The organism is Parendozoicomonas callyspongiae, assembly GCF_023502345.1.
Lineage (GTDB): Bacteria > Pseudomonadota > Gammaproteobacteria > Pseudomonadales > Endozoicomonadaceae > Sansalvadorimonas > Sansalvadorimonas callyspongiae.
Window position 1 is genome coordinate 57,672 of sequence record NZ_JAMFLX010000011.1, and the last position, 57,671, is coordinate 115,342.

At 48.5% G+C, this 57,671-nt stretch carries 53 protein-coding genes, 5 tRNA genes and 1 pseudogene (2 of these 59 cut by a window edge); 40 read left to right on the forward strand and 19 right to left on the reverse strand.

The genetic code is table 11. The features are described from left to right. Positions 1-111: the start of a hypothetical protein gene (locus M3P05_RS09715; protein ID WP_249699370.1), read on the reverse strand. Its footprint begins 1,524 nt before the window's first position; only the first 111 of its 1,635 coding nucleotides appear in the window; its start codon is at positions 109-111; its stop codon lies beyond the left edge, outside the window. 118 nt (positions 112-229) lie between these two features. Between M3P05_RS09715 and M3P05_RS09720 the strand changes: the two genes are divergently transcribed. Next, positions 230-2,122 carry a hypothetical protein gene (locus tag M3P05_RS09720; protein ID WP_249699371.1) on the forward strand — a complete coding sequence of 631 codons (1,893 nt, stop codon included), beginning with the start codon at positions 230-232 and terminating at the stop codon, positions 2,120-2,122. Positions 2,123-2,204: 82 nt separating this feature from the next. Then, positions 2,205-2,672 (forward strand): pyridoxamine 5'-phosphate oxidase family protein, encoded by a 468-nt coding sequence (locus M3P05_RS09725; RefSeq protein ID WP_249699373.1) that lies wholly within the window; start codon positions 2,205-2,207, stop codon positions 2,670-2,672. A gap of 45 nt (positions 2,673-2,717) precedes the next feature. On the opposite strand, the gene rhlB is transcribed toward M3P05_RS09725, so the two are convergent. From rhlB to nrdA, 8 genes are all read right to left on the reverse strand, one after another. Next, positions 2,718-4,136, reverse strand: coding sequence for an ATP-dependent RNA helicase RhlB (gene rhlB / locus M3P05_RS09730; RefSeq protein ID WP_249699374.1), 1,419 nt, complete (start codon positions 4,134-4,136; stop codon positions 2,718-2,720). Between the two features lie 29 nt (positions 4,137-4,165). Then, positions 4,166-4,327 carry a hypothetical protein gene (locus M3P05_RS09735; RefSeq protein ID WP_249699375.1) on the reverse strand — a complete coding sequence of 54 codons (162 nt, stop codon included), beginning with the start codon at positions 4,325-4,327 and terminating at the stop codon, positions 4,166-4,168. Between the two features lie 43 nt (positions 4,328-4,370). Next, the gene (locus M3P05_RS09740; protein ID WP_249699376.1) at positions 4,371-4,658 is read right to left on the reverse strand and encodes a hypothetical protein; all 288 of its coding nucleotides are present in this window, start codon (positions 4,656-4,658) and stop codon (positions 4,371-4,373) included. Positions 4,659-4,887: 229 nt separating this feature from the next. Then, positions 4,888-5,349: an aspartate carbamoyltransferase regulatory subunit gene (gene pyrI / locus M3P05_RS09745; RefSeq protein WP_249699377.1), complete on the reverse strand. Its 462-nt coding sequence runs from the start codon at positions 5,347-5,349 to the stop codon at positions 4,888-4,890. An 11-nt stretch (positions 5,350-5,360) separates the two neighbouring features. Beyond that, positions 5,361-6,284, reverse strand: coding sequence for an aspartate carbamoyltransferase (gene pyrB, locus M3P05_RS09750; protein ID WP_249699378.1), 924 nt, complete (start codon positions 6,282-6,284; stop codon positions 5,361-5,363). 305 nt (positions 6,285-6,589) lie between these two features. Next, on the reverse strand, positions 6,590-6,883 hold the full coding sequence (gene yfaE / locus M3P05_RS09755; protein WP_249699379.1) for a class I ribonucleotide reductase maintenance protein YfaE: 294 nt from the start codon (positions 6,881-6,883) through the stop codon (positions 6,590-6,592). Positions 6,884-6,901: 18 nt separating this feature from the next. Continuing rightward, entirely contained in the window at positions 6,902-8,032 is a 1,131-nt protein-coding gene (gene nrdB / locus M3P05_RS09760; RefSeq protein WP_249699380.1) for a class Ia ribonucleoside-diphosphate reductase subunit beta, read from the reverse strand. An 82-nt stretch (positions 8,033-8,114) separates the two neighbouring features. Then, a complete protein-coding gene (gene nrdA, locus M3P05_RS09765; RefSeq protein WP_249699381.1) occupies positions 8,115-10,391 on the reverse strand; it encodes a class 1a ribonucleoside-diphosphate reductase subunit alpha in 2,277 nt (758 codons plus the stop codon). Between the two features lie 1,023 nt (positions 10,392-11,414). Here nrdA and M3P05_RS09770 point away from each other — a divergent pair. Next, positions 11,415-12,146 carry a winged helix-turn-helix domain-containing protein gene (locus M3P05_RS09770; protein ID WP_249699458.1) on the forward strand — a complete coding sequence of 244 codons (732 nt, stop codon included), beginning with the start codon at positions 11,415-11,417 and terminating at the stop codon, positions 12,144-12,146. Between the two features lie 150 nt (positions 12,147-12,296). Then, positions 12,297-13,913, forward strand: coding sequence for an ATP-binding protein (locus M3P05_RS21110; RefSeq protein WP_249699382.1), 1,617 nt, complete (start codon positions 12,297-12,299; stop codon positions 13,911-13,913). A 52-nt stretch (positions 13,914-13,965) separates the two neighbouring features. Here M3P05_RS21110 and glpD read toward each other — a convergent pair whose 3' ends face one another. Then, on the reverse strand, positions 13,966-15,489 hold the full coding sequence (gene glpD, locus M3P05_RS09780; RefSeq protein ID WP_249699384.1) for a glycerol-3-phosphate dehydrogenase: 1,524 nt from the start codon (positions 15,487-15,489) through the stop codon (positions 13,966-13,968). Between the two features lie 297 nt (positions 15,490-15,786). Here glpD and M3P05_RS09785 point away from each other — a divergent pair, with 297 nt between their 5' ends. Then, positions 15,787-16,497, forward strand: coding sequence for a M48 family metallopeptidase (locus M3P05_RS09785; protein WP_249699385.1), 711 nt, complete (start codon positions 15,787-15,789; stop codon positions 16,495-16,497). A gap of 296 nt (positions 16,498-16,793) precedes the next feature. Here the strand turns inward: M3P05_RS09785 and M3P05_RS09790 are convergent, their stop codons facing one another. Together M3P05_RS09790 and M3P05_RS09795 are read right to left on the reverse strand one after the other, a co-directional pair. Further along, complete coding sequence (locus M3P05_RS09790; protein WP_249699386.1) at positions 16,794-17,984, reverse strand: aspartate aminotransferase family protein; 1,191 nt, start codon at positions 17,982-17,984, stop codon at positions 16,794-16,796. Positions 17,985-18,093: 109 nt separating this feature from the next. After that, complete coding sequence (locus M3P05_RS09795; RefSeq protein WP_249699387.1) at positions 18,094-21,258, reverse strand: hypothetical protein; 3,165 nt, start codon at positions 21,256-21,258, stop codon at positions 18,094-18,096. A gap of 362 nt (positions 21,259-21,620) precedes the next feature. Between M3P05_RS09795 and grxD the strand changes: the two genes are divergently transcribed. The 5 genes from grxD to M3P05_RS09820 all read left to right on the forward strand — a co-directional run bounded on the left by grxD (position 21,621) and on the right by M3P05_RS09820 (position 24,918). Continuing rightward, positions 21,621-21,953: a Grx4 family monothiol glutaredoxin gene (gene grxD / locus M3P05_RS09800; protein ID WP_249699388.1), complete on the forward strand. Its 333-nt coding sequence runs from the start codon at positions 21,621-21,623 to the stop codon at positions 21,951-21,953. 268 nt (positions 21,954-22,221) lie between these two features. Further along, entirely contained in the window at positions 22,222-22,824 is a 603-nt protein-coding gene (locus M3P05_RS09805) for a peroxiredoxin (RefSeq protein WP_249699459.1), read from the forward strand. Positions 22,825-22,947: 123 nt separating this feature from the next. Continuing rightward, entirely contained in the window at positions 22,948-24,171 is a 1,224-nt protein-coding gene (locus tag M3P05_RS09810; protein WP_249699389.1) for an ankyrin repeat domain-containing protein, read from the forward strand. A 62-nt stretch (positions 24,172-24,233) separates the two neighbouring features. After that, on the forward strand, positions 24,234-24,662 hold the full coding sequence (locus tag M3P05_RS09815; RefSeq protein WP_249699390.1) for an HIT domain-containing protein: 429 nt from the start codon (positions 24,234-24,236) through the stop codon (positions 24,660-24,662). A gap of 52 nt (positions 24,663-24,714) precedes the next feature. Then, positions 24,715-24,918 (forward strand): SlyX family protein, encoded by a 204-nt coding sequence (locus M3P05_RS09820; RefSeq protein ID WP_249699391.1) that lies wholly within the window; start codon positions 24,715-24,717, stop codon positions 24,916-24,918. A gap of 82 nt (positions 24,919-25,000) precedes the next feature. On the opposite strand, the pseudogene M3P05_RS21115 reads toward M3P05_RS09820, so the two are convergent. Further along, a pseudogene (locus M3P05_RS21115) lies at positions 25,001-25,216 on the reverse strand (cold-shock protein); the annotation flags it as partial. 930 nt (positions 25,217-26,146) lie between these two features. Between M3P05_RS21115 and M3P05_RS09830 the strand changes: the two are divergent. Continuing rightward, entirely contained in the window at positions 26,147-26,476 is a 330-nt protein-coding gene (locus M3P05_RS09830) for an HU family DNA-binding protein (RefSeq protein WP_249699393.1), read from the forward strand. Between the two features lie 62 nt (positions 26,477-26,538). Here M3P05_RS09830 and M3P05_RS09835 read toward each other — a convergent pair whose 3' ends face one another. The 3 genes from M3P05_RS09835 to M3P05_RS09845 form a co-directional block, all read right to left on the reverse strand. Beyond that, complete coding sequence (locus tag M3P05_RS09835) at positions 26,539-27,360, reverse strand: SDR family NAD(P)-dependent oxidoreductase (RefSeq protein WP_249699395.1); 822 nt, start codon at positions 27,358-27,360, stop codon at positions 26,539-26,541. A gap of 152 nt (positions 27,361-27,512) precedes the next feature. Further along, positions 27,513-28,838, reverse strand: a complete 1,326-nt coding sequence (locus M3P05_RS09840) for an OprD family outer membrane porin (protein WP_249699396.1) — start codon at positions 28,836-28,838, stop codon at positions 27,513-27,515. 133 nt (positions 28,839-28,971) lie between these two features. Further along, entirely contained in the window at positions 28,972-29,205 is a 234-nt protein-coding gene (locus M3P05_RS09845) for an OprD family outer membrane porin (RefSeq protein WP_249699397.1), read from the reverse strand. 358 nt (positions 29,206-29,563) lie between these two features. On the opposite strand from M3P05_RS09845, the gene M3P05_RS09850 reads away from it, so the two are divergent. From M3P05_RS09850 to M3P05_RS09880, 7 genes are all read left to right on the forward strand, one after another. Further along, the gene (locus M3P05_RS09850; RefSeq protein ID WP_249699398.1) at positions 29,564-29,836 is read left to right on the forward strand and encodes an FmdB family zinc ribbon protein; all 273 of its coding nucleotides are present in this window, start codon (positions 29,564-29,566) and stop codon (positions 29,834-29,836) included. Between the two features lie 75 nt (positions 29,837-29,911). Then, positions 29,912-31,696: an aspartate--tRNA ligase gene (gene aspS, locus M3P05_RS09855; RefSeq protein WP_249699399.1), complete on the forward strand. Its 1,785-nt coding sequence runs from the start codon at positions 29,912-29,914 to the stop codon at positions 31,694-31,696. A 202-nt stretch (positions 31,697-31,898) separates the two neighbouring features. Next, complete coding sequence (gltS, locus tag M3P05_RS09860; RefSeq protein ID WP_249699400.1) at positions 31,899-33,095, forward strand: sodium/glutamate symporter; 1,197 nt, start codon at positions 31,899-31,901, stop codon at positions 33,093-33,095. Between the two features lie 43 nt (positions 33,096-33,138). After that, the gene (locus M3P05_RS09865; protein WP_249699401.1) at positions 33,139-33,885 is read left to right on the forward strand and encodes a YebC/PmpR family DNA-binding transcriptional regulator; all 747 of its coding nucleotides are present in this window, start codon (positions 33,139-33,141) and stop codon (positions 33,883-33,885) included. Between the two features lie 183 nt (positions 33,886-34,068). Continuing rightward, a complete protein-coding gene (locus M3P05_RS09870) occupies positions 34,069-35,310 on the forward strand; it encodes a hypothetical protein (RefSeq protein WP_249699402.1) in 1,242 nt (413 codons plus the stop codon). Between the two features lie 145 nt (positions 35,311-35,455). Continuing rightward, positions 35,456-36,658: a hypothetical protein gene (locus M3P05_RS09875; protein ID WP_249699403.1), complete on the forward strand. Its 1,203-nt coding sequence runs from the start codon at positions 35,456-35,458 to the stop codon at positions 36,656-36,658. A gap of 145 nt (positions 36,659-36,803) precedes the next feature. Next, complete coding sequence (locus M3P05_RS09880; protein ID WP_249699405.1) at positions 36,804-38,060, forward strand: coiled-coil domain-containing protein; 1,257 nt, start codon at positions 36,804-36,806, stop codon at positions 38,058-38,060. 342 nt (positions 38,061-38,402) lie between these two features. Here M3P05_RS09880 and M3P05_RS09885 read toward each other — a convergent pair whose 3' ends face one another. Beyond that, positions 38,403-40,682 carry a hypothetical protein gene (locus M3P05_RS09885; RefSeq protein ID WP_249699406.1) on the reverse strand — a complete coding sequence of 760 codons (2,280 nt, stop codon included), beginning with the start codon at positions 40,680-40,682 and terminating at the stop codon, positions 38,403-38,405. A 256-nt stretch (positions 40,683-40,938) separates the two neighbouring features. Between M3P05_RS09885 and ruvC the strand changes: the two genes are divergently transcribed. From ruvC to nadA, 16 genes are all read left to right on the forward strand, one after another. Next, complete coding sequence (gene ruvC, locus M3P05_RS09890) at positions 40,939-41,463, forward strand: crossover junction endodeoxyribonuclease RuvC (protein ID WP_249699407.1); 525 nt, start codon at positions 40,939-40,941, stop codon at positions 41,461-41,463. A gap of 19 nt (positions 41,464-41,482) precedes the next feature. Beyond that, entirely contained in the window at positions 41,483-42,091 is a 609-nt protein-coding gene (ruvA, locus tag M3P05_RS09895; protein ID WP_249699408.1) for a Holliday junction branch migration protein RuvA, read from the forward strand. Between the two features lie 201 nt (positions 42,092-42,292). Next, on the forward strand, positions 42,293-43,303 hold the full coding sequence (ruvB, locus tag M3P05_RS09900) for a Holliday junction branch migration DNA helicase RuvB (RefSeq protein WP_249699409.1): 1,011 nt from the start codon (positions 42,293-42,295) through the stop codon (positions 43,301-43,303). 17 nt (positions 43,304-43,320) lie between these two features. After that, positions 43,321-43,785: an outer membrane lipoprotein gene (locus tag M3P05_RS09905; protein ID WP_249699410.1), complete on the forward strand. Its 465-nt coding sequence runs from the start codon at positions 43,321-43,323 to the stop codon at positions 43,783-43,785. Positions 43,786-43,942: 157 nt separating this feature from the next. After that, positions 43,943-44,398, forward strand: coding sequence for a tol-pal system-associated acyl-CoA thioesterase (ybgC, locus tag M3P05_RS09910; RefSeq protein WP_283777750.1), 456 nt, complete (start codon positions 43,943-43,945; stop codon positions 44,396-44,398). Continuing rightward, the gene (gene tolQ, locus M3P05_RS09915; protein WP_249699411.1) at positions 44,398-45,108 is read left to right on the forward strand and encodes a protein TolQ; all 711 of its coding nucleotides are present in this window, start codon (positions 44,398-44,400) and stop codon (positions 45,106-45,108) included. Before ybgC ends, tolQ begins: the two co-directional genes overlap by 1 nt. Positions 45,109-45,119: 11 nt before the next feature. Further along, complete coding sequence (gene tolR, locus M3P05_RS09920) at positions 45,120-45,542, forward strand: protein TolR (RefSeq protein ID WP_249699462.1); 423 nt, start codon at positions 45,120-45,122, stop codon at positions 45,540-45,542. 2 nt (positions 45,543-45,544) lie between these two features. Beyond that, positions 45,545-46,399 carry a cell envelope integrity protein TolA gene (locus tag M3P05_RS21120; RefSeq protein WP_249699412.1) on the forward strand — a complete coding sequence of 285 codons (855 nt, stop codon included), beginning with the start codon at positions 45,545-45,547 and terminating at the stop codon, positions 46,397-46,399. Then, complete coding sequence (gene tolB / locus M3P05_RS09930) at positions 46,396-47,718, forward strand: Tol-Pal system beta propeller repeat protein TolB (protein ID WP_249699413.1); 1,323 nt, start codon at positions 46,396-46,398, stop codon at positions 47,716-47,718. Before M3P05_RS21120 ends, tolB begins: the two co-directional genes overlap by 4 nt. A gap of 545 nt (positions 47,719-48,263) precedes the next feature. Beyond that, entirely contained in the window at positions 48,264-48,836 is a 573-nt protein-coding gene (locus M3P05_RS09935) for an OmpA family protein (protein ID WP_249699415.1), read from the forward strand. Positions 48,837-48,842: 6 nt separating this feature from the next. After that, complete coding sequence (ybgF, locus tag M3P05_RS09940) at positions 48,843-49,658, forward strand: tol-pal system protein YbgF (RefSeq protein ID WP_249699416.1); 816 nt, start codon at positions 48,843-48,845, stop codon at positions 49,656-49,658. Between the two features lie 194 nt (positions 49,659-49,852). Further along, a tRNA-Lys gene (locus M3P05_RS09945) sits at positions 49,853-49,928 on the forward strand. 68 nt (positions 49,929-49,996) lie between these two features. Then, positions 49,997-50,072: transfer RNA gene (locus M3P05_RS09950), tRNA-Lys, on the forward strand. Positions 50,073-50,120: 48 nt separating this feature from the next. Continuing rightward, positions 50,121-50,196: transfer RNA gene (locus M3P05_RS09955), tRNA-Lys, on the forward strand. A 41-nt stretch (positions 50,197-50,237) separates the two neighbouring features. Next, positions 50,238-50,313 (forward strand) — tRNA-Lys (locus M3P05_RS09960). A gap of 200 nt (positions 50,314-50,513) precedes the next feature. Further along, a complete protein-coding gene (gene nadA / locus M3P05_RS09965; protein WP_249699418.1) occupies positions 50,514-51,575 on the forward strand; it encodes a quinolinate synthase NadA in 1,062 nt (353 codons plus the stop codon). Between the two features lie 17 nt (positions 51,576-51,592). Here nadA and M3P05_RS09970 read toward each other — a convergent pair whose 3' ends face one another. Then, on the reverse strand, positions 51,593-53,023 hold the full coding sequence (locus tag M3P05_RS09970) for a M48 family metalloprotease (RefSeq protein ID WP_249699420.1): 1,431 nt from the start codon (positions 53,021-53,023) through the stop codon (positions 51,593-51,595). Positions 53,024-53,213: 190 nt separating this feature from the next. On the opposite strand from M3P05_RS09970, the gene M3P05_RS09975 reads away from it, so the two are divergent. Both M3P05_RS09975 and M3P05_RS09980 read left to right on the forward strand, forming a co-directional pair. Beyond that, positions 53,214-53,456: a sulfurtransferase TusA family protein gene (locus M3P05_RS09975; RefSeq protein ID WP_249699422.1), complete on the forward strand. Its 243-nt coding sequence runs from the start codon at positions 53,214-53,216 to the stop codon at positions 53,454-53,456. After that, on the forward strand, positions 53,449-54,537 hold the full coding sequence (locus M3P05_RS09980) for an AI-2E family transporter (protein ID WP_332842008.1): 1,089 nt from the start codon (positions 53,449-53,451) through the stop codon (positions 54,535-54,537). The genes M3P05_RS09975 and M3P05_RS09980 overlap by 8 nt, the downstream gene beginning before the upstream one ends. 71 nt (positions 54,538-54,608) lie before the next feature. Here M3P05_RS09980 and M3P05_RS09985 read toward each other — a convergent pair whose 3' ends face one another. Then, complete coding sequence (locus M3P05_RS09985; RefSeq protein ID WP_249699424.1) at positions 54,609-55,127, reverse strand: peroxiredoxin; 519 nt, start codon at positions 55,125-55,127, stop codon at positions 54,609-54,611. 321 nt (positions 55,128-55,448) lie between these two features. On the opposite strand from M3P05_RS09985, the gene M3P05_RS09990 reads away from it, so the two are divergent. The 4 genes from M3P05_RS09990 to M3P05_RS10005 all read left to right on the forward strand — a co-directional run. Continuing rightward, a tRNA-Ser gene (locus tag M3P05_RS09990) sits at positions 55,449-55,536 on the forward strand. A gap of 422 nt (positions 55,537-55,958) precedes the next feature. After that, a complete protein-coding gene (locus M3P05_RS09995) occupies positions 55,959-57,059 on the forward strand; it encodes a hypothetical protein (protein ID WP_249699425.1) in 1,101 nt (366 codons plus the stop codon). Then, complete coding sequence (locus tag M3P05_RS10000; protein ID WP_249699427.1) at positions 57,049-57,459, forward strand: hypothetical protein; 411 nt, start codon at positions 57,049-57,051, stop codon at positions 57,457-57,459. The genes M3P05_RS09995 and M3P05_RS10000 overlap by 11 nt, the downstream gene beginning before the upstream one ends. A 6-nt stretch (positions 57,460-57,465) precedes the next feature. Continuing rightward, positions 57,466-57,671: the start of a hypothetical protein gene (locus M3P05_RS10005; protein ID WP_249699429.1), read on the forward strand. It continues 454 nt past the right edge of the window; the window shows 206 of its 660 coding nt (coding positions 1-206); it begins with the start codon at positions 57,466-57,468; its stop codon lies off the right edge, out of view.

The window sequence follows — 57,671 nt, forward strand, 5'->3', positions numbered from 1 at the left end:
ATCAAACTGGGGGTCAGAAGAGAGTACTGAAAAGGCCGTCGGACTTATGCAGAGTTGGGTTAATAGAAAAAGAGACAGAAGTGCGCTTATACGGCTAGGAGCAGAAAACACAACAAAAGTGCCAATTCGAGAATACAAGCTATAGTTTCTGGACTGTTTCAGCCTAGTACATAGTTTCTTTATATAATGGACTGTCTGGTGGCTGTGCCATTGGTTTTAGGAGTTGTTGTTGGATAGCTGCCGGATATCTGTGTCTGGTCTTTTTCTGGCCTTAATACTGTTTTTTCTGGGCGGTATATCAAGGGCCCATGTCGAAATTCCTGCCTTGGAGCAGCGCGAGTTTGTGGGGCAGTGGTATGCCTGGAATCCCAGTGGAACCTATGTGGTTTCAGGAAACCGGGTTGTGTATTTCGAGGGTGTTCAAGTTCCCGAAGAACTTGCTTCCAGAATGATTGGACTTTTTGTTGGTGCTGGCTGGAAGGAAGGATACCTGCTGTTCCACGAAATATTTGGTGAATCGCTCCGGCGTGTTGTCCCGGAAAGCGCGCGTGTTCTGCTCGGTGGTATATCCCAGGGATGGCTACTACTGACTTTGTTGCATTCTGTAGCTGATATCTCACGCCCTCTTGCTCAATTGATAAAGGATTACCGTCAGATCTGGAGTCAGAAAGCCAGAGAGAGGTTCCAGCCGCAGCCTGACACTCAGACATCGGGTGCTGAAGATATATTTTTCTCCTCTGTCCAGAAGAAAGAACTGAAGTATCAGGGAGCTGTGCCCATACCGGTTAATGATATTGACCTGTCATTCAGGATTTTCGTTCGGGCCATTTTTCCTGAATCCCTGAATGAGCCTGTAGCCATAGAAATTGATCGCGTGCCTCCCATGGCTGATTTACCCAGCTTTCCCGGTTCATTTGGTCATTTGAATCCGTGGGATAAATTAATTTCTGAAATGGAAGCCGAGGATATTCATCGTGTGCAGCTTTCTGGAAATACTGACGGGGGACTGCGCCTGAAGTATCAGGATGTTCACAACCATTGGCGCGAGCAGACAATAAGTACATCTCTGGATGCAGAATATCAGCCTGTTCCCTGGTTTCTGGATATGGTGCGCAAGGGAATCGACCGCAAGGAAATTAAGCTTTATGCCAGCCTGCTATCTCAGGATGTACTTGAGCTTATAAGCCAGATGCTGGCGTGCAGGAGGGTGAACACATCGATTTCATCCAACCAGCCCGCCTACTGTGCACAGGGAAAGTTAACTGCCATTGACAGCAATCTGCACTATGAACCGTTTGAGTTGCTTATTCCGCCCCAGATTTGGCAAAACAGGGAGTATCCGCAGGGGAGGGTTTTACCCCTGAGTGGATGTGATTTCAATGATAATCCGCTGTGCTGGGAGAACTATCTGATCTGGAGCAGCAGTTCACTTTTTTATCCCTGGCCCGTGATGACGCTTTACTCACGCTTTTCCAGTTTCGGTGAGCGTGCCAGCTGGATGATGCTTGGTAAAGAACCTCAGATCTGGCGTACCAGCAGCAACTTCCAAATACGAGTGCCTGAACTTGTGACCCGTATGTTTCTGGGAATGTTCAGCACGATTGGGCAGATCACTGTCAACAGGCTGGTCACATCCCTTCATCACCACTGGTGGGGTAATGGGGTTGAGTACAAACATCAACCCTTGCCCCAATCAAAACAGGCTCCTGAGGGGACAAATCACCCTGGGGGTAGCAGTGACTGCACTTTATGCTCAGGTGCCTGTCAGTACTCGTTTTGTCCACCATGCATGAATATGTATGAAACTGAAACCATGTGGGAATATTGCAATGAAGGCCATTATGGTTGCACCGAATGCACTTTAGACTGGCTTGCCACGAAAAAGTGTTTTCCATGTTCAACGTGTAACCGCTTTCATCGTCAAACTCTGGCCATATCTCCATTTCGTGTCGGAACTGAAGATGAAGATGGAGAGTACCCGACCTGTCCAGAGTGCCGGTCAATTATTGATTATCAATCGGGAAATATGGGGAAGATGATTAATGATGACTGTGGCAGTTTACGTATCTGGCTGAAGTGGCTGTTCAGCGATGATATTAAAGACAAGGATGCAGGAGGTTAGGGATCGTTCTCCTTTTGTTTTGACAATAACCCGCTAGGCTTTTCGGGCGAGTTTCATCAGTTGCACAGGTTGAACAACAACGATGTCTAAGATGACCCCTGAAGAGCTTCTGGAAAACCATTACTATGCCGTTCTGGCAACGGCTTCTCCTGAAGCCGTACCTTGGGTAACGCCGATCTTTTTTGCCTATGACAAGGACTGGAACCTTCACTGGATTTCATCCCGGTCCAGTCATCACTCAAAACTTCTTTCTGAAAACCCAAAAGCCTGTGTTGTGATTTATCAAACACCAGGTGTCTCCCAGGAAACATCAGCACTTTATATATCGGGAACTGTCAGCATCTGCACTGGCGCAGTATTGGAAGAAGCTGCTCATCTGTACTTTGAGCGTGCCGGACTTGGTGTATCGGGAAAGGCAGAGGATTACTCGGGTGACAGCCCGTGCCGCCTTTACCGTCTGGTTCCCGATAAGGCGCATACCTTGCAGGAACCTGAGTGGGAGGAAAATCTGCTTTTGGATAAAAGAAATCCGGTCTCACTTCCTGAATAGTGATCGAAAGAAGCCCTGAAAAATCAGGGCTTCTTATTACTACGGTTAAAGTAACTCGGATGGTGGTGCTGTGCAGGACAACCGCTCTCCAAGAAGTTCTTCCAGAGTCGGAATCAGGAATGAGTCATCTTCACAGGCAAAGCTGACCGATATGCCGGTTGTGCCTGCACGGCCTGTACGGCCGATGCGGTGAACATAATCTTCCGCATCTTCAGGAAGGTTGTAATTCACAACGTGTGAAATGCCATCAACATGAATACCCCGGCCTGCAACATCCGTTGCAACTAGAACCCGGATGCGTCCCTGGCGGAAATCTTCCAGCGTCTTGACCCGTTTCTTCTGAGGAACATCACCGGACAGCATATCAGCGCGGATATTGTCCTTGCGCAGCTTCTCGGTCAGGCGGCGGGTCTGGTCTCGACGGTTGGTAAACACGATCACCCGCTCCAGGTCCTGGCGGGTAATCATATTGAACAGAACCTTGTATTTTTCACCGGTGCTGACAATCCAGACTTTCTGGTCAACGGTTTCTGTGGCAACACTTTCCGGTTCGATTTCAACCTTCAGAGGGTGCCATGTCCACTGCTCTCCCAGCCGGATAACGTCCTCACTGAATGTGGCAGAAAACAGCAGTGTCTGGCGGTCACCTGGGCGGGGGGTAGAACGCACAATACGGCGGACCTGGGGGATAAAGCCCATATCCAGCATACGGTCTGCTTCATCAATGACCAGTGTTTCAGTCAGGTCAAGATAAAGGTCACGACGCTCGCAGTAATCCAGCAGACGACCAGGGGTGGCTACTAGGATATCGACATAGTCAGCCTGCAATTGCTGACGCTGTTTCTCATAATCCATACCGCCAACGACCATAACTGTGTGCAGGCCGGTATGCTTGGTAAGAGCCTGAGCATCCTTGTGAATCTGCATGGCCAGTTCGCGGGTCGGAGCAATAATAACGGCCCGGGGTTCACCCAGAAAACGTTCATCCGGTGGCGGTACATCCATGAGCTGCTTAATGGTAGCAATCAGGAAGGCTGCTGTTTTGCCGGTTCCGGTCTGGGCTTTGCCAATGGCATCACGACCCTGCAGGGTTGCGCCAAGAACCTCGGCCTGAATTGGCGTGCAGTACTTAAAACCCTGCTCGGCGATACCGTGCATCAGGGCTTCAGGCAGGTCAAAGTCGTGGAAGCGTTTCTTGTCTGCCTCTTCCGGAACCTGAAACTGGCTGATATCCCACGCTACCTCGGTAGCATGTTCCTGTTTGCTTTGATGGTGTTGGCGTCGGTGAGGATGGCGATTAGGGCGTTTGGGCTGACTTCCTTTGCGGTTGTCAGCATTTCTTCCCTTTCTATTGGCCGGGTGTCTGTTGGTTGCGGTATTACCGACCTGCGCGTTCTTGTCGCGTCCTTTTGATCGATTTCGGTGCTTGCTGTTGCGACCAAAAATATTTAGAAAACCACTCAAATCTGGTTTTTCCCTTGTTTGTAGGTAACTCAGCCGGTGATAGGTTTCTGGCAGAGGTGCCAGTTTTGACAGGCTGTACTGGCATCACCCCTGCGAGCTAATTGGGGCAGGGAAGATGAGATATTCAGTGCATTATCGGATGTCAGGGGAAAGTTGTCGACACTTTGCGTGTGAGTGATTCTTTTCAGCATGCTTGAGGCCTTCAGGGGAAGGCCTCAAAACACAAGCAGGGAGTTAGTCCTGTTCACCATCGTATTGAGTGGTTCCTCCAGCAGATTTCTTCATGTTTGCTCCCTGAATCCGGTAGCGGCGAATCACTTTTCCAAGACTGGATGCTTCCCGCTCCAGTTCTTTCCGGCTCTTCTTACGCTTCAGTTTCCGGGGAGTGTTGGGGTTGATAACCACATATTTGCAAACCCACATGCTGGCAAAGAAGGTTTTTTCCTCTTCAAAGTTTGCCATGGACGTGTTCAGGTTAAAGCCTGCAGGAGGCATGGCTGGAGGAATATTAATACCGCTCATAGTGCTCTCCTCTCTATATTCACCCGTGGACTGATCAGTCTGCTATACGGACTCTCTTGTTATTTTGGAGTTTTTTTCTTATGGGAAGTTCCCTTGGTGCCAAGGTGTCACAGAACCTAATGATAAAGCTGACAAAGGTGTCAGTGAGACTGACAAGAATTAGCTTTTCAGGGAAGAGGGGCAGATGGCGGCAGAAGGATGAGTTCTGCCGCCGAGATGAGGATACGGCTTACAGCCCCGCAACAATATCCTTGCTGAAGCTCTTCTCGCAATATTTACACTTCATCTGGATATCATTTTCCCTCTGCTTCAGGGTGAAGAAGCTTTGGACGGGTTCATTGTGGGTGATGCAGTTGGAGTTGGGGCACTCAAACACACTCTCAAGCTGCTCAGGGACACTCATCTTGAATTTACCCCGAACGGAGTAGTCTTCAATCACATTAATAGTGGCTTTGGGGGCAAACAGGCCCAGCTCGCTGGCTTCAGCTTCATCAAACAGGCGGTTCTCCACCTTGATGATGTCTTTCATACCCAGTTCCTTGCTGGGAAGATTGAAGCCCACAGTAATGCGAAGATCCGTTCCCAGAAGCTGTAGCTGGCGAAGGATTTTGATGCCCTGTCCTGCCGGGATGTGGTCGATAACCGTACCGGTACTAATGGCCTCAACCTGCAGTTTTTTCTTTTCTACCATGATCTGCCTCCTTAAATGCTCTCGTTCAGTACCAGTGCCAGCAATGCTTCGCGGGCATAAACGCCATTCTCTGCCTGCTGGAAGTAATAGGCGTAAGGCGTTCTGTCCACGTCGACGGTGATTTCATCAACCCGTGGCAGCGGGTGCAGAATACGCAGATTGGGCTTGGCTTCCAGAAGGTGTTCGCTGGTCAGGATGAAGCGTGAAGCTATGTGCTTGTACTCGGTTTCATCAAAGCGCTCTTTCTGAACACGGGTCATGTAGAGAATGTCTGCTTCATGGACAATCTCTTCAAAGCTGTCGGCATGTCTGAATTTGATGCCAGCTTCTTCAAAGTCATGCAAAAGGAAGTCCGGCATGGTGAGGGCATCTGGAGCCAGGAAAGTAAACTCTGCACCAAACTGGCATAGTGCCTGGGCCAGGGAGTGGACAGTACGTCCATATTTCAGGTCACCGCAGAAGGCGACTTTCAGGCCGTCCAGAGTACCCTGGGATTCGTAGATGCTGAAAAGATCCAGCAGTGTCTGGGTTGGGTGCTGATTGGAGCCGTCTCCACCGTTAATAACAGGCACCGTAGAAAATTCAGCAGCAAGACGCGCCGCGCCTTCCTGAGGGTGACGCATAACAAAAGCATCAGTGTAGGAAGCGATAACCTGGACCGAGTCTGCCAGGGTTTCGCCTTTCTTGGCCAGGGAAGTGTTACCACCATCAGCAAAACCGATAAATGTGCCGCCGAGTCTTTGAACTGCTGTTTCAAACGAGAGACGCGTTCGTGTTGAAGCTTCAAAAAAGCAGCTGGCAATAACTTTACCCTGCAGAAGATCTGAACGTGGAGACTTTTTTAATTTCTCAGCGGTGGAGACAATCAGCTCCAGCTCTTCCCGGGTAAGGTCGGTAATGGACACTATATGCTTTTTATAAAGCGGATTAGTCATATTGAGCGTACCTGTCCTTTGTGGGCGTTATATGTAGGTAGGTTCCAAAGGCTGCAATCAATAACAGTAGGTGACAGAGTAGTTGATGGCAGTTTGGTGAGATCAAAAAAAAGCCCCTTTAAAAAAGGGGCTTTTTTTCCAAAATAGATAACATCTGGCTGGCATCGCTGGGAGGGAAACTGGCAAATTGTCCGTTTCATATCGCTATTTCCAGATGTTGAACTTGGGCGGCTATGCAAAATTTCGCGGCATTATACGCACTTCATTCCCTTGGTCAAGCATTACCGTTGTTATGTCAGCAGAGCTTAAGCCGAAACCTTTCTCTGCATCAATTCCAGAGGGTGTGGCAGCTCAACGGTTATATCTGATTTTGCCTGGCAGCAGCAGGGCAGGATGTGCCCTTCTTTTACAAAGGCCAGGGGCGGTTCATCGTAACCGATTTCACCGTTAACCAGTTTTACCTGGCAGCTGCCGCAGTAGCCCTGACGGCACTGATATTCCATGGCTATATCCTGACCTTCCAGCGACTCCAGCAGTGTTTCGCCTGAGCGGGGCAGAAAGCTGTATCCATCCTGAATCTTAACTATATGCTGCGCCATAACGGGTCTCGGGTTCTCTTACAGAGAGAAGTCGTTGAAATCGTCACTGTCGACATCGCTGTCTACCTGTCCCACAAGGTAAGAACTGACTTCAACTTCCTGTGGTGCCACCTGAACGTGGTCACTATTGAGCCAGCTGTTCATCCAGGGCAGAGGGTTCTGTTTCACTTTGAAGGGAGATTCAAAGCCGACGGCGGCCATTCTCTGGTTGGTAATGTACTCAACATATTCGCTGAGAATGTCTTTGTTCAGACCGATCATGGAGCCGTTCTGGAATAGATAATTGGCCCACTCTTTTTCCTGCTCGGCCGCTTCCAGGAAAATATCCCGTGCTTCTTCTTTCAGCTCCCTGGCAATGTCAGCCATCTCCGGGTCATCCCGGCCACTGGCCATCAGCTGCAGAATATGTTGCGTGCCGGTCAGGTGCAGAGCCTCATCCCGGGCAATCAGCTTGATGATCTTGGCATTGCCCTCCATGGTGGCACGTTCAGCAAAGGCAAAGCTGCAGGCAAAGCTGACGTAGAATCGGATGGCTTCCAGAACGTTTACTGAGACCATGGTGAGGTAGAGTTTTTTCTTCAGCTCCCGCTGGGAGACTTCGATAGTCTTGCCATTAACGGTATGTGTCCCTTCACCCAGTGTGTTCAGCAGCTGAATACCTTCGATCAGGCTGTCGTAATGGCGGGTGATTGCTGTGGCCCGACTGACAATGGCATCGTTGGTGACGATATCGTCGAAAACCTCGGCAGGTTCTGTCACCACGTTACGCATAATGTGGGTATAGGAGCGGGAGTGAATGGTCTCACTAAACGACCAGGTTTCGATCCAGGTTTCAAGCTCTGGGATGGAGACCAGGGGCAGGAAAGCAATATTGGGTGAGCGCCCCTGTACGGAATCGAGCAGTGTCTGGTATTTCAGGTTGCTGAGAAAGATATGCTTCTCATGCTCCGGTAATGCCTCAAAATCACTGCGATCGTTGGAAAGATCAACTTCTTCCGGGCGCCAGAAAAACGACAGCTGTTTTTCAATGAGCTGCTCGAATATTCCGTATTTCTGTACATCGTAGCGGGCGACGTTGACATTCTGACCAAAGAACATCGGCTCTTTGGTCGCATCAAAACTGTTCTGGTTAAAGGTTGTATAGGCCATTGCTGTCCGTCACTGAAAAGTGAGTTCGTACTGTCTGTTTATGTCAGGCAGGATCATAAGATCCTGCCTCAGTTTTATTGTTCTAGATTTTGCAGGCGCCGCCTGCACAGCCGTCATCTTCCTCCTCGATATGCTGGGCATCACTCGCACCGTCACGGGTGTTGTGATAGTAAAGTGTTTTCACACCCAGCTTGTAAGCTGTCAGCATATCCTTGAGGATGGATTTCACCGGAACCTTGCCGCCTTCAAAGCGCGCCGGGTCATAGTTGGTGTTGGCAGAAGCGGTCTGGTCAATAAACTTCTGCATGATGGCAACCAGCTGGAGATAGCCGTTGTTATCGGGGATGTCCCACAGTAGCTCATAGTGGAAACGCAGGTTTTCATATTCGGGAACAACCTGCTTCAGAATGCCGTCCTTACTGGCCTTGACGCTGATAAAGCCTCTTGGAGGCTCAATACCATTGGTGGCATTGGATATCTGCGAAGAGGTTTCAGATGGCATCAGTGCCGTGAGCGTCGAGTTGCGCAGTCCATGGGTTTTGATGTCCTCCCGTAAAGCTTCCCAGTCCAGCCGAAGTGGTGTGTTGCAGATTTCATCCACTTCTTTCTTGTAGGTATCGATGGGAAGAATGCCCTGGCTGTAAAGGGTTTCATCAAACTTCGGGCAAGCATCCTGTTCTTTGGCCAGTTTATTGGAAGCTTTCAGAAGATAGTATTGAATGGCTTCAAAGGTTTTATGGGTCAGGGCATTACCGGAGCCATCCGAATATCGGGCACCATTCTTGGCCAGATAGTAGGCATAGTTAATTACGCCCACACCCAAGGGGCGGCGGCCCATGGTGCTGTTGCGCGCAGCTGTGACCGGGTAATCCTGGTAATCCAGCAGACTGTCCAGAGCCCGAACAATCAGATCTGAGAGTTCTTCCAGTTCATCGAGGCTGTCTATGGCGCCGAGGTTAAAGGCTGCCAGGGTGCAGAGGGCAATTTCGGCACTCTCGTCATGGATGTCGCCAAGTGGTTTTGTTGGCAGTGATATTTCCAGACAAAGGTTGCTTTGACGGATGGGAGCAACTTTTGAGTCAAAGGGGCTGTGGGTATTACAGTGATCGACATTCTGCAGATAGATACGACCGGTGCTGGCACGTTCCTGGGCAAACAGGGTGAACAGTTCAACCGCTTTCAGGGTTTTCTTGCGAATGCTGTCATCCTGTTCGTATTTCTTGTACAGCTCTTCGAACCTGTCCTGGTCCTCAAAGAACGCGTCATAAAGCCCGGGAACATCACTGGGTGAGAACAGCGTGATATTGCCACCTTTAATCAGGCGCTGGTACATCAGTTTGTTGAACTGAACGCCGTAGTCGATATGGCGAACGCGGTTCTCTTCCACACCGCGGTTATTTTTCAGCACCAGCAGGTTTTCAACTTCGTAGTGCCAGATGGGGTAGAACAGAGTAGCCGCACCACCACGCACGCCACCCTGCGAGCAGGATTTCACTGCGGTCTGAAAATGCTTATAGAAAGGAATACAGCCGGTGTGGAAGGCTTCTCCACCACGAATCGGGCTGCCCAGTGCGCGAATTCGACCAGCATTGATACCGATGCCGGCACGCTGGCTGACATATTTCACAATCGCACTGGAGGTCGCGTTAATGGAATCCAGTGAATCATCACACTCGATCAGAACGCAGGAGCTGAACTGACGGGTAGGGGTGCGCACACCTGACATAATGGGTGTAGGCAAAGAGATCCTGAATGTTGACACAGCGTCGTAGAATCTCTGAATGTAATCGAGCCGGGTCTTTTTCGAGTAATTGGCGAACAGGCTGGCACCGATCAGGATGTAAAGATACTGGGGGCTCTCAAAGTAATCACCGGTCACCCGGTTCTGAACCAGATATTTGCCTTCCAGCTGTTTCACCGCCGCATAACTGAAATTCATATCCCGGTTATGGTCGACCATATCATTCATGGCCCGGAATTCTTCTTCGGTGTAGTCCTTGAGAAGAGCAGCATCGTACTTTTTCATCTCAACCAGCTGGCCGGCATGTTCGTAAAGAGCCGGAGGCTCAAACTGGCCATAGGCTTTTTTGCGCAGGTGGAAAATCGCCAGGCGGGCAGCCAGATACTGATAGTCAGGCGCTTCCCGGGAGATCAGATCTGCGGCTGATTTGATCAGCGTCTCATGAATTTCGGTGGTGGGAATGCCATTGTAGAACTGGATGTGCGCGCGCAGCTCAACCTGTGAGACGGAAACATTGTCGAGACCATCCGCAGCCCAGGTAATGACTTTATGGATTTTCTCTAGGTCGATTGCTTCCTGCTGCCCGTTCCGTTTGGTGACCCGAATGTTTTCGTTCATACTCTGCGGTTACCTGTCTGTGAGTTTGTCCTGACCCTGCAGCATACTTCTCGCCCCGATGCTACATGCCCCGGTCAGGGCTATTACTGTGACACCCAAAGTTGATGTTCGGTGACACTTGACTTGTGGGTGGTGCTCTTTATTCCATGGCACAAGATGTAGTGGTGCCGATTAGAGATTGTGGAGATAAATTCAACGCAACTCTTATGTATGCCAAAACATGCCGGCAACTGTGTCAAAGGTGTCATCACAACGTACTGACAGTATTACAGACACACAAAACCCTTCTCCTGCGTCGGAAAAATGACCCAGGAAATGCCTTCGATGTATCTTTTTGAGAATCTACCGTGTGGATACAGCGCATGTCAGACGGGTTGTCTGTCCCTGATTTCCATCCGGCCTGTTGTTACCGATCCTCTTGGGCTCGATAGTGGTTGTTTGTGCTGCCAGACACTAAATGTTGTGTTTTTGTTATCTCTGTATACAAGATAATGCGGTATGGAGGTCAATGCAAGGTGCCTTTTTTTTACCCTCAATATTGACAAAAGCCGAAGGTGTTATTCATGTAAGTGTCCACTTTCATGTTATTTACCCGTGCTGCGGCACCTGCTCCCCGGTTATGAAAACCAGCATGCAATTGTTAGAAGAGATATAGTTTTTTTTAATTAAAACCGGCTTAGTTTATTGTTTGCTTTATCGGTTCGGAGAAAGTGTCCAGATACTATATGTTGTGTTAGTTTGACTGCGCCGAAAAGAGTCATAAGCAAAGAAATGCCTGTGAAGATGTCTGGTTCTGTAAAGACTCTCCAGGGTAAACTGCTGATTGTCGGGAGATTTTTTCACTGATTTGATGCGATCTTCGCCGACTTGATCATGATTTATGGCAGAAGAATTTAAATTTTGAAGCAAAAATACGAATTATTTCTGCTGACCGAGGTCAAAGAGCTGCCGGTTACAGACTGCAACTGAATGGTTAGGGTCTGTGCGGTTATCCTTGGCAACGGTAGAATCCAGTTACGAATTATGCAGACTGAAGCGATATCTGTGGAAAACACTGACTCCGGCCACATTCTGATCGTCGAAGACGATGAGCGCCTGGCCAGCCTCACGCGGGAATATCTTGAAAACAACGGTTTGACCGTCAGCATCGAAGGCGATGGAGCCAAAGCTGTTGACCGCATCCTTGAAGAAAATCCCGATCTTGTTGTTCTTGATCTGATGCTGCCTGGCGAAGATGGTGTATCCATCTGCCGCCGTGTGCGCTTGGATTATCATGGTCCCATCCTGATGCTGACCGCCCGTACTGATGATCTGGATGAAGTTCTGGGTCTGGAAATGGGTGCCGACGACTATGTCGCCAAGCCGGTACGTCCCCGCGTACTGCTGGCTCGTATTCGTGCCCTGATGCGTCGCAGTACGTCGGCTCCAAAAGAAGAGGGTATCGACAAGGGCCGTCTCGAATTTGGAGGTCTGGTTGTGGACTCCGCCATGCGAGAAGCCTGGCTGAACGGAGAAAACATCGAACTGACCAGTGCTGAGTTCGATTTGTTGTGGCTGTTAAGCTCTAATGCAGGTCGGGTTCTGAGCCGGGAAGAGATCTTCGAGAAATTGCGTGGCATTGAATATGACGGGCAGGACCGCTCTATTGACGTGCGTGTCTCCCGTATTCGTCCCAAGATCGGTGACGACCCCATGCATCCCCGTATGATCAAAACCGTACGCTCCAAAGGTTATCTGTTCGTCCGTCCGGTGTAACCGGCTCTTGAAACAAACCTGCTGATACCCTTTGCTGCTGTGTTTACTATATGGAAATGTTTTTTCGTCACCTCAGGAGGGACGAAAAAACATTTCCCGCTCATGGCTGTAACAGCAAAGGGAGACGCATGCTGATTCCTGGAGAGGAGTGTGAGCAGTATATTTCTGCGGATCTATGGTGGTCTGCTGTTTACCCTGGTGCTGGTGGCGGTTTTATCCGGCCTTGCCCTAACCATAATTAATGGTGTCCGGCTGCAGGACTTTCGGGAAGCCGCAGCCCGGGGCACTTTCCGTGTTATGAGCCAGCAACTGGAAGCTTCCAGTGAGACCAGCTGGCCGGAAAGGCTGGAAGGTTGGGAAAACCTTCTGGGTATTACCCTGTCCGTGATTCCTGAACAGGATGAAGATCTTGGGCGTCAAACCAGCTCAGAACTGGCCGAAGGACGTGTCCTGATTCGGGCCGGTGATGGCGATAATTTTGAAGTTTATTCCCGTATTAATGATCACACCCTTCTGCGCGGTGTGATTCACGATCTCAATGATCAGCTTGCCACTGGAACTGCAACTCTGGTTCGTGACTGGCTGGCCGGTATTCCTCCGGCACGGCATCATATTGTTTTACAGGATCGGGCACCAGAATTATTCGGTTATCCTGTCTCACTTGTTTCTGAAGTTCCAGAACAGCTTTCTCAACGCCAGCTGACCATGCTTGACCGTGGAGCGTCTCTTGCTCTGTTTCGCAGCATGGGGCGTAGCCTGATGGTTTACAGCCGCATGCCGGACAGCCGACAATATCTGGTACTTGGGCCTGCCTCTATCCTGAACGCCTATCCGTTTAAGTTGTTGGTGACCCTTGGGTTGTTTGCCCTGGCATCCCTCAGTATTGCCATCTACGTACTGGTACGTGGACTGGAACGGCGGATGAGCAAGCTTGAACGGGCAGCTTTACGTCTGGCCCGGGGCGATCTTGATGCCCGCGTTAAGGTTCATGGTGGCGATTCGGTGGGGCAGCTGGCTGCCGCATTTAACAACATGGCCAGCCATATACAACGCCTGCTCAGTATTCAGAAAGAGATGATTCGCGGTGTTTCCCACGAACTGCGAACGCCGGTGGCAAGAATTCGCTTCGGCCTGGAAATGGTCGATGATGCCGAAAGCAAAGAAGAAAGACAGAGCTACCTCCGTGGGATAGATGGTGATATCGAAGAGCTTGATCATCTGATTGATGAAATTCTGACCTATGCCCGTCTGGAAGAAGGAGTGCCTGATATCCGGTTTGAGCGTAAGGATATTGATGCCATCGTTGAACGGGTAGCTGAAGAATTTCGTCGTAATAAAAATACCCAGCGTAAGGATGGCAGTCGGGTGTTGGTTGAGCATGTCCCATGTCGAATGCTGGAAACCCGGCGGCGCAGCGATGTTGAAGAGCGATATATACATCGCGCTATTCAGAACCTGGTCAGCAATGCCTGCCGTTATGCCAATAGCAAAGTCCAGATACGTTTCAGCGTCGGACATGACACCTGTCGTGTTGATGTAGAAGACGATGGCCCTGGTATTCCCGAGGAACAGCGTGAGCGGGTATTTACTGCTTTTGCCCGTCTGGATGACAGCCGTACCCGTGCCTCGGGGGGGTATGGTCTTGGTCTCTCCATTGTGCGTCGGATTATGCACTGGCATAACGGCAAGGCTATGGCTGGAGAGAGCAAAGCCCTGGGTGGTGCACGTTTCAGCCTGGTTTGGCCGAGAAGGCAGCGGGGACGATAGTTCTCTTTGTAGGCAAAAAAATACCGGGCATTAGTCCGGTATTTTTTTGATGTTAATGCTTTAGGGTCTTGATGTACTCGGCCAGCTCTTTGGAGGTACTTTGGGTTGAACCGATTCCTGTTTTGGTTCTGCGCCAGAGAATATCCTCCGGAGTTGAGGCCCATTCCTGTGTGATTAGATAGTCAACTTCTGCAGCATAAAGTCCATTACCGAAACTCTGGCCCAGGTCATCCAGCTTTTCACGCCCGTTTAAAAATGAGTAACAGAGATCACCGTAGCTTGATGCATACCTTTCAGCTACCTCAATGGGGAGCCAGGGCTTATCACTGACAAGTTTGCTGGCAAACTCTTTCTGACTTGATATTTCGCCGCCAGGAAGTGGGGAAAGTCCAGTCCAGGAGGGTGACATATCTGGAAACCAGGGTTTCAGTTTGGCCAGTGCAGATTCTGCCAGTCTGCGGTAGGTTGTCAGCTTTCCTCCAAAAATATTAAGCAGAGGGAAGCGCTCACTTTCATCCGAGACTGTCAGGGTGTAGTCCCGAGTGATGGCGGAAGGATCATTGGACTCATCATTGCAAAGTGGTCTGACACCAGAAAAAGAGTAAACAATATCTTTGGTAGCAATTGTTTTGTTGAAGTGACTGTTAACGACGTCAACCAGGTAAGCGACCTCATCATCACTTGGTGCAACCTCTGAAGGGTCGCCGATGTATTCAACATCTGTCGTGCCGACCATTGACCACTGCCCCTGCCACGGAATGACAAAGACAATCCGTTTGTCTTTGTTCTGCAGGATATAGGCTTCTTCTCCAGAGTGGAGAGCCGGTACTACTATGTGACTGCCCTTGATCATCCGGATGCCGTACTCAGGTTTCTCATTGAGTTTGCTTTCTACAAAATCCGAAACCCAGGGGCCTGCTGCGTTTACCAGGGCCTTGCAGGTAATTTGGAATTCCTGTTCAGCATCAGCCAGAGTGACAGACCATCCTTCTTCATTTCTTACTGCAGATTTGCAGGTTGTCTGTGGAAGAATGACAGCACCATGATTTTTAGCACAAAGGGCATTGGCGATAACCAACCTGGCATCATCAACCCAGCAGTCAGAATACTCAAAAGCTTTCGTAAATGAGGGTTGTAAGGGCGATTGGCCATTCAAATGTACCCCCCGGCTGCCGGGCAATGTCACTCTTTTTGCCAGCGTGTCATAGAGAAATAAGCCTGCACGGATCATCCAGGCGGGCCGAAGATGAGGAGCATGGGGGAGGCGAAAACGCATCGGGCGCACCAGGTGAGGTGCAATGGAAAGCAGAACTTCCCGTTCTTTCAGTGCTTCTCTGACCAGACGGAATTCATAGTGTTCAAGGTAACGCAATCCTCCATGGATAAGTTTACTGCTGGCTGAGGATGTCGCTGATGCCAGGTCATTCTGTTCACATAACAAAACCTTCAGGCTACGTCCGGCAGCATCCCGGGCAATTCCCATCCCGTTAATGCCGCCTCCGACAATAACCAGATCATATTTATCTATATGATTATGACTATCCATGTTACCGGTATGACCAGCCTTGTACTGCATAGAGGCCCACGATTTTAGATGGTTGTTGGATATACGATTGTAGTACGCTGTTGCAGTTTTATGATGCTGCAGCTGAACTCTGGCAGAATATGCGGTGAAACGCCATGAAAATGCCGTGGTAATCCGCTCATGGCTGTTTGATAGTGAAATGTGGGGCTCATTATGAAGGTATGGTCTGTACGAAATAGGTCAATCCGAAGGTGGCTGATCCTTTCCCTGCTTATTACTGGATTGCTGGGATGTCAGTCTGTAACGACAACCAGTGGTGGAACTGTTGGCGTCGGGCGAGAGCAAAGTATGTTTATGCTGCTGACCCCGAAGCAGGTCGATGAGTTATCCCGGCAGAGCTACATCCAGATGCTGAACAGCGCCAAGGAGCAGAAAGTTCTGGTCAGTGCTGGTTCAGAAAAAGATCGGTTACAGAGAATCGGTGATCGCATCATAGCCCAGGTGGGAGTTTTTCGAAAAGATGCCAGTCGTTGGCCCTGGCAGATCAGTTTGATCAGCGATAAAACCATGAATGCCAGCTGTTTACCCGGTGGCAGGATCGTTTTTTACACCGGGATTATTGATGGACTGGACCTGACCGATGATGAAATTGCCGCCGTTATGGGACACGAAATAGCTCATGCACTGCGAGAACATGGCCGTGAGGCCATGTCGGAAGCGTATATGGTTCAACTGGGCAGCAATGTTGCGGGGTCTATTTTCGGTGTGGAAAAAGAGAATCTGAATCTGGCCAACCAGGTCGTCTATTACGCCATGACTCTCCCTAACAGCCGGGAAAAAGAGGCTGAAGCGGATATTATTGGTCTGGAGTTAATGGCGCGTGCTGGATATAACCCAGAAGCTGCGGTCACTCTCTGGCAGAAAATGGCGGCCAAAAATAGACAGCAGCCTCCGGAGTTTGTGAGTACTCACCCGGCAACGGCGACCCGTATCAGTGGTCTGAAATATTATATTCCGAGAGTAAAACCACTTTACCTGCAGGCACAGGTCAACCGGTAAGCCTTTAACTTTATATTTTGGAAGTAAGGGGTGTACTCAGGTCAGGAGTCTATCGCCTGGAACGTCGGCGAAGGGTGTTTTGGCGAGGAGTTTTTGGCACGGAAGGTTGGTTGGTAATGGGTAACAAAGGCGTTTTCATCGCCTGTTTTATAAAGGGCGTCTTTTTCATGTGATTGCTCTTTGTTCTAGTTATTTGTTACAGCCCGGCAGGGCCGTAACTGCAGACTTTCATGAGAACGTGGTTTTGTAAAGGCAGTGCAGGCTCGGAAAACGTGTCTGGATTATGCTAATGCCATTTACGTTGTCTGGTCATGGTTCTTGTTCAGAAAATTCTGTACCAGCGGAATTAATCCGGCAGCGATCTCTGCAGCCTGCTCGCGAGTTGTAATTAGGGGAGGAAGCAGGCGGATAACATTACCTGCCGTCACATTGATCAACAGATTATTATCCAGTGCTTTTTGAACCAGCTCTCCACAGGGGCGTTCCAGCTCTATAGCCAGCAGTAAACCAATACCGCGAATATCTGTGATTCCATCGGCATGACCTAAGCCTTCACGCAACAGATCCAGCAGATATTGACCGGTAGAGGCAGCATTCTGCAGCAGGTTCTCATTCTCGATCGTGTCCAGAACGGCCAGAGCTGTGGCGCAGCAGAGAGGGTTCCCACCGAAAGTAGTACCGTGAGAGCCGGGTACCAAAGCAGCGGCAGCATCTTCTCTTGCCAGGCAGACACCGATAGGCACGCCGTTGCCAAGACCCTTGGCTACAGTTATCACATCAGGGCTGACACCGGCTCCATTGCATGCAAACCAGTGACCGGTTCGTCCTGTTCCGCTCTGAATTTCATCCAGCATCAGCAGCCAGTTATTCTGGTTGCATATTTCACGGAGTTGTTCGAGGTAATCTTCCGCAGGAATCTGTATGCCACCTTCTCCCTGAATGGGTTCAACCAGCACCGCGACAATATCCGGGTTGTCGGAAAACGCAGCAACGGCGTCCGGATTGTTATAAGGAGCTCTGAAAAAACCTTCAACAAGCGGGCCGAAACCTTTTTTCGCTCCTTCGTTGGCTGTTGCTGTCAGGGTGGCAAGAGTTCTGCCATGGAAGGAGCCTTCCATAACAATAATACCCGGTGTTTGAATCCCTCTTTGGTGGCCAACCCGGCGCGCAATTTTTATAGCGCACTCGTTGGCTTCAGCTCCGGAGTTGCAGAAAAAGGCTTTTTCCATTCCGGTAATATCTGTCAGCCGGTCAGCAAGCTGCTGCTGTTTCTCAATGCCATAGAGGTTCGATGTATGCAAAAGCTGTGAACTTTGTTCGCTGATAGCTGCGGATATTGCTGGGTGGGCATGTCCAAGACCACAGACAGCAATGCCGGAAAGAGCATCCAGATAACGTCGTCCGTCGCTTGCTTCCAGCCAAATTCCTGATCCTTTGGTAAAACTTACGGGTAGACGGTTATAAGTTGTCATTAGGGTGTCGTTCATTATCTGGCTCATTTTATTGTCAATACAACTCTCCCAAGAGCATCTTAGCTATGACGGTTCTGCATTGGCAATGCCTTAGGGGATTTTCAATTGTGAACAGGCCCCCTAGTCACCCTTGTGGTTGAAATTTTGGATAGCTGTCGGTTTGTTTAAGTACCTGCTCAGGGAAGTTCTTGAAGGCCATTTTGTTCAGGGCTGCTGGCCAGCTCCATAGCTCCATGGTCTGAAAATGAGGGCCAAGGGTGAATAGAGCTGTTTCCTGGTGACAGCGGACCCGGAAGAGTGCATTGGCAGGCAGGTCTGCTTCAACTTCTCCAGGCTGACTGGTATCGCGTATTCCAATATTGTGCCATTGACGATCTTCCCAGAACTGCAGGTTACACTGCCGGTCGCCAAGTTGCTCTGCAGGTGCCGTCATCATTTGCTGCAGGTTGAGTCTCACAGGGTATTTGGGTTCTATGGGATGGAGGATATCTACGCCACCATTTTCAAGAACGACTGCCAGCCATTTATCCATTGAACTGACCAGGCACCAGCCATTTTCAGCTTTGTGGGCATAGCCGATAATCGCCGGAGTCCCCAGGATGCTGGGGACTTCTCCTGTAAAGTCGATAGCTCGCCAGTTGGTGCCGTCCACTGTCGTACAGATGTAAACACCATAGCGCTGGCTATCCGGGGGGTACGTTGTGGTGCGGCGATACTGCCCAGTGACATCAATAAAAGGTAGATTGCCACTTATACTGGCAAACCTGTCATGCATAGGCTTGGTGTACTTGTCTTCCAGAAAGCTGTACCGCCAGATCTTGACGGGTTTCTGCTGTAATTGTTGCTGATTGCGTGCCCGTGACACAAGTCCTTGCTCATCCAGTTCTACAAGCCAGTGGGTGTTTCCAACCGGCTCAAGGTCCACGGCAGCTGGATAGCCGTCTCTACGCAGTTTAACTGCCCTTGCCCACGGGGATGATGATTCAATGGGTTGCCCGCTTATTCGAAAGCGGATTTCTTCCTGCAGTCTCTCTTTTCCGGCAAAAACTGGGGCCAGAACATAGTGAGCAAACACTTCAGGAAGGTGGCGGGCATTGCAAGGGTGTCGTTTACACCAGTTCTCACAAGCCTGGTGTGTCCAGTTTGCGATGGTGTCAGGTCCCCAGAGGTAAAGAAGATGATCCGGTGTGCCCATAATAAGCTTTTCAAGGGCCTCCTGCTCAAAGGGGGAATCCGTAGCAAGGCTTGCCTGGGCTTTCTTGAACAGAACCTCTCGGGCACCGGGTAGCTGGTTCCATTGGCGATAGAGGTCAATAGCTGCTTTGCCTGCAGCAATGGTCGCTAAGGTATAAAAGGGGTGTTCAATAACTCCATTTTTGGCCCAGATCAGACTTTGCCAAATCAGGGATGGGGCTTGAAAAATACCAATTCCATCTCTTCCTGCTCCTGCTGGCTGGTGTGTTCCACTTCCTCTTCCTGGGCCGCCACCACTACCACCATCACGATCAACATGCTGCTGTTGGAGGTACTCTTCCTGCCAGAGTCTGAGGGTGTCATTAATGACTTTGTCAGTATTCTTTTTTCTTAAATGGGCCATGCTGGAAGCTTTGTCTTCCGTGCCTTTGGGTGTTATGCGAAATCTTCTTTTTCTGTTTTTCTCATCCTTGTCCTTTTTGTCACCGGGTTTGTCAGGTCGGCCAGTCATGGGATAAAAGTGTCCGCGGTTTTTTAACTGTGCCTGGCTGAGTGGTGCACCGGCAATAAGCTCTTCTTCTGTAAGCTCTCTTACCATCAGAACCTTTTCCATGGTCTGATCTTTATTATACTGGGTTGTCGAGTTGGCTATCAAAACTGTGGCATTGGTATTACCAGCCACCGGTGAAACTTCAACACTTTTCTGATTATATTTACCCCATTGCTGCTGGTGACCAGTCTCCCTCTTATAGTTGGGGGTTAGTAGGTTTTTATAGGAAGGCCTTAAATCGTCTCTGTTAACATAGAATGTGATCTTTGGAATGATGGTTGATGGAGATGTGTGGAGTAAGAGGTCATCGCGAGTATAGCTCGATATATTTGATTGCTTAAAAGCTTCTCGGGCTAGTGAATCGACTGTTCTTTCGTTAGCCAGAGGGTAGAGGTGTGTTTCAGTGGTTATGCCGTCTTTAGTTTCTTTTTCAATGATTTCTCTTACGTAAAGAGCCTGATGACGCATTGATGGGTTGGTATGCAGGAGAAGCATATCTTTAACGGACACTTCAACGTCAAGGCGGCTGATTTGGGTGGTATCCCACTCGGGAGAGTCTGGGACGGGGAAGTTAGCTATACGGTGAAACAGTCCATTCTCTGCTTTGGCTACCCCTGACTTTTGACCGATGACAAGATCAAGTCTCCTCCCTTCTGGCGGTGGTTCAGAGGCCATGATTTTGTGTAGATCACTTATCTCCGGGAGATTTTTGGTGGCTGCTTCTGCCGTTAATTGGCTGGCAGGCCAGTTGGTGGTGACAACAATGTGTGGATTACCATTCGGATCCTTAACGATGAAATCTTCATGGAGGGTGATAGAAGTTACAGGCAAGAGGACTCTTTCCTGATGGTATTTGAGTTCACTATCCTCTGGTTTTTTTGGGGGGGTGGTTATGGTTTCAGATGTGGAGAGAGCCAGACCTTCCCTGATTTGATTCGGCAGCTGCTTCAATTGTTCTATCGGCATTTTAGGAATGGGAACTTTCTGCATATCTTCATCAGGCAGGTTTGCCAGCCGTAAAACAGCAGGATTTTTTTGATTGATCGTGGTGAGACCAAGTATTCTATTTGAAGCCTTGAGCGCTTTATTATTTAAATTGATATACCCGGAATCTGTTTTATTTAAAGCTGCCGGGACATACCCAGGCCATTTGGCAACTTCATCTTTGGGCGTTGCCAGTATTTCTAAAACGTTGTTCTCATCGTCTGTTAAAACAACAAGCCATTGCCCGGGTTTTTTTAATCGTGGAAATTGTTGAAACAGTTTCTCGATAAACTCGCTACTTAGGCGAATCTCAGAACTTTCTGGGTGTCCCAGGCTCTTTGACTGGCTGGGAATGCTGCTGCCTATCAGGGGAACAACAATATTTCTGTTGGGATCAAACAGGGATAGCCGCCTGTATACAGGCTTTTCATAAGGGCTGGGCAGACCCTTTATCTCCCGCTGATTCTTAATCCATAAATGCAACTCTTTGAATGCATTTTTTTCATCTGGGGGCCCCTTCCGCAGTTGTGCATCCAGAGGCCAATTGCGTGCATAGTTCACGCTTAATGATACTTTCGTGATGGGAGGCACTGTTTTGGATTGGGTCACTCTTGGAGGAGGCGTTTTTTTGGGAGGATTAACTGGATTTGGTTGTTTATGTGGTGACGCTATGGCAGGAAATGACACACAGGCCACTAGAAGCCCGATGAGGGCTAGAACAGGTCTGAAATGTCGGAGATTTGCCTGATTCCCTGTCATGGTTGATTAACTGAATCTATTACTAAGGTTGGCAAAGTGTAGAAGTAAATTGAACCTTTGGTACCAATTGTTGTGATAGAGGGCATGCCTCAAGTGGGATTTCTGCTTAGGTGTAGCTCATGTATACTCGGCTCAGATATAAACAAGTGACTTGAGGTGGAGTGATGTCTGAGGACGTAATGGAGCAGATCCGGCAGCAGATTGAGAATAACCCTGTGCTGCTGTTTATGAAGGGGTCACCCCGTCTGCCCCAGTGCGGTTTTTCTTCCCGTGCTGTGCAGGTGCTGGCTGCCTGTGGTGAAAAGTTCGCTTATGTTGATGTGCTGGCTCACCCTGAAATTAGAGTGAACCTGCCCAAGTATGCCAACTGGCCTACATTCCCCCAGTTGTGGATTGGAGGTGAGCTTGTTGGCGGCAGTGATATTATCAGTGATCTTTATGAGAAAGGGGATCTGCAAAAGATGGTCAAAGATGCCGTTGGTTCTGCTGACGCCTGATCGTTTTATTCGCTCGTCAGCGTCTGTTGGCGAGTGCTTCCTGTCTGCTGTCTGGCTACACTTCTGGTGCCCACTCGTTTCCTCTCCTTCCAAGATAGATTTTCAATAGTTTTTCTCTATTGTCTTATATGGGAAATACTATCGGCTTTTGCCTATTTTGGTGTGGGAGTTTTGCTGGCGGCGGTGTAGTATGTGCGTGTTTTCAACGGGCTTCTTCGCTTTGCGTGGTGGTCTGAGGTGGTTAACCCATATCGAGTGGAGAGAAATAATGGCTGTTCTGGTTGGCAAGCAAGCACCTGATTTTACCGTACCTGCTGTTTTGGCTGATGGCTCTATTATTGATGAGTTCAACCTGGCAGGAGCTATTAAAGGTAAATATGGTCTGCTGTTCTTTTACCCTCTGGATTTTACCTTTGTATGCCCTTCTGAGCTGATTGCACTGGATCATCGTATGGATCAGTTCAAAGAGAAGGGTGTGGAAGTAATTGGTGTTTCCATTGACTCTCACTTTACTCACAATGCATGGCGTAATACCCCTGTAGACAAGGGTGGCATCGGTCAGGTTGGTTACACTCTGGCGGCCGATATGCGTCATGATATTGCCAAGGCTTATGATGTTGAATCTGAGGGTGGCGTTGCCTTCCGTGGTGCTTTCCTGATTGATAAGAACGGCGTGGTTCGTTCCCAGATCGTGAATGATCTTCCTCTGGGTCGCAACATGGATGAGCTGATTCGTCTGGTTGATGCCCTGCAGTTCCATGAAGAGCACGGTGAAGTTTGCCCAGCGGGCTGGAACAAGGGTGATAAGGGTATGGATGCCAACCCTGATGGTGTGGCTTCTTATCTGGCTGATAACGCGGATACCCTGTAATTCTCTGTATCCCCATAATAGATCACTAAAACCGCCGGCCATAGAGCCGGCGGTTCCTGTTTCTGACTGGATAACCGGGATCTTCAGGCGATAACCCCGTATAGACTGTTTCGGGGTAAGAAAATGCCTGACCATCTACACTTCCGGGTTCCCAGATTTTCACAAGAGTGCAGGGCTTGGTTTAGTGCTTGGCTGTTCTCTGTTCTGATCGCTGCTTTTCTTGTCTCAGGTTTGGTTCAGGCTGATGGGCGTAAGGCTGTCGAGGATGTTCTCGTCCAGCCATGGCAAGCTTCGGTCAAAGAGTTCCGGCAGACAGGCAGCCAGCGTGCCCTCACAATATTTATCAATGCTCCTGTTTCCGGCTTCTCGGAGGGTTCCAGGCAGAACCTTCTCACATTTTCCGGAACCAATAACCTTCCCGATCTGGCTCGCTGGGCTGTAAAGCACGGAGCCGATATCAATACAGCTGATGGGGCGGGCAGTACTTTCCTGCTCAGTGCGGTTTCAAATAGAAATCCTGAGATGCTTCAGTTAGCCCTGGATATGGGGGGGCAGGTTAATCTTCAGACCGGACCCAATCGTGATACTTTACTAGGTGCCCTGATGCGCTGGGGTTGGTCAACTCAGTTTATCTGGAAAGCTCTTGAGGCTGGAGCAGAGCTTCAGAGTGAAGAAGAACGGTTGGATCTGCTCAGATATGTGGCGCGCCAGGATACCCGTGATCAAAAATATGATGCTTTGGTTAGGCGAATCAGAACGCTGGGTATTATCCCAAGGAACCAGTTGCGTAGTGTGGTTTCAGCCAATGCTATAGATGTTAATATGCAGGTCAGAATGGATCTGGCCTTGCAGGACGCTATCTCCAGTGGTGTTTTTGCTGATGAGGACTTTCAGTCATTCGGAGAAGGCGAGGTTGAGTTTGCCCGCTTTCTTGCCGGAAATAGCTTTCCTAATGCCCTTCGGGCCTTTTTCAATCGGTATTCTGCAGAACATGCTAGAAACCTGATTCTTGTCAGGGATAAGCAGGGATATGACCTTGTGATTCATGCCCTGAAAACCGGATTGCCAGGAGTGCTTGAGGTTGTACTGAGTAAGGCTACTGAAGGCGTTAATCGTGCAGTTCCAGGAGGTGTACATGGTGGTCAGTGGCCAATGCATCTGGCTGTGATGTGGCGTGTTCCAGATTCATCTTTCGATCTGTTGAAGCGTTATGGTGGGCGCCAGAGCCTTGAGGCACAAAATCATCAGAAAGAAACCCCGGCAGGCCTGCTCAGGATGTGGCGTGAGCGCGGGATTCTAGATCAAAAAACATTTCTCAGAATTGAGAAAAATCTCACCGAAAACTGATATTGCCCACAGGTTCCCGTTGCAAGTATAGTTGCCGACTTCTTCACTAGGGATTCTGTCCAATGGATCATTTTGAGCTGGATCAGCGACTATCCGATGATTGCCTGGTTATTGGGGACTTTCCCTTGTGCAGGATGCTGTTGATGAATGATGTCAGCTACCCATGGTTTATTCTTGTTCCCCGTGTGGCTGGTGTTGAAGAGATCTACCAGCTGACATCGGAAGAGCAGCAGCTGCTGATGAAAGAGTCTTCCTATGTCACCGAGAAGCTCAAGGATGTTTTTGCAGCCGACAAAATGAATGTTGCTGCCCTGGGTAATATTGTGCGTCAGCTCCATGTCCACCATGTTGTCCGTCGTGTTGATGATCAGGCCTGGCCTGCACCTGTTTGGGGATATAAATCCGCTGTCCCCTATACTGAGGAACAGGTTGAGGATATCAGGCAGCGTTTGGCAACCGTGTTTACAACGTGGCTGGTACCTGCAGCGTAATAACTGACAGGCTGGTGAGCCGGGTAACCGTTCAAGGCCTGGGAGCAGAGCGATGAATGATGAACTTCTTGAACTGCAGACTCAGTTGAGTTTTCAGGAAGATAGTGTGCAGCAGTTAAATGATGTCGTGACCCGTCAGCAGGGAGATATTGAGGCTTTGCGTCGAGAGGTGAGTCTTCTCAAGCAACAGATTCAGCTGATGATCAGTAACCAACTGGAAGGAGAGGAGGGAAATGTGCCTCCTCCCCATTACTAGGTCAAATATTGCTTGATGCTTGGCCAGTGATGCATTGGAATAATTGCAGATTAAAAAGCCCGATTTCTAATCGGGCTTTTTGCTATCGGCGTGCTGCGACTACATCTTCTGCCTGCAGGCCTTTTTCCTTGTTGGCCACTTGGAACTCGACACGCTGGCCTTCACTTAGTGTCCTGTGACCTTCACCCCGTATAGCGCGGTAGTGAACAAAAATATCACCACCATGATCACGGGTAATAAAGCCAAACCCTTTTGATACATTGAACCACTTGACGGTACCACATTCCCGAGAACCATCATCTTCTATTGCAGTATGCCCAGGGCTTAACCTGTGAAGATTGCTGAGAGCATGGATAACCAGGCCAGCAACCAGTGTTGCCACAGTTATAAAAGGCAGGCCTTCTGCATGAGGAGATACAGGAAGAAAACCAGCGGCGTTAAATGCACTGGCAATCCCGGCCGCCAATAAGAATATTGATCCAAGCCCCTGTAGGGTTCTTCTGGCTCCAGAGAAAACAGTCAGGTAGCAACCCGACATCAGGTTGGCGCCACCGGCAGCAAGCAGAATCAGAAGAGAGGGGATGCTTCCGGTTGAATAGGCAGCAGGCATGGCCGGATAAAGATCCGGATAAAGAGCCGGCATGGCGTATGGTGCCGCAATGAAAAAGCAGACAAGCACCAGACCTGTAACCAGCTGTAGATATTTAAGATATTTCAGATACATGTCCCGTCCAAATGTCCTGTCGATGTTGTTGGTATTGAGAATATATATAGGACCGCAATAATAATTTACCCTGATTAATATTCATTACTCAATGTTTTCTGTAAAGATATGCAGCATTTGTTGAGAGAAAAATATTAAAAAAATGGGTAAAAATGCATAAAAAACACTCGCAAGCGGAAAATCTCTGGTTTATATTGGTGTCGTAGTCGGCTGTATATCTGTTACAACTCCAGGGTGTTTAACGTCTTTAAATCACCTGTTGTTATTGCAGAGTATCAGTTGACCGCATCCGATATCCTGTAACGTCGGGGGGTGGTAACCGGAATTATCTGGTCGTTGCCCATTGATATGTCATTGTAGTTCCAGAGAGTTGTTCCAAGTTGTTTCCCCGTTGCCCTGGGGCAGGAAGCTGTATGGGTAATTTGATAAAAAGGCTGGCGTGCTGTAAGCAGAAAAAAACCGGATTTTCAGTATTGTTAGGATGACATGCCTGGAGACAAGAAAATGGCAGCAGCAATTAAAGATAAACTTACCAAAAGCCAGATTCTGGCTGAAATTGCCCAAAACACGGATCTGACAAGAAAAGATGTCAGTAATGTTCTTGAGGAGCTAACTGTATTAATAGAACGTCATATCAAGAAGCGTGGTTGTGGTGAATTTACTATTCCCGGTCTTCTAAAAATCGTAACGAAAAAGAAACCGGCTCAAAAAGCCAAGAAGAATGTACCTAACCCATTCCGTCCGGGCGAATTGATGGATGTAGCAGCAAAGCCTGCAACGGTTCAGGTCCGGGTAAGGCCTCTCAAGAAATTAAAAGAGTTTGCGCTGAGCTGACATCAGGATGCCGGACATGCGTGATCAATAAAAATTAAATGCATGTCCGGCATTGTTCTATTTTAATTTAAAACTCCTTTTAATCCTTTTCCTAAGATTGCTTCACAGCGAACGGGTAACAAGCGTGAGGCAATATCGATCAGTCTTGTATCTGGCCCAATAAAAATCCTCTTTCTGTTGCTTAATATACCATTAATAATAACCTGAGCAGCCCGTTCCGGACTGATGGTAGCCATTTCTTCAAACCGTTGTGCTGCTTTATCTCTAGTTGAGTCTTCATTTGGTCCGGTAAAGAATCGTCCATTCCTGACAATATTGGTTTTAATTCCACCTGGTATAACACAGGAAACATGAATGCCGGTGTGTTTTGTTTCCTGTCTCAGTGTTTCGGTAAAGCCGCGAACGGCAAATTTGCTGGCGCAATAAGCAGACTGATTGGGCGTTGTGACAAGGCCAAAGATGCTGGAAATATTAACAATGTGGGCATCGTTTTGTTTCTGGAGATAGGGTAGAAATGATTTACATCCATAAACAATTCCCCAGAAATTAATATCCATCAACCACTTCATCTCTTTTATGGATAAATCTGCTATGGACTGAGATAAAAATACACCGGCATTGTTAATAATGATATCTACCTGCCCGAAATGTTCGGCTGTTGTATCTGCAAAGTTTTGAACCTGATCGGGGTCTGATACATCAATAGCCTGGCAGTAGCTCTCGGTATCCTCTGGCAGTAGCTCGCAGGTGTCTTTGAGTGATTCAGGATTGATATCTGCAAGTGCCAGTTTGCACTCTGCTTTGCTCAGCATGATGGCCAGGGCTCTGCCTATACCTGATCCTGCACCTGTCAGGGCAACAACTTTACCTTCCAGTGTTCTCATGTGCAGCTTCTCCCCAGTCTTTATTGTTTTTATCAGTCAATGTGACTATATCGCTGTTATGTCAAAAGATATATGGCATTGGTGCGTAAAATCACTTACAAAAAAAGCCGCCACATTGCTGTGACGGCTTGGCAGGTAAAGATCTTTGGTCTTTAGAATACAGCGAGATCGTAGGTTACGATAACGCGAGTATCCTTCTTGTCTTCGTCGTAAGTTTTGCCCTCATCGTCAGCCTCGTAGCGGGCATGACGAAGGGTGACTGTGAGTCCCTCAAGGGCCGGTACTTCATAGTCGACACGGAAGTTGTACTCACTGGTATCCGCATCTTTTCCGTCTTGCTTCACAGTGCCGTCCACATAGAGAGCAGAGGCAGAGAGTCCGTGTACCATTTCAGCGAAGTCGTAGGCGACTTTGTACATGATGGATTGCTCGCCGTCAGCATAGAAGTCGTCCAGTTGTACAGAGTTATACCCGGCAAACCCTGTAGAGCCTGTTACTGGACGACTATTATCAAACTGTCCTTTCAGAGCCCAGCCCTGGTTGGCTGTTCCCAGGCCTGCCTTGTCGCCCTTAATCTTCTGTGCAACGTTGGTATAGCTGATTGACAGATCGAGAGCTCCCATATCGAGTCCGGCCTTGGCTCCCCACCAGTCGATATCATCAACCAATTTTTTACTATCAGCTGTGGCACCGGCCTCTAGATCGTCCTTATATTTGCCTTTCGCTGTTTTCATGCCGTATTGTGCGCCAACACTTACGGTCATGGTGTCATCAATCGGGAACTTGTAACCGCCTTCTGCATAAAGCTGAGTGGCATAATCTTTCTGCTCACCCCAGGCAAGCGTGGCGGATATACCATCCATTGAATACATGACACCAAGAGTGTTTACAGGGTCTTTGTTATTGTTATAGCCGTAGTGGTCGTAGCTGGCTTCACCCTTGGTATTATGCTTTGATGCACTGGCTCCATAGGCGGTAAATCCTTCCATGGAGTAATCGACATAAAGCGCTTCAACTGTGCTTGGTAATGTTCTTGAGTCGGAACTGTTAAGAAGTGGAGTATCAATTGTCATGCGGCCATATTTGGCAACACCCTGATCCATCAGGTTGACTTTGACGGCACCAAAGACTTTTCCGTAGCTATTGCCTTTGCCTTTGCTATCGACATCAAACAGATCTGTGCCACTTTTCTTATCATTACCGCGGCTCTCGCTAAGCTTGAGGGCATAGTGTGCGCTCGCATCAATACCAATAAGATTGGCAAAGTACCCTGATTCAAAATCAGCACGTATGGCCTGAACCCAGCCTGAATCCTTCTCGGCCTTGGCGGTTCCGGTTTGATAGTTCTGGCTCTTATAGAAGTTGCGCAGATGGACATTCAGCTTGCTGTCATCTACAAAACTTTCTGCCTGAGCGCTTGTTGCAGCCATGGCTGCAACAATGGCGGTGCTTAAAGCGCTAATGGTAAATCTTTTCATTATTATCACCTGCTCCCGGGGTGTGTGTTTATTGTTTTGTTTTATGTTTTTTATCGCCATAACAACTGTTGAGGTAGACAGCTTGTTTCCCCAAGGCGATCAAATACACGTACTGCAAGTGTTCAGTTATTTTTCAATACTTGTAGTGGAAATGCAACAGCCATTTAGGAGGTATTGATAAGTGTTTGAATTTTGAATCAATATTAATAATGGCCCTTGTTTCATTGGCTGCGATATGGCTTGAACCCCGAGCGGTTGCATTTCTAAGAACGAAAGAAAAACCGGCCAGTGCTCCTTTCTTGATTTCATATTTAATATCCGTATCTCTCTCCCACTCTTTTCTCTGATCACTATCAGTCTTAAACATTCCTTTCGTATGAGGAAGAGTTGACCAGGCTTGCTGTTGGCTTTTTATCTGATGAAACAGAGGTTTCCTGAGAAAATCCTGAACCACTCACGAGTAATAATGCCATGACAGTGGGGATGAAGTGGGTTTGTGGCATGGGCAGGCTGTACATATGGCGATCATAAATCTTATGAAATAGTCAGAGGTTGCGGCTTCTGCAAACATATCTATTGTGAAAAGGTATTTTTTTAGCTGTATATTTTGTTGGTGCAGGGTTTTTCACCTGTGAGAGCGTATAAATCAGTGGTGACAATCCGGGGTTGCCTTGGGATATAATGCGCGGTTCATCGATTAATCAGGAATTGCTGGCGCTTTATACATGCCAATTTACGAGTATCTTTGTCAGGATTGCGGTGCCTCCCATGAGGCGATTCAGAAACTCAGCGATGCTCCTCTGCTTGACTGCCCCAATTGTGGTAAGCCAGAACTGAAAAAGCAGATATCCGCTCCCTCCTTTCGCCTGAAAGGTGGTGGCTGGTACGAGACCGATTTCAAGGGTGGCAGTAAGAAGAATGTGGCGACAAGCGATAATCATTGTCCCTCTAAAAACAGCAAGAGCGGCTGCGGTTCCTGTGCAGCAACCAGCGACTAACACAAGCGTCTAAACAGTGGGCGTCTATATAGATAGTGCCGGGCAACCGGTGTAGAGCAAGATTTCGAGGTAACCATGCGCAGCCATTATTGCGGCGATCTCAACCTGAGCCATGACGGCCAGACAGTAACATTGTGCGGCTGGGTGCATCGTCGCCGTGACCACGGTGGCGTTATTTTCCTGGATCTTCGTGATCGGGAAGGTATTACCCAGGTGGTCATTGACCCTGATACCGAAGAGGCTTTCGCCCTGGCGGATAAAGCACGCAGTGAGTATGTGCTGAAGGTAACCGGCCGGGTTCGTCCGCGCCCCGAAGGTACCATCAATCCCAATATGCCGACTGGTGAAATCGAGGTTCTGGGCAAGGACGTTGAGATTCTGAACAGCGCTCAGACTCCTCCATTCCAGCTTGACGGCTACACCGATGTCGGTGAGGAAGTCCGTCTGCGCTATCGCTACATGGATCTGCGTCGTCCTGAAATGCAGGAAAAGCTGATCATGCGCAGCAAGGCGACCCGCATTGTGCGCAGCTTCCTGGAAGAGCAGGGTTTTCTGGATATTGAAACACCGGTACTGACCAAGGCTACCCCTGAAGGTGCCCGTGATTACCTGGTACCAAGCCGTGTTCACCCTGGGTCTTTCTACGCACTGCCTCAGTCTCCACAGCTGTTCAAGCAGCTGCTGATGGTGTCCGGCTTTGATCGTTACTACCAGATCGTAAAGTGTTTCCGCGATGAAGACCTGCGTGCCGAGCGTCAGCCGGAATTTACCCAGATCGATATCGAAACTTCATTTATGAATGAAGAGCAGATCATGGGTAATGCCGAGACTATGGTTCGCCAGATGTTCGGTGAGCTGATCAATGTTGATCTGGGCGAATTCCCGCACATGACCTTTGCTGAAGCCATGCGCCGTTTCGGTTCTGACAAGCCGGACCTGCGTATTCCTCTGGAGCTGGTGGATATCGATGAGCTGGTCAGCGGTGTTGACTTCAAGGTCTTCAAAGGCCCGGCAAACGATTCCAAAGGTCGTGTTGCTGCACTGAAACTGCCTGAAGGCGGTACTAAGCTGACCCGTAAGCAGATTGATGATTACGGCAAGTATGTTGGTACCTATGGTGCCAAAGGTCTGGCCTGGATCAAGGTTAACGCTCTGGAAAATGGTATCGAAGGTCTGCAGTCCCCGATCCTGAAGTTCCTGGGTGAAGACGTGGCTTTGAACATCATGAGCCACCTGGAAGCCAAGAATGGCGATATCATTTTCTTCGGTGCTGACAAGGCTTCCGTTGTCAATGATTCCATGGGTGCTCTGCGCTGCAAGATCGGTGCAGATCTGAACCTGTACATCAGCGACTGGGCTCCTCTGTGGGTTGTTGACTTTCCTATGTTTGAAGAGAACGGTAAAGGTGGCCTGACTGCACTGCATCATCCGTTCACTGCGCCAACCTGTTCTCCACAAGAGCTGGAAGCCAACCCTGCCGAAGCATTGTCCCGTGCTTACGATATGGTTATCAACGGCTATGAAGTGGGTGGCGGTTCCATCCGTATCTACGATCAGGATATGCAGTCTGCGGTATTCCGTGTTCTGAACATTCAAAAAGAAGAACAGGAAGAGAAGTTCGGCTTCCTGTTGGATGCCCTGAAGTTTGGTGCTCCACCTCACGGTGGTCTGGCCTTTGGTCTGGATCGCCTGGTTATGTTGCTGTGCGGCACTGACAGCATCCGTGAAGTGATTGCCTTCCCGAAAACCCAGTCTGCCTCCTGCCTGATGACCCAGGCGCCCAGCCCTGTTGATGCAGAGCAGCTGCATGAGCTAAATATCCGCATTCGTCGCGATCCGGCTTCAGCTACCAGTCATTAATCGATTTTTCGAATTTGGTTTATGTCCTCACCGGAGACTGTCATTAGGCAGCCTCCGGTTTTTTATGTGCCGGTTACAAAACGCTATGAAGCGCAGTGCTGTGACTCCTATGCTATTGCTTTGCAAGACTATGTTCTCTTGAGATCCCGATAGAACCCGGGATAGTCGACAAAAATAACTGCTGTGGGAGGCAGGTAGCTGCATGGCTCTTACGTTCTGGCAGACACTTGTTCTGGCAATTCTGGTTCTTTTTCTTGGCCGTGGTTTGAACCGCATAGTGCCGGTGTTCCGCGAATTTAATATTCCCGAACCTGTCAGCGGGGGATTTCTGGCCTCTCTAGTGTTTGGCCTTATTTACTTTGTTTTTGATGTGCAGGTCAGTTTTTATATGGCGGAAAGAGATAACTTCTTGCTGGTCTTTTTTACCACGATAGGGTTGTCCTCCCGCTTTTCGACACTGAAAGAGGGTGGCAGCAGTCTTATGGTTCTACTGGTTATCGCCTGTACTTTTCTGGTAATTCAGAACGGGGTGGGTGTTTCACTTGCGTATCTGTGTGGAATCAATCCGGTTCTCGGCATTATCGGAGGTTCAATAACCATGAGTGGCGGACATGGTACCGCCATTGCCTGGGCGCCGGTTATTACAGATAAATACGGTCTTGCCAATGCGGCCGAAGCTGGGGCGGCCTGTGCAACCTTTGGGCTGATACTGGGCGGCCTGGTTGGCGGGCCTGTGGCACGTAGCCTGATCGCACGCGACAAACTCAAACCGCTATCCAGCGAGCATATAACAGTAGGAGCCCGCAATGGTGAAGAGCGCGAGCAGATTGATGCTCCGGCAGTGCTCACCAGCCTTTTGATGCTCGCTATTGCAATTGCCGCAGGAGTTGAGCTGGCAGCCTGGGTGGCAGATATTGGTTTTTTCCTGCCAACCTATGCAACCTGCCTGTTTATTGGGGTTGTTCTGGCCAACGGGATGCCGCTGATTTTCAAACATATGACCAAACCTGCTGACTGTAAATCTCTGGCTCTGATTTCTGATCTGTCCCTGGGGCTGTTTCTGGCCATTTCCCTGATGAGTATGCAGCTTTGGACCCTGGTGGATCTGGCCCTTCCCATACTGGTACTGCTGTTTGCTCAGGTTGTTGTGCTGGTAGTGTTTTGCTATTTCCTCATCTATCCGTTGCTGGGTAGAGATTATGACTCTGCCGTTATGTGTTCGGGTTATCTTGGCATGGCTCTGGGGGCTACACCGAATGCAATTGCTAATATGACTGCGGTTACCAGGCATTGCGGCCCTTCCTCAAAGGCATTTATCGTGGTGCCGCTGGTTGGTGTGTTCTTTATTGATATCGCCAATGCTGTGGTTATTCAGTTGTTTCTTGGTTGGGTTGGTTAGTTCTGGGTATAATGCGCGTTTTTTGATTGTTCGAGGATTGCAGATGGCAGGTCATAGTAAGTGGGCCAACATCAAGCACCGCAAGGCCGCTCAGGACGCCAAGCGTGGCAAGATCTTCACCAAGCTTATTCGTGAGCTGGTAGTTGCCGCCAAATTGGGTGGTGGAAATGTCGAAGACAACCCACGCCTGCGTGCGGCAGTAGACAAGGCGCTGGGTGCCAATATGACCCGTGACACCATTAACCGCGCGATCGCCCGTGGTGCTGGTGGTGATGACGATTCCAATATGGATGAGATCACCTATGAAGGTTACGGTCCCGGTGGTGTTGCCGTTCTGGTTGAGTGTCTGAGTGATAACCGCAACCGTACTGTATCTGAAGTTCGTCACGCTTTTTCCAAACATGGTGGCAACCTGGGTACTGACGGCTCCGTAGCTTACCTGTTCGAAAGAAAAGGTCAGATTTTCTTCGGCGAAGGTGCCGACGAAGACGCGATCATGGAAGCTGCCCTGGAAGCGGGTGCGGAAGATGTTGTTGCCAACGATGACGGATCTGTTGAAGTGCTGACTGACTGGACTGAGTTCATGTCCGTCAAGGATGCGCTGGAAGCAGCTGGCCTGAAGCCTGAAGGTGGTGAAGTGGCGATGATTGCTTCTACCCAGGCTGAACTGGATCTGGCTGGTGCAGAAAAAGTTCTGAAACTGATTGATCGTCTGGAAGACCTGGACGATGTGCAGAACGTCTACACCAACGCGGATATCTCTGCTGAAATCATGGAGCAGCTTGGCTGATCTGCGATAACCCTGCCCCGCCGTGGGCAGGTGTGTTTTTCTTCTTTCTAATATGTTGTTTTATCACTTATTTTTTCTTGAAATCCTGATGTATCCATAGCGTTAGTTTCGGGTTGAACCAACTGAATTAGTCATAATCAAAATCTATTCTTAGATAATTTGATGATGGCAGAAGGATAATCTATGGAACCCCGTGTGGTGAGTACTACCTGCAGCGCCAGCGTGTCAGCCGAAACGGCTGCTCTTTCTTCAGGAGTAAGTAGCGGCGGTCAGTGTGATACAGGTGCATCAATTGTCGCCGTTCAAAATCAAGCCCCCTCGGCTTTCTTGCCGCTGCCCCTTTCGGAATATGCGGGGCTGCTAGATAGGCTTAACGTTGCAGAGCGAAATGTTATTGTGTTGAAAGTTAATTGCGATGCGTTGTCAGATACAGTGATAAAAAATGAACAACAAATTAAGTCGATGCAGCAACATATTCTAATAGAAGAGGCAAAAATACAAGAACTCACCTTGAGGCAAAATGAGGTTGTTGAGAGCCTTGAGAATAGAGATACTGAAATAGAGTGCCTAAAAAATAAACATGAATCAGAAGTGCAAAAGTTAAAGGATGAGCAAAAAGACAAATTACAACAGGTAACGTCGGAGATAGCCCCGCGCATATTGGCTAGTTTTTTATCGATGGTAGAGGAAAATGCAAAAGTTATAGAGAGAAAGCATAAAGAAGATATGCGGCAGTCAGAGCAGAAACTTAAAGAAGAATACAAAGCAAAGGAGGAGCATATAAAACAAAAAACTGAGGCGAATGAGGTAAAACTAAAACGGGAATATGAAGAAAAAGAAAAGCAATTAAAAAGTATGCATGAAGAAGAGCTGCGCACAAAAAAAAATTACGAAACTGAAAATATGATTCTTCGTAATAAGATTGAAAAACTGGGGCTTGGTACTGCAATTGGAATTAACACGATAGAACTTGCCAAGAGAATTTTTAACCATCGTAGACAGCACCCATCAACCCCCTGCCATGTCCAGGACTTTAAGATCATGGATCAAAGTTGTCCAATAACTGTTTGGCCTGATGGTCGGCCGAACATGGGCGTGGAGCTTGAGGAATCCATTCAAAGCTATAAAAGCAGAAAGGCTGTCTTGGAGAGTGAAATCAGCTCCCTCAAGTCTCAGCTTGAAGATTTAAAGTCGATGGCAGATCCAGAGGCAGGCGGGAAGCAATCCAGTCTACTGGTGCAAAAAGCTGGTGGAATCCCAAGTCGAAAGCGTAAGGTTGTAAAGCAGATGCTAGGCAGTGACGAAACAACATTACCAGCATCAAAAAAGGTCGCTACTGTGGTTATTGATAGGCCGGACGATACTCCCCTTACATTTACCAGATTTGGCCGGGTTTCAAAAAAACCGAAGATGTATGACGAGTAGAATAAGATGGCATAGGCTGGAATGAATCATGCCATTGATTGAAACCTTGATATATCCATAGAGTTAGTTTCGGGTTGAACCAACTGTACTGGTCATAATCAAAATCCATTCTTGGATAAAATTAATGATGTCAGAAGGAGACTCCATGGAATCAGGTATGAATACTACGTGCAGCGCCAGCTTACCATCTGGGGTGACTGCTGCTATTTCTCCGGGAGCAAGTGGCGGTCAGGGTGATGCAGGTGTATCAAGTATCGTAGCTCAAAATCCAACCTCTTCGGTTTTCTTACCGCAGTCACCTTCGAGATATGCGGATCTTGTAACCAAGTGTGAAATTCAACAGCGTGAGATTGCCGTTTTAAAATTTTATAACGATACTTATTGGGATACATTCAGATCCATGAATCAAAAAATTGATTATATTTCCTGTGAATATGATAAAATTGTTCAGATTCTTAATGTTAAAGACGTTGAAATAGATCGTCTAAAAAAACAACATGGATTAGAAGTGCAACAGTTGAGGGATGAACATGTAGGAGAAAAGTGGCGGTTAGAGTCGACACTTCAAAGAGAATACGGAGAAAAAGGAAAGCAATTTAGAAAAAAATGTGAAGAGAATGAGGAAAGATTAGAAAAAGAATACGAAGAAAAAAAACAACAGCTTAAACAAAATTTTGAAACGAGTATGGAAAGATTTAAACGGGTGTACGAACTAAAAGAACAAGGGTTAAGTAAAGAGTATGAAGAAAAAGAGCGGCAGTTAAAAAGCGCGAATGCAGAAGACCAGCGCTGGAAAGAATATTACAAAAATGAAAATATGTCACTTCGTCAAAGTGCTCTAAATTTAAGTTATGGTACTATGGTTGCTATTAGTGCGATAAAACTAATCGAAAGAATTTCAGTCCATCGAAACCACTCCCCTTCAATCCCTTGTCATGTCCAGGACTTTAAGATCCTGGATCAAAGTTATCCAATAACTGTTTGGCCTGATGATCAACCGAACATGGGTGTAGAGCTTTATAAAGAAAATCAACACCATCAATACAAGCAGGCTGTTTTGGAGGGTGAAATCAGCTCTCTCAAGTCTCAGCTTGAAGATTTAAAGTCGATGGCAGGTCCAGAGGCAGGCGGGAAGCAATCCAGTCTATCCAGTCTACTGGGGCCAGAAGCTGGTGGAATCCCAGGTCGAAAGCGTAAGGTCGCAAAGCAGATGCCAGGCAGTGACGAAACAACATTACCAGCATCAAAAAAGGTCGCTATTGTGGTTATTGATAAGCCAGACGATGCTCCCCTTATTGTTACCAGGTTCGGCCGCCGGATTTCAAGACCGAAGGGGTATAGCAAGTAGAATAAGATGGCATAGGCTGGAATGAATCATGCCATTGATTGAAACCTTGATATATCCATAGAGTTAGTTTCGGTTTGAACCAACTGTACTGGTCATAATCAAAATCCATTCTTGGATAAAATTAATGATGTCAGAAGGAGACTCCATGGAATCAGGTATGAATACTACGTGCAGCGCCAGCTTACCATCCGGGGTGACTGCTGCTATTTCTCCGGGAGCAAGTGGCGGTCAGGGTGATGCCAGTGTATCAATTGTCACCGCTCAAAGCCAAGCCACCCCGGCTTTCTTGCCTCAGGGAAATGATCAACCGGAAACTAAACGAGAAGTGGCAAAGCGCAGTGTTTTGGCGTTGGAATTTCATAACGAGGTGTTGTCAGCGGAAGTGGGGCGCCAGAATCAAAAAATTGAAGGTATGAGCGAAAGAATTGAATTTATGGAACGAATGATTCAGATGCAGTGTATTGATCTTAAAAATGAACGGCGTCAAGTCCAAGAAAAAGACCATACAATTAAGGGACTTAACTTGGGATATTATACGGTTGTTAAGAGCCTTAAGGATAAAGACGATCAAATAAATACACTTCAATCAGACATCAAACAGTTAAAGGAAGAGCAAAAAAAACAAATTGAGCAGTTAAAGAGAAAGCAAGAAGAAGAAGGTAAAATAAAGGAGCAACAACTAAAACGAAAACATGAAGCGGATATGGAAGAATTAAAACACAATCACATAAAAGAAGAGCAAGAGTATGAAAGGACGCGATCTATCAAAGAACATTTGAAAAATGAAAATCAGTCACTTATTCAAACTATTAAAGTTTTGAATATCGGTGCACCGGTTGCGACCAAGACGATAGAACTTAGAAACGCTGTTTGTACCCATGAGAACAATTACCCATCAATCCCCTACCATGACCAAAGCTTTAAAGTTTTAGGTAAAAGCTTACCAATTTCTATCTGGCCCGCTGATCGACCGAACATGGGTGTCGAACTTCAGAAAGAAAATCAACGCCTTCTATACAAACAGGTTGCCTTGCAGACTGAAATCAGCTCCCTCGCGTCTCAGCTTGCAGATTTAAAATCGAGCTCGGGCCATGGGAGGAAATATCTTCCATCTGCTCAACAGCCATCAGATAGAGACCAATTAGCTCGAAAGCGAAAGGCTCCCGCTGGGCACAGTAGCAGCGAAATGCTAATACCACCACCCAAAAGCCTTGCGGTTACGACAGTGACCATCGATAAATCCGACGCCTCTCTCCCTGCTGTTGTGGAATCTGAAACTGCTCCGTCGAACAATACTTCCCCTTCTGTTATACAAGTGACAATTGAGCCGCCAAGTGATACTCCCCTCACAGTTACCAGAGTTGGCCGGGTTTCAAAAAAACCGAAGATGTATGAGGAGTAGAATAAGATGGCATAGGCTGGAATGAGTCATGTTACTGATTCAACTCAGATCATATTGACCCCCAGAGTCAACAGGAATAGCAGTATTGTAATGGTAGTCACCAAGGCTAATGGTTTCAGCCACTCTTTCATGGCTTGGCTCAACCTCTGTTCAGGGATATGAAACATTGTGTTTTCTATCAATATTTTCGCAGGCACAGAACCAAAAAAACGCACTCTGCCTCATCAGTCAGCAGCTTAATGCTGTTGCTTTGCTTAAGCTGTTGCTTTTGGTTACTGGTTTTAGAAAAATTGTAATCCTTGATGATGTGTGAAAAAACTTATTGTGGTTCGGTAAAAAACATCAGTAGCTTGCGGCCTGATTCTCGATGGGGCTTAGCGGGGTGCCTTCCTTGATTTTAAGGCGGCATGGGTTGGCCTTGTTGGCCTGTTCATAGCACCTTTTGCTCAGTTCTCTTAAATGGTCAAGTCGAGGATTGGTGCGGAAGCCGTCCTTGTAAATGTGCCCCAGTGTTGACAGAAGACTCCCGGCTGACCAGGCAATTTCAGGAGAAAATTGGCGGGATTGCATAACATTTTCAATAAACTCAGGGATCTCATACTTTTGTTGGTCTGTCAGGGAAAGTACGCTGGAAAGCCCCTCAATAGTGCAGGATTCAGCTTCGATTCTTAGTGTGTCACGCATATTGTTCTTTTTTTCTTTGTTTGCTCCACACATCTTGTGGAGATGCAGGGAGTCTAATGCCATGGTGTGTTTCAGCCAGGCTGTCATCTGAGAATAGCGCGCCTGGTGTAAAATTGTTGGTGCCGTTGGAATTTTCTCCAATAGGTTTTGAGCCTCTTCAAATTGATGACCATGTATGAGCCACTGCACCTGCTTAATAATCTGGTTGAAAGCCTGCCTGGCAAAAAGAGGGGCTTCTGGTGTGCTCAAAAACACGACGGCAGATTCAGCATCTTGCCGTTTCTGGTCTGGCTCATCGATAGGTGTTTTTTGTGCAGCTTGAGGGGAAGAGGTGGGCTCTTCAACGGCTGAGCTGACATTATTTTTACTCGGCTTTACTTTTTCTCTTTCCTTTCCCTTTCCCTTTCCCTTTCCCTTTCCCTTTCCCTTTCCCTTTGCACTGCCGGGCTTCTTTGCTCCAGCCGTTTCAAGCGCCAAAACATCAATGAGTTCATCAAGGTTTTCAGCTTCAATTTCCCTGGATAATGATCGGTAGTGTTTTTGCAGGTCGCATGCTTGCTTGAGTGCATTAGGCCAATCCTGGTGGGCAATTGTACAATCGAGCAGAGATGCTCCGATCAGGCCTGGCTGGGCCTGCTCAGCGTTGGAAAAAAATTTTTTCGCATCGGAGAGATCAGCTCTCATCCTCGTCTTTTTTCGGAGCATGCCCTTAAGCCATAGTGCTGTGGCGGTATCGTCGGGGATAATGGCAGGAGGTTTTACATTATCACCAGTTAATGCCAGCACTGCCTGCATTCGCCCTCCCTTTTTTGGGGATAATTCCGACAGCTTTTCCTGTAACTTCGATTTTTGTTCTTCGTTTTTTATACAGTTAAAACCTAAATAGCGAGAAAGGCAGAGATAAGCAGCCTTGCGAGCAAGAATTTCAGTTACGTGGGTCGATGTGGTTTTTGATTCGGTGGTAAGTATTATTTTCTCGGATTTGATCTGGGTGGGATAATCACATTCAAGTTGTGAGAAACATGTCATTTGGCTAAGCATTTTCAATCCTTGATCAAGATCACGATAGTGTTCCATCTCTGGGAAGAAGCCCAAGTACAGCATGGAAAGTTCAAAGCATTGTTCCGGGTTGCCTGTGTGTGCTGCTTTGTAAAGTGCCAGGAAAGCATCACGATATTTTTTTTTGAAAAAATGGATGCGGGATAGCCACCCGTATTTATCACCCAGACAGTTTGCGGAAAGGTCTTGATCGGGTACCTTCGAGAGAAATTCGAGAACTGCATCATAAAGTTCTGAGTAGTTCTCTGGCGCATCTTTTATTTGGGAATTATCGTAAGGAGTCCAGCATTCGGTGGCATCCATTGCTGCTGCAGAGACGAAGTTGTGCAGTGGCCAATCGCTTCGCCAGTAACTTTTCATGGCAGGGGCAGTCATGTGATTTATGATTTTCAAAGTTAAATCGAAAATTTCAAAGGGATGAAAGCTGATCGATCTGTGTATTGTTTGTCCTGCTATGTATAAGAGTGTGTCAATAATATTGCGATCAGTCTCTGTTTTGATATATTCATCTACCAGCTCCGGTTCCAGTGCCAGGCTCAAAAATTTGAGCGTTGCGATGGTTTGATTTTGATCCATTTCCTGAAAAACAAAATTGCCATTGTTTTCTCTCTGGACTTCGATGCAAAATTTTTTAAATTCTTCCAAGGCTTCGAGATGGGAGAACTGTAGTGAAAAATAGCGCGAAGCAAGCCTTGTCAATACTGTGTCAATGTTCATGCCGCTCCTGTTTAGACAGGAATTTTTAAAGGCCTCATCGTGGTACTTCTGTGTTTCAAATTTGGGAACTGACTTCAGGCGTCGTGCCGTGTCGATTGTCGCAACCGTTGAAATTGCGGTGCTAACGGTGAAGCTTGGTGCTGGTGATAACGCTGTAGCCATGAGTTGTTAACCCAATATCTTTATCAGTAATATGTTTGTTAGACAGCCCCTTCCTTATGAGGTTTTTCTTTTGTTGGTATTTGTTGACAGTTGAGTTAGTAATACTTGACGCTGATTTGTCGTCGGAATTTTTCTGGAATACCTTCAATTCACGCCTGATAACTGTAAAAATAACCAGTGATAAGTGACGTTTGTGATCAGGGCACCTTCTGCCGGATATAGGTTTACAAATTTCTGGGTTTTCTTGAGATCAGACATGGCGATAATTCTTGGAATAGATCCGGGTTCCCGCATAACAGGTTATGGCGTTATCAACCAGGTCGGGCAGGCAATAGAATATGTTGACTCCGGTTGTATCCGCATTGATCCGGGTGAACTGCCTGAACGCCTGAAGCAGGTTTATGATGGTATTGACCAGGTCATCGAGGCCTGGAGCCCGCAGATGGTCGGCATTGAACAGGTATTTATGTCCCGCAATGCAGACTCGGCACTTAAGCTGGGGCAGGCCCGCGGTGCGGCCATTGTTGCTGCCATGAACCACAGTCTGCCGGTCAGTGAATACTCAGCCCGGCAGGTGAAACAGGCGGTTGTGGGAAAGGGCTCAGCAGATAAGCAACAGGTGCAGCATATGGTGACATCCATTCTGCGTCTGAATAAAACACCCCAGGCCGATGCGGCAGATGCTCTGGCCGTTGCACTCTGTCACGCCCATACCCGACAGGGGTTGATTGGTATGGCCAGTACTGGAGGTCGGCGGATTGCCCGCGGCCGTTTAAGATAACAGAATCCGGAAGTAGATAATGATAGGACGACTGCGTGGAATCCTGGTAGAAAAAAATCCTCCGGGGCTATTGGTTGACGTTGCCGGAGTCGGCTATGAGCTGGAAGCACCGGCAACAACATTTCAGCGACTGCCTGAGATCGGTGAAGAGATCACCCTCTCAACTCACTTTGTGGTCAGGGAAGATGCCCAGCTGCTGTATGGCTTTTCAGATAAAAGTGAGCGGCAACTGTTTCGTACCCTAATTCGGGTGAATGGTGTCGGGCCAAAGCTGGCACTGGCCATTCTTTCCGGTATGGAAGCAGAAATGTTTGCACGTTGTGTGCATGAGCAGGATACTTCCATGCTGACCCGGTTGCCTGGCGTAGGTAAGAAGACGGCGGAACGTTTGATCGTTGAGATGAAAGATCGTCTTGATGAATGGCAGCCTGCATTGATGCCTCTTGAAGCTGCGGCCAGCAAGCCTGCAGCGTTTGCTGCAAGACACGATCCTGTTCAGGATGCTATCAGTGCACTAATAGCACTGGGGTATCGACCTCAGGAGGCCAGCAAGGCAATTACTGCTGTAGAAGCCGATGGTGCAAGCACGGATGACCTGATTCGTCAGGCTCTCAAGGCAATGGCTTAGGTTCTGGTAACGTAAGTTTGTGCGATTCAGTGGCGGCTTTCTGGGCCACCCGAAGGGCACCAGCGAGGCTTTCCAGCTCGTCGTTGCAGCCGTTTGAAATACAACCAGTATTCCTTCACGCCTGCGCCTAGATCTGAAAAGCCTCGCTGGCGCTGAATGCACAAACTTACGTCACCAGAACCTAACAGGGATAAGTGATAGATGATCGAAAGTGATCGACTGATTTCAGCTGCGGAAACTCCACAGGAAGAACGGATTGATCGTGCCATCCGTCCGGAGAAACTGGAGGATTATACGGGTCAGCCGGCTGTGTGTGAGCAGATGGAAATTTTTATCAAGGCTGCCCGGCTGCGCCGTGATGCCCTTGATCACACCCTAATTTTTGGCCCGCCTGGTCTTGGTAAAACAACACTGGCGAATATTCTTGCCAACGAAATGGACGTAAATCTGCGCTCAACTTCTGGTCCGGTGCTGGAAAAGGCTGGTGATCTGGCTGCCATGCTGACCAACCTTGAGCCGCACGATATTCTCTTTATTGACGAGATTCACCGCCTCAGCCCGGTGGTGGAAGAGGTCTTATATCCGGCCATGGAAGACTACCAGCTGGATATCATGATTGGTGAGGGGCCTGCGGCACGCTCCATTAAACTGGATCTTCCCCCGTTTACCCTGATCGGGGCAACAACCCGTGCCGGTCTTCTGACGTCTCCTTTGCGGGATCGTTTCGGCATTGTTCAGCGTCTGGAGTTCTACAACGTTAAAGACCTGACCACGATTGTGCGCCGATCTGCCGGGATTCTGGGAATGAATATGAGCGCTGATGGTGCTTCCGAAGTTGCCAAGCGCTCTCGAGGAACGCCTCGTATAGCCAATCGCCTGTTGCGCCGGGTACGGGATTTTGCTGAAGTGCGTGCTGACGGCCATGCTTCCGGCGAGGTGGCGGATGCCGCCCTGAATATGCTTGATGTGGATAATCAGGGCTTTGATCATATGGATCGGCGCCTTCTGCTGGCTATGATAGAGAAATTTGATGGTGGTCCGGTGGGTGTAGACAGCCTGGCGGCCGCTATTGGTGAAGAACGTGACACGATTGAGGATGTGCTTGAGCCCTACCTGATTCAGCAGGGTTTCCTGATGCGCACACCTCGAGGCAGAGTGGTAACCCGTCACGCTTATGAACATTTTGGCTTGACCTTTGAGGATAAGGCCTGACCTGAGGAGTCGTGAAAATGAAAAAAACAGCTGCGATTTTAATGTCGGTTATTTTGCTGGGGGTAACGGGCTGTGCCCAGAACCTGTCTTCCAATGTTTATTCCACCTCTGAAGCTCGCAAGATGCAGACCATCCAGGAAGGTCGGGTGGTTGAACTGGCTGCGGTTCAGATTGAAGGTTCTAAGGGTGGTCTGGGAGCTATTGCTGGTGGAGCCGCTGGTGGTATTGCGGCTGGTGCCAATATTGGAGGTGGTTCCGGTAGCAATATCGCTGCTATCGGCGGTGCTCTGCTGGGTGGAATGCTGGGCAATATGGCTGAAGAATCTCTGACCAGGCAGCCAGGTGTGAATATTACAGTACGTCTGAATTCCGGTGAGCTGGCATCGGTTATTCAGCCTGCTGACCAGAATATGATCTTCCAGGTGGGCGACCCGGTTCGCATTTATACCCAAGGCGGCACCAGTCGTGTTGTAAAACAGTAATATGTTCCATTTATTGTTGTTGAACAATACGGTCCAAAGCAGAAAAACGATGAAGAGTGCTGCGGTTTGCTCTGGGCAGAGTGCAGCTTTCTTGGTTTCATTATGAGACAGCTACCCAGAGGGCTGGGCTCAGATTTCAGGTGTTTCAGGTAAGATTATGGCCGATATGGTGTTTAGTTGGCCGGCTCGTGTCTATTACGAAGATACAGATGCAGGCGGTATTGTTTACTACGTCAATTATCTCAAGTTTATGGAGCGGGCCCGTACCGAGTATCTGCGCAGTCTTGGCTTTGATCAGCAGGCACTGATGGCGGACGGTATTCTGTTTGTTGTACGCAACACTTCCATTGATTATCTGAAGCCAGCCCGGCTGGATGATGAACTGGTGGTGACTGTCAGTCTGTCACGTCGTGGGCGGGCTGGCTTCGATATGATTCAGTCTATCTGGCGCGGCAAGGAAGAGTTGTGCCATGGCAAGGTGGCGATTGCCTGTGTCAGTGCCAACAGTCTGCGACCGGTTGGTCTGCCGGTAAATATTCGCCAGGCGATGCTGCTGTCATCACAAGACACACCTGCTGCTTCAGGTGACATGTCACAGAAAGAGGATTCCTAGTGGCTGAAAGTACTTCCATGTGGGCGCTGGTGCTCAATGCCGGGTGGGTTGTTCAACTGATCCTGGTGATCCTGGGTGCGGCGTCTGTGCTGTCCTGGGTGTTTATTATCCAGCGCGCAATTGTTCTGCGGAATGCTTTGCAGTCATCCCGTGAATTTGAGGACCGGTTCTGGTCCGGTGTTGACCTGAGCACCCTTTACCGTGAAGTGCATGGTGATAATAATCCGGATGGCGGAATGGAACGGATTTTTATGGCCGGCTTCCGCGAGTTCACCCGTCTCAGAGAACAGAATGTTGATGCTGATGCCATGATGGACGGTGTACAGCGTTCCATGCGTGTAGCTGTGGTGAGGGAACAGGAACGACTGGAAACCAATCTGCCGTTTCTCGCAACAGTTGGCTCTACCGGCCCTTATGTTGGTCTGTTTGGTACCGTTGTCGGTGTTATGAACTCCTTCCACGGTCTGGCCAACGTTAAACAGACGACACTGGCTGCCGTTGCTCCCGGTATTGCCGAGGCTTTGGTTACGACTGCTGTTGGCCTGGTCGCAGCAATTCCAGCGGTTGTGGCTTATAACCGTTTCAATGCCAAGGTTGAGCAGCTGCTGACCAGCTATGAAGCCTTCGCTGATGAGTTTTCCAGTATTCTGCACCGTCAGGTTCATAGCCAGCCTAGATCTGGAGCTAAGCCCAGTAATAAGGAATCTTGATCGTGGCGCGCATGGCTGGGCGCCGCAAGCCCATGTCGGAAATCAACATGGTGCCGTTTATCGACATTATGATGGTCATGCTGGTGGCATTTATGGTGTCATCCCCCATGTTTACTCAGGGGGTACATGTCGAGCTGCCTAAAACCGACAGTAAACCTGTTGAGATTCCTCCCGGTGAAGAACCTTTGATTGTGGCTATCAAACCGGATGGAAGTTATTACCTGAGTCTGGAATCAACCGGTGATAAGTCCCTGTCACTGGAAGATCTGGCTGATAAGGTTTCCCGTATCAAGAAAGCCAAACCATCCACATTGGTTCTGGTGCAAGGGGATAAGGAAGCCCTTTACGGTTCAGTGGTAAGAGCCATGGCGGCTTTGCAGAAGGTTGGTGTTGATGATGTCGGCCTGATAACGGAACCGGGGGAGCTTAACTAAGCGTGAAGACGAAGTTTCGCTGGCCTGCATTTCTGAGTTTACGACCATTGGGGGCTTTCTTTCGGCGTTTGATCGAAAGGTGGGGTAGTGATGATCTCCGCCTTCCGGTTTTTGGATCGGCCGCACTGCACCTGATTCTGATTGTCGGGTTGTTTATTGTCCTTCCTTCCAATGTTGAAGATCGGAAGGTAAACCCGACCCCCCGGTTTGTTTCTGCAAAAGTTGTTGCCATCCAGGAAAAGGCCAAGCCAAAGCCGGTCAAGAAAGCCGCTCCCAAACCTCCTCCCAAGAAAACACCAGTTAAAAAGCCGGAGCCGAAAAAGCAACCTGTTTCCAAGCCAAAGCCCAAACCTGATCAGAAGGCGATTGCCCTGAAGAAAAAACAGGAAGAGGAAAAGCGCAGGAAGGCGTTGGAGAAGCAGCGTAAGGAGCGGGAAAAGGCTGAGAAGGAAGAGCAGGAGCGGTTGCAAAAGCTGCGTGAACAGGAGATGCTGGCCGCACTCGCCAGGGAGCATGAAGCTCGCAGACAGGCTCAAGCCCAGGCCCAGGCTGATCAGTTGACGGTGGCCGGGTATGTGGATGTGATTGGAGGGTTGGTTGAAAATCAATGGAACCGTCCCCCCAGTGCCCGCAATGGAATGTATGTTGTATTAAGAATCAGACTGACCCCAACGGGTGAGGTGATCAGTATTACCCGGATAGCCGGTAATGGTAATGAGGCATTTGACCGTTCCGCTAAGCAGGCCATAGACAAGGCTGCACCTTTTAGGGAAATACAGGGTATGGAAAGCCGGATTTTCGAACAGAACTTCCGGGAGTTTAGGTTTGAATTTAGACCCGAGGATTTGCTGGAATGAGAGCTGTTGCGCGTTCACTACAAACGCTGACCTGTTGTCTTCTCCTCTTTATGGGAACGCTGACGGGAATAGCCCGGGCGGAACTGACAATAGAAATTACCCGGGGTAACGATCAGGCCGTTCCTGTAGCCGTTGTTCCTTTTGCCTGGAACGGCCGGCAGGTATTGCCGGAAGATATTGCCGGAATTATTGGAAATGATCTGCGCCTGAGCGGACAGTTTGCACCTGTACCCAGCAGCCAGTTTCTCGGTTTTCCTTCCAAATCAGATGAAGTGTTCTTCGGGGACTGGAATCGTCTGGGAGTGTCTTACCTTGTTATTGGCAGCGTGACCGAGCAGCCTGACAACCGTTATCGCGTCAGCTATGAGCTGTTTGATGTTGCAGGCAAACGTTCAGTTGTTAAAGGTGATGTGACCGGCAGTCGTAACCAGTTGCGTTCCATTGCCCATAATATCAGTGACTCGGTTTACCAGAAGATTACTGGTATTCGCGGAGCTTTCTCCACACGTCTGGTTTACGTGGTTGCCAAGCGTTACAGCGAAAACAATACCGACTACAAACTGGTTTATGCTGATGTGGACGGTATGCGTGCGGTCACCGTTCTGAAATCCAAGAAGCCTATTCTGGCGCCAAGCTGGTCACCGGATGGCAAGAAGATCGCTTATGTTTCTTTCGAAACCGGTCGTCCAGCTATCTATATTCAGGAACTCGCAACAGGTAACCGTGAGCGAATCAGCAGCTTCCGTGGCCTGAACAGTGTTCCCAAATGGTCACCGGATGGCAAAAAGCTGGCAGTTGTGCTGTCCAAGTCGGGCAACCCTGATATCTATGTTCTTGATCTGCAGACCCGCAAGCTCACCCAGGTAACCCGCCACTTTGCCATGGATAACGAGCCTGACTGGATGCCTGATGGCAAGAGCCTGGTATTCTCATCCAATCGCGGTGGTTCTGCCCAGATTTATCAGGTTGAACTGGCATCGGGTGAAATCAAGCGACTGACCTTTGAAGGGCGCTTTAACAGTCGTCCCAAAGTGTTCCCTGATGGCAAGAGCATGGCTCTGATTCACAAGGGTAAAGGCCAGACTGATTACAACGTAGCCGTTCTTGAGTTCGATACCGGCCGTATGCGGATTCTGTCCTCCTCTCCATTTGAAGATGCGCCGGATATCTCACCCAATGGGCGTATGCTGATCTATGCCGCCCAGGGGGGTGATCAGGGAGTGCTTGGTATTATTTCTGCGGATGGTCGTGTCAGCTTCCGTCTGCCTTCTACCGAGGGGGATGTACGGGAACCTGCCTGGTCACCGTTTCTGAACTAGTGGTTAACAAAATGGCATCTCTGTGCATGACGAATATTATGCAGAGGATGCCATACGTTTTTGGTGCAGAGGATGCTATTTTCCGCCGTAGCGGGAAGATTTCCTTCTAACCTGTTTGAATTAGGTTCTGTTGACATAAGTTTGTGCGATTCAGTGGCTCAGAAAGCCGCTAATCGCAAGAAAGGCTTGTGAAGGTGTAGTGGTTCTACATCAAGCAAGCCTGACGCAGGGAGTGGCGGCTTTCTGGGCCACCCGAAGGGCGCCAGCGAGGCTTTCCAGCTCGTCGTTGCAGCCGTTCGAAAGACAACCAGTCTTCCTTCACGTCTGCGCCTAGATCTGAAAAGCCTCGTTGGCGCTGAATGCACAAACTTATGTCAACAGAACCTAACAGAACTTATTATTTTCGGGGAATGGGCGATTTTGCTTACCATTCTGCTGCAGCGCTTGCCGCAGTAGGGAGAAATTGCTTTTAGGGTTCTGGTTTGCCGTAGGTAACTCTGTTACCTTAGTGCGAAATTTTTCTTATCGTGAGTCAGGAGATTACTATGAAATTTGCCACATTGGCTAAGGGTATTGCGACGGGTCTGGCCGTAGTTTGGCTGGCAGGCTGTGCAACCAGCACTCAGACAGCTGGCGGCGGTGAAGAAGCAACTACCAAGGTTGGCCAGGGTGAAACTGTTGTTGAAGCTTCCGGCATCACTGATCCTGCCGTTCAGGCCGTTATCGCTTCCGGCAAAATTGACAGCTCTAAATCTCCTGAGCAGATTGCCGCACTGCTGGAACAAAATGTTTATCACTTCGGTTTCGACAGCGACAAGCTGAAGCCTGGTGCTCTGGAATCTCTGGATGTTCACGCTGCCTACCTGACCAGCCCAGCAGGTCGTGCCGAGAATCTGGTAATTGAAGGTAACACCGACGAGCGTGGCACCCGTACCTATAACCTGGCTCTGGGTGAGCGTCGTGCAAAAGCTGTGAAGAACTACCTGGTTCTGAAAGGCGTTGCTCCAGCACGTATCGAACTGGTGAGCTACGGCCTCGAAAAGCCAGTTGACCCTGCGCACACTGAAGCAGCCTGGGCCAAGAACCGTCGTGCTGTTATCGTTCCTGCCGGGAAGTAATCGCTGATGATGGCAAGGAATGCGCTTTTGGGAGTACTGCTGAGTGGGTTTATTCTTCCTGCACTGGCTGCTTCTCCCATACCGGTTGTCGAATCCGGTAACTCCGGTTCTTCGGCCGGAACGCCAGCTCCGGTTACCGTAACTCCTGTGCATGCCGGAGTAAATGCCCCGGTTTCACAGCCGGGCATTCTGCTGAATCAGCTGGAAACTCTGCAGAACGAAGTGATGGAGATGCGTGGGATGCTGGAAGAGCAGGCCAACCTGATCGACCGTATTCAGAAAGAGAACCGTGATCGTTACCTGGATCTCGATCGTCGCATCAGTCAGCTGGCTTCTGGAGGAACTTCAGGTTCACAGGTGACACCGCCTGTACAGCCTGCTGATTCTGCTGGTTCTGCTGGTTCATTTGCGCCAGCAGTGACACCTGTTGCTCCGGTAGCGGACAAAACTGGCGAGAAACTCTATCAGAATACTTTCCAGCTTATCCGTGACCGCAAGTTCAAGGAGTCAGTGGCTGGCCTGAATGAGTATCTGCAGAAATATCCACGTGGTCCTTATGCTGATAATGCCCAGTACTGGCTTGGAGAGGTTCATCTGGCCCAGGGTGAAGTGAAAGAAGCTGAAGTGGCTTTTTCCAATCTGGTGAAGACCTATCCGATGAGCGACAAATTGCCTGACGCAACTTACAAGCTGGGGCAGGTTTATGATCGTCTGGGTGAACGGACAAAGTCCCGCGAATACTTGCAGATGGTGATAGATAATTTCCCGGGCAGCTCTGCTGCACGTCTTGCAGATGTTTATCTGCGTAACCTGGAAAGCTGATTTTTTTCAGGTTGAGTGCTGTACCGATGTTCTGCTTCGGTAAATGCCGGGGTTGCACAACTTTGGTAAAACGGTAAGATACGCCCCGCTTCCGATGATGAGCTGTCGGGGTGGGATGTTTTGTTTTTAGCTTTAATTAGTTTTAATTATTGGTGCAATGCCAATTGCTGGAACAAAAATATTTGAAGTTATATGGGTCGTTAGCTCAGTTGGTAGAGCAGTTGGCTTTTAACCAATTGGTCATAGGTTCGAATCCTATACGACCCACCACTTCTTTCCTCTGTCTGGGCTGTCCGCCTTGTGACATGGAAGAGTTGCTCAATGAGAAGATTAAATACGGGTCGTTAGCTCAGTTGGTAGAGCAGTTGGCTTTTAACCAATTGGTCATAGGTTCGAATCCTATACGACCCACCATTTCTTCTCGAACTCTGTTGAATTTCTGCAGAGTAAAATTGCTGATGTGGGTTGTTAGCTCAGTTGGTAGAGCAGTTGGCTTTTAACCAATTGGTCATAGGTTCGAATCCTATACGACCCACCAATTTCTTCTTCGGTTTGATGAAGGTTCAGTGATTACCCTATGGGTCGTTAGCTCAGTTGGTAGAGCAGTTGGCTTTTAACCAATTGGTCATAGGTTCGAATCCTATACGACCCACCACTTTCTTCTCACCTGCCTTTATTTTCTCCTGCTGTCTTCCTTCGTTAATTTCATTTTTGTTACATGCTACCATCGCTTTGGGTTTGTGGTTCGTCTATATGCCTTAACTCGTCTTGAATTGGTTCATTGTGTGTTTGTTTCACAGCTTTGAACTATGTTTTCGTGAGTTTGTGACCAGAGTGAAAGAAATAATAAACAGCATGACGCAAGTACACGACCAAATACGTGACAGGGGTATTGTTCGCCAGCATCTAGCTAGACTGGCGCAACGTCCACAAAAAACACAGGGTAACGCGAATGGTGAAAGCCAGACCCTGCTGAAAGCCAAAGCACGAGAGCTTTTCAGGGAGCGTAACGCGGTTCTCCTTGCTCATTTCTATACCGCTCCGGAGCTTCAGGAACTTGCCGATGAAACTGGTGGCTGTGTCGCTGACTCCCTGGAGATGGCCCGATTTGGTGCGCGACATGATGCCGATACTGTGGTTGTCTGCGGTGTCCGTTTTATGGGGGAAACCGCCAAGATTCTCAGCCCTGAAAAAACAGTTCTTATGCCAGACCTGGAAGCTACCTGCTCCCTGGATCTGGGATGCCCGGTCGATGAGTTCAGCGCTTTCTGTGATGACCATCCGGATCATACCGTGGTGGTTTATGCCAATACTTCAGCGGCTGTAAAAGCCCGCTCAGACTGGGTGGTGACCTCGGGCTGTGCGCTGGAGATTATTGAAGAGCTGGCTGCTCGTGATGAAAAAATCATCTGGGCTCCTGATCGCTTCCTGGGCAGTTATATCCAGAAGCAGACCGGTGCAGATATGCTGCTGTGGGACAGCGCCTGTATTGTTCATGAAGAGTTCAAGGCCCAGGGCATTCTCGATTTAAAGAAGGTCTACCCCGAGGCTGCTGTCCTTGTTCACCCTGAATCCCCCGATGCAGTTGTTGAGCTTGCTGATATTGTCGGTTCGACATCTCAGCTGATTAAAGCTTCGGCATCCCTGAACAATCCGCAGTTTATTGTGGCAACCGATAGAGGCATCTTTTACAAAATGCAGCAGGCTGCTGGTGTAGAGAAACTCCTGCTTGAAGCGCCGACTGCAGGGCAGGGGGCTACCTGTCGCAGTTGTGCCAGTTGTCCCTGGATGGCTTTAAACAGCCTGCAGGGGGTGATTGATGCTCTGGAGAATGGCAGTGGTGTTGTTGAGGTGCCCGAGGATATTCGGGTTCAGGCCGCTAAGCCTCTGCAGAGGATGCTGGACTTTACGGCCTGAGGACGCTTTTGTCAGAGCTAAAGCTGCATAGCCTTCTTAAAGTGTTTGACTTCTTCTATGCGCTGTCTGATAGCCGCTTTCTGGCTGAATGGCAGGCCAGGCAGCTCGGTTGCGTATTGTAGCTGCAGGATGCTTTTATCCATCTGGCCAACCAGGAAGAAATGCTCAGCCCGTGACGTATGAACAGTGGCGATATCACCTGCAAGTCCGGAGATTTCAGCCAGCTGATACCAGATGTACGGATCCTGTGGCCGTTTCTTGCTTTCAGCTTTGAGAATATTTGTCGCTTTGCGGAACTGCTTATCTTTGAACAGCAGGTCTGCCTGGGTCATGATTGCCGGATAGTTACCCGGATTATCACTGAGTAACTCCTGCAGACTTTTTATCGCCTGGTCTCGGCTGCCATTCTCAAACTCAATACGGCTGTTCAGTATTCTGTAGTAAATGTTATTTGGTGCCTGCTTTAGCAGTTCCTTTGCGTAAGGCGCTGCTGACTTGGCATCCTGAGAGTCGAGAAGAACCTGGGCATAGCCATATTTGCTGGCAGTCAAAGATGAGGAGTGCCCGGTTTCCACTTCCTCCTTAAAACGAATTCGTGCCTGGTCAGTGGATGAACTCAAACTGAGAAAAGCCCGGTTGCGCATTAGTTGGTAGTTGGTCTGATCCCGTCGTTTTCTGGCTGGGTACTGTTCGGCACGGCTACGGGTATCGGCAACACGGTTCCGGCTGGTCGGGTGAGTGCGCAGGAACTCATACTGAGGATTGCTTCCATCCAACTTACTCATACGTTCAAACAGACCGGCCATGGCGCGTGGATCCATGTTGGCCCGCACCATGGTCAGAATGCCGACCCGGTCAGCCTCCCGTTCATTATCACGACTGAAAGCCAGCTGGCTGCTCTGGGCTCCAGCAATTGTGGTCGAGAGTGCTGCTGCTCCCAGGTCTCCGGCACCTGAGGCCGCCAGCACCACACTGCCAAGCAGTGCCGCCATGGTTGGCAGAGCCTGACGTTTGGCTGTTTCCACTCCACGGGCGTAATGGCGCTGACTTAAGTGGGCCAGTTCGTGGGCAATAACTCCGGCAAACTCTTCTTCGGTACGCGCATACAAGAACAGTCCGGTGTTGATGCCTATCACGCCACCGGGGGCGGCAAAGGCGTTCAGTTGCGGACTTTCAATCAAAACAATGGAAAGATTTCGGTCGGTTAACTGGCTGGATTCCGCCAGTTGGTAAACCAGGCTTTCAACGTAGCTGACCAGCTCCGGATCATTATTGGTTTGCACCCGGTTATGCAGCATCTTCAGGAAAACCTGACCCAGCTCCTTTTCCTTCTGAGTAGAAACAATGCCGGAGCTACTGTCACCAATAGAGGGAAGGTTGATATCGCTGCTGGCAAGGGGGGAAGCAGCCAGTATCAAAGATAAAAGGGAGCTGCGGAATAAATTCATCAGAAATAGAGATATCCGGAGTTATATGATATCGAGCTATATTACCTCCGGTATGAGTGCGATACTATTAACTTCCTACGCTATTCACGTAAGCCGGTAAAGAATCCCATACCTTTATTCGATACGCTCCAATCAGGAGATGCTGCGTGGTACGTATCTGCCGATAGCTGATAATGTTGTAGATAGAAGTATGCTTGAGCTGGATCAGGATTGCCGTGAGCTGGATGCTCGTGGTTTAGATTGCCCCATGCCGCTGTTAAAGGCAAAACAGGCTTTGAATGGCATGGAGCCGAGAGAGGTGCTGAAGGTTCTGGCGACAGACCCGGGTTCTGTACGGGATTTTGCCAGCTTCGCTGAACTGGCTGGCCACGAACTGCTTTTCAGTGGCGAAGAATCCGGCGTCTTTACTCATATTCTGAAAAAACATGGATAGGCTTGCTATGTTCAAGGTGATCAGGGGATGGATACACCGTTACTTTTCCGATGAGGAAGCCATTGTACTGGTGCTGCTGCTGGCATCAGCTTTGCTGGTTATCCTGTTTTTCGGGTCTATTCTGGCGCCCGTTTTTGCAGGTCTTGGCTTTGCTTTTATTCTCCAGGGGGTTGTTAGCTGGCAGGAGCGCCATGGTGTTCCACATATGCTGGCGGTGTCAGTGACCTTCTTAATGTTTCTGGCAATATTTCTTGCCGTGATCCTGCTTATGATGCCTCTGATCTGGGAGCAGGGTACAACTCTTCTTAATGAGCTGCCCAGGATGCTGGCCAAGGGGGAGGATATGCTGCAGCATCTTCCTGATGAGTATCCTGGCTTTATTTCCGAGGCGCAGGTGAATGCCTGGGTGCAGACGGCCAGTGAACAGTTTGCCCACTTTGGCCAGTGGCTGGTTTCCTTCTCTATCTCGAAGCTGCCCAATGTAGTGGGTATTCTGATTTACGTGGTGCTGGTGCCGATACTGGTGTTCTTCTTCCTGAAAGACCGTAAGCCTCTTTTGAGATGGATCTCCGGCATGCTGCCTGATGAGCGACGTATGATCGACCAGGTTTCCGAGGAGATGAGTGAGCAGATTGTTAACTACATCCGTGGCAAGGTGATTGAGATCTTTATTGTCGGCATAACCACCTATGTTGCCTTTGTCTGGCTTGAACTGAACTACGCAGCGTTGCTGGCTTTGCTGGTAGGACTGTCGGTTGTTATTCCTTACATCGGTGCTGCGGTTGTAACCATTCCAGTTGCGGCAATTGGGTTGTTTCAGTTCGGGCTGGAGCATCAGTTCTATGTGCTGATGATTGTGTATGGTGTTATTCAGGCGCTGGACGGCAATGTTCTTGTTCCCCTGTTATTTAGTGAGGCGGTTAACCTGCATCCAGTTGCCATTATTATTGCGGTGCTGATGTTCGGCGGTATCTGGGGATTCTGGGGAGTATTCTTCGCTATTCCTCTGGCGACGCTGATCAAGGCGGTTCTTACAGCCTGGCCAAAGGCGATACCTAAACAGCTTGAAAACCCGTCTTAGGTTGCGAGTTGAAAAGAGCAGATAAAAGAAAGGCGACACTGGGTCGCCTTTCTTGCTTTTAGAGCTGGGAATCAGTTATCACTGCTCTTATCCAGGGTGCTGGTAATTGGCTCTACCATACCTTCCAGTGCCTGTGCAGCCTGGAGCACATCTTCCACATGATTCTTGATTCTTACCTTGCGCCACTCGTGCTGGAGTGTGCCTTCCTTATCAATCAGGAATGTGCTGCGCTCGATGCCCATGAACTCTTTGCCATACATTTTCTTCAAACGGATTACATCAAACAGCTTGCACAGCTCTTCATTTGAATCGGAGATCAGCTCAAAGGGAAACTCATATTTGGCTTTGAAGTTTTCATGGGCTTTCATGGTGTCTTTGGAAACACCAAAAATTATTGTGTCTGCTTCCTTGAAGGCATCAAGGTTCTCGGCAAAGGCCTGCCCCTCGCTGGTGCAGCCTGGCGTATTGTCCTTGGGGTAGAAGTACAGAACAAAATTGGTTTTTCCTTTCAGGTCTTTCAGGGACACGGAGATTCCAGAAGTAGCCTTTGCGGTAAAGTCATCAACCGGTTTGCCAATGGTGACTGTCATTGTCTTCCCTTTTTATTTCTAACTGCTTTTGCTGTTTCGCGCATCCAAAAGCCATCTGTCCGGCAGCGACAGGACGGCCTGCTGGCAAGTTCACAGCATTATGGGTTAGTTTCGCAAAAAAGTCATTTTCTAGGTGTATATGCCTATTTGGCCAGGGGGGGATGGCAGGGGTTCGAATCAGGGAGAGCAGGTTGGTGCTTCAGTCCTTGATGTTTTGGTCAGGTGTATCTGTTTGTCGGTTGGGGTGTTGCTATCTTACTGATTTTTCTATAAATTAAGCCCGCTTCACAGGGCATGCCCTGAAACATGAAGCGACAATTTGGTGAGGTGTCCGAGTGGCCGAAGGAGCACGCCTGGAAAGTGTGTATACGGAAACGTATCGAGGGTTCGAATCCCTCCCTCACCGCCACCTTCAAGAATCCTGCTACAGACCTCTGTGGTGGGATTTTTTGCGTTTCTGACTCCTGAAAAGCCCTGACGTTGCAGGCTTTCCACAGTTTGGGAAGCGTACCTTTACTGTTCCGTAATACCCCCTATTTGCCCCTTCAAAATGCCGTATCTGGCGGTGTCCTCTGTTTTTAGCGTACAGAGCGTTTTTCCAGGTACGCTTCCTGAAGTCCTTTTTAAACAGCAAGCTAACTGTGTTTTTATCCTGTTGTTGTCGTCTTTGTTCGTGATTTTAAGGTGCTATCAGGTATGGCAAAGGTGATAGATTTCTCAAGGAAATATGACATCAGTACCTTCTCGAAGCTGTTCCCGCTTGGTAATATCAAGCAGCTTGTGACTGTTTGACGCTTGTAATTTCGATTAACCCAAGTATCTGGGATGTAAATGTCAGTATCCGATTTGATTGAAGGTTTTAAGCCTCGCACACCATGGCATGATATGCGCAAGATTCTTCGCCTGTCTGGTGTGGATGCTGGGAATGGTTACCTGAAAACAGCTGAAAAACACAGTAAATCGTCACCGGATAAAATCACCAAAAAAAGGGTGGTTAAGAGTCTTTCTGACGCTTATAAACAGCATCTGTTGTATGGACAGAAAGCTGTACAGATATACAAGCTAAAAACAGGGAAGGTAGGTGAATTAGCTACACAGATTGCAGGTGTCAAACCAAAGAAGAGCTCCTTCAGCAAATCATATCCACTCCCTCTATCTGAAGAGAAGCTAAAGAGTATCACCAAAGAAGAAACTGTATTAATGGACGTTCTTCAAGATGGTACGCAGGTGGTCTTCTCGGGTAAGCGGTCTGTCAATGAAAAGACCTCTTTAACGAAGGCAGAGCTTACAGATGACGCTCTTGATGCACTTGGAGATGTGGTGGATATCCAAGTCTATTGTAAACGAGGAATGCAGTTTTTTGATGTAGTAGCTCTATACCCCTCTCGTGATGAGATTGAACTCAGAATTGATATTGGCTACGGAATGCGAAGGCAAGACCGTGTTAATGCTTTTCGAGAGTTGAGAAAAGCATTCCACCAGCTTATTGATAGTGAGTTCAACCATCCTCCTGTTCTTGGAACAGCTGTAGACTTTAGGTGTGTGATAGATTCTTTCTATCGGGATGAAAAGAACCAGTCAGGAGCCAGGGTATGTGAACTAGGTTTTGTTACCACTGAGAACTCTGTCAAGAGAGAGTCTATGCGGCAAAAAGACTTGGATCTCAGAGAAGAGCTTTACCACTCTGCTGGAAGGGAAAAGCTAAAGGAAGAAGTAGGAGATATAAAACCGTTTCTGCTGGCGATGACTTGGGATGTCCCAATTACCAAGGAAGTGTCAACGACGCCAGAGTTAATGTTACCGGGCAATTCTCGGCACCAAATGAAATCTACAGAGCGGTTAACAGAGGTAATCATTTCTCATTGCTGTGGCCAGAAAGACTATAGTTTTGTACAACAACGAATAAGAAATTATTTGAGCAATGAACAGTAAGCACCAGATCATTAAGCATTTTGCTGAGGACTGGGGAGATCACTCTCCCCAGTACGAGATCTGTTTGTCCATTGTTGATTACCTTGAGCGGACAAATCTTGAAAGACTGAGATTTATGTCATTCAAGCACCTGAAAGGTGAGGTTGCTCCGAACTCAGGTGATGCTGAGTTTTGGCGATCCGCTCTATATTTGACGGGGGCATCATTCAAAATTCTTGATTTTGGTTATCAGATGATTGATGAGCTTGGACAGGCTTACACGTTGGAAATAGAAGATGTTCGTCAGGCAAAAATTACGGGAGAATTAATTCATCCGTATACAGGGGAGCCTGTTGAAGACTATCAAAATCATGTGTTTATTTATTTCTTCCCTGGAACTAATGCTCAAGGCCTAGTGTGATATCGGATGGTAAGTACAGGTATTGAATCAGGTTCTTTAGCTCAATTTGATTTCATCATGAGGTCAGATCCTGAACTACAAGATTTTCTCAATAGGCGATGTGCAGATACTTATGAGGAATTTATAGGGTTATTGTACAGGGATCTTGACTATGCAATTTCCCAACTGGAAGAAAATCGGCATCTACACTACGAAGCTGGTGAAGATCAGCT

Coding starts and splice junctions, on each gene's coding strand:
- M3P05_RS09725 (WP_249699373.1), top strand. CDS start 2,205: ATGTCTAAGATGACCCCTGAAGAGCTTCTGGAAAACCATTACTATGCC.
- M3P05_RS09735 (WP_249699375.1), bottom strand. CDS start 4,327: ATGCTGAAAAGAATCACTCACACGCAAAGTGTCGACAACTTTCCCCTG.
- M3P05_RS09740 (WP_249699376.1), bottom strand. CDS start 4,658: ATGAGCGGTATTAATATTCCTCCAGCCATGCCTCCTGCAGGCTTTAAC.
- pyrI (WP_249699377.1), bottom strand. CDS start 5,349: ATGGTAGAAAAGAAAAAACTGCAGGTTGAGGCCATTAGTACCGGTACG.
- pyrB (WP_249699378.1), bottom strand. CDS start 6,284: ATGACTAATCCGCTTTATAAAAAGCATATAGTGTCCATTACCGACCTT.
- yfaE (WP_249699379.1), bottom strand. CDS start 6,883: ATGGCGCAGCATATAGTTAAGATTCAGGATGGATACAGCTTTCTGCCC.
- nrdB (WP_249699380.1), bottom strand. CDS start 8,032: ATGGCCTATACAACCTTTAACCAGAACAGTTTTGATGCGACCAAAGAG.
- nrdA (WP_249699381.1), bottom strand. CDS start 10,391: ATGAACGAAAACATTCGGGTCACCAAACGGAACGGGCAGCAGGAAGCA.
- M3P05_RS09770 (WP_249699458.1), top strand. CDS start 11,415: ATGCAGACTGAAGCGATATCTGTGGAAAACACTGACTCCGGCCACATT.
- glpD (WP_249699384.1), bottom strand. CDS start 15,489: ATGCAGTACAAGGCTGGTCATACCGGTAACATGGATAGTCATAATCAT.
- M3P05_RS09785 (WP_249699385.1), top strand. CDS start 15,787: ATGTTTATGCTGCTGACCCCGAAGCAGGTCGATGAGTTATCCCGGCAG.
- M3P05_RS09790 (WP_249699386.1), bottom strand. CDS start 17,984: ATGAACGACACCCTAATGACAACTTATAACCGTCTACCCGTAAGTTTT.
- grxD (WP_249699388.1), top strand. CDS start 21,621: ATGTCTGAGGACGTAATGGAGCAGATCCGGCAGCAGATTGAGAATAAC.
- M3P05_RS09805 (WP_249699459.1), top strand. CDS start 22,222: ATGGCTGTTCTGGTTGGCAAGCAAGCACCTGATTTTACCGTACCTGCT.
- M3P05_RS09810 (WP_249699389.1), top strand. CDS start 22,948: ATGCCTGACCATCTACACTTCCGGGTTCCCAGATTTTCACAAGAGTGC.
- M3P05_RS09815 (WP_249699390.1), top strand. CDS start 24,234: ATGGATCATTTTGAGCTGGATCAGCGACTATCCGATGATTGCCTGGTT.
- M3P05_RS09820 (WP_249699391.1), top strand. CDS start 24,715: ATGAATGATGAACTTCTTGAACTGCAGACTCAGTTGAGTTTTCAGGAA.
- M3P05_RS09830 (WP_249699393.1), top strand. CDS start 26,147: ATGGCAGCAGCAATTAAAGATAAACTTACCAAAAGCCAGATTCTGGCT.
- M3P05_RS09835 (WP_249699395.1), bottom strand. CDS start 27,360: ATGAGAACACTGGAAGGTAAAGTTGTTGCCCTGACAGGTGCAGGATCA.
- M3P05_RS09840 (WP_249699396.1), bottom strand. CDS start 28,838: ATGAAAAGATTTACCATTAGCGCTTTAAGCACCGCCATTGTTGCAGCC.
- M3P05_RS09845 (WP_249699397.1), bottom strand. CDS start 29,205: ATGTTTAAGACTGATAGTGATCAGAGAAAAGAGTGGGAGAGAGATACG.
- M3P05_RS09850 (WP_249699398.1), top strand. CDS start 29,564: ATGCCAATTTACGAGTATCTTTGTCAGGATTGCGGTGCCTCCCATGAG.
- aspS (WP_249699399.1), top strand. CDS start 29,912: ATGCGCAGCCATTATTGCGGCGATCTCAACCTGAGCCATGACGGCCAG.
- gltS (WP_249699400.1), top strand. CDS start 31,899: ATGGCTCTTACGTTCTGGCAGACACTTGTTCTGGCAATTCTGGTTCTT.
- M3P05_RS09865 (WP_249699401.1), top strand. CDS start 33,139: ATGGCAGGTCATAGTAAGTGGGCCAACATCAAGCACCGCAAGGCCGCT.
- M3P05_RS09870 (WP_249699402.1), top strand. CDS start 34,069: ATGGAACCCCGTGTGGTGAGTACTACCTGCAGCGCCAGCGTGTCAGCC.
- M3P05_RS09875 (WP_249699403.1), top strand. CDS start 35,456: ATGGAATCAGGTATGAATACTACGTGCAGCGCCAGCTTACCATCTGGG.
- M3P05_RS09880 (WP_249699405.1), top strand. CDS start 36,804: ATGGAATCAGGTATGAATACTACGTGCAGCGCCAGCTTACCATCCGGG.
- M3P05_RS09885 (WP_249699406.1), bottom strand. CDS start 40,682: ATGGCTACAGCGTTATCACCAGCACCAAGCTTCACCGTTAGCACCGCA.
- ruvC (WP_249699407.1), top strand. CDS start 40,939: ATGGCGATAATTCTTGGAATAGATCCGGGTTCCCGCATAACAGGTTAT.
- ruvA (WP_249699408.1), top strand. CDS start 41,483: ATGATAGGACGACTGCGTGGAATCCTGGTAGAAAAAAATCCTCCGGGG.
- ruvB (WP_249699409.1), top strand. CDS start 42,293: ATGATCGAAAGTGATCGACTGATTTCAGCTGCGGAAACTCCACAGGAA.
- M3P05_RS09905 (WP_249699410.1), top strand. CDS start 43,321: ATGAAAAAAACAGCTGCGATTTTAATGTCGGTTATTTTGCTGGGGGTA.
- ybgC (WP_283777750.1), top strand. CDS start 43,943: ATGGCCGATATGGTGTTTAGTTGGCCGGCTCGTGTCTATTACGAAGAT.
- tolR (WP_249699462.1), top strand. CDS start 45,120: ATGGCTGGGCGCCGCAAGCCCATGTCGGAAATCAACATGGTGCCGTTT.
- tolB (WP_249699413.1), top strand. CDS start 46,396: ATGAGAGCTGTTGCGCGTTCACTACAAACGCTGACCTGTTGTCTTCTC.
- M3P05_RS09935 (WP_249699415.1), top strand. CDS start 48,264: ATGAAATTTGCCACATTGGCTAAGGGTATTGCGACGGGTCTGGCCGTA.
- ybgF (WP_249699416.1), top strand. CDS start 48,843: ATGATGGCAAGGAATGCGCTTTTGGGAGTACTGCTGAGTGGGTTTATT.
- nadA (WP_249699418.1), top strand. CDS start 50,514: ATGACGCAAGTACACGACCAAATACGTGACAGGGGTATTGTTCGCCAG.
- M3P05_RS09970 (WP_249699420.1), bottom strand. CDS start 53,023: ATGAATTTATTCCGCAGCTCCCTTTTATCTTTGATACTGGCTGCTTCC.
- M3P05_RS09975 (WP_249699422.1), top strand. CDS start 53,214: ATGCTTGAGCTGGATCAGGATTGCCGTGAGCTGGATGCTCGTGGTTTA.
- M3P05_RS09980 (WP_332842008.1), top strand. CDS start 53,449: ATGGATAGGCTTGCTATGTTCAAGGTGATCAGGGGATGGATACACCGT.
- M3P05_RS09985 (WP_249699424.1), bottom strand. CDS start 55,127: ATGACAGTCACCATTGGCAAACCGGTTGATGACTTTACCGCAAAGGCT.
- M3P05_RS09995 (WP_249699425.1), top strand. CDS start 55,959: ATGTCAGTATCCGATTTGATTGAAGGTTTTAAGCCTCGCACACCATGG.
- M3P05_RS10000 (WP_249699427.1), top strand. CDS start 57,049: ATGAACAGTAAGCACCAGATCATTAAGCATTTTGCTGAGGACTGGGGA.